The following is a 55,785-nucleotide window of genomic DNA, read 5'->3' as shown; positions in this document are numbered from 1 at the left end:
CTGCGCGCCGAAGACTGCGCAGCGACGGTGGAGGACATTCGCCGCTCCGGCGGGCAGGCGTGGGCGTTCGCGCTCGACATCACCAGCGTGCCGGCATGCGCGGCCCTGGCAGAGCAGGTCGGGCGCGACATCGGCGCACTGGACATCCTCGTCAACAACGCCGGCATCCTGATCCGCGCCGGGATCGACGCGCCCGAAGTGCACGCCAAGCTGCGCCAGGTGTTCGACGTCAACGTCATGGGCGGCTTCAACGTGTTGCACGCGTTCTTGCCAGCCTTGCGCCAGACCCGCGGCAACGTGATCAACATCGCCTCGGGGGCAGCCTTCATTGCACAGGGCGGCTGCATCGGCTATTCCAGCTCCAAGGGCGCGGTGAAGATGTTCACGCAGAGCATGGCCGTGGACCTGGGCGCCGATGGCATCCGGGTCAACGCCATCGCGCCGGGAGTGATCGAGACCGCGATGACCGAGGCCACCCGCGCCGACCCGCGCCGGCTCGAAGGCTTTTTGCGCCGCACGCCCCAGGGCCGCATGGGCCAGCCCGACGAGATTGCCGCACCGGCGGTGTTCCTGGCATCGGCCATGGCCAGCTACATCAACGGCGTGACCCTGCCGGTGGATGGCGGCATGCTGGCCAACTAGAACCAGCAAACGCAAGCCAGCGCCCGTCTGGCCTGCGACCCCAGGCCCTGGCCAGGGCAGTCACCCAACAAAAAGGCCGCGCGGTGCGCGGCCTTTGTCATGGCGGCGGGTCTCAACGGCCCTGGAACACCGGGGGACGCTTCTCGGCAAACGCGCGCATGGCCTCGCGCGAGTCTTCGGTCTGGCCCAGCTCGGCAGTCATGTTCTGCTCGAAGCGGTAGCCGTCGCGCAGCGTCATGTTCTCAATGGTGGCCGCCGAGTTCTTGGCGGTGCGGCTGGCGATCGGGCTCTTGGAGGCAATGCGTGCGGCCATTTCCATCGCTGCCGGCATCAACTCCTCCAGCGGCACACACACTTCCACGATGCCACGGCGGTACAGCTCCGGGCCGCTGATGCGGTCGCCGGTCAGCATCATGCGGCGCGTGAGCGAGTGGCCGCACACGCGCATGGCATGGCGCCCTCCTCCCATCAGGCCCACGTCCACTTCGGGCAGGCCCAGGGAGGCATTTTCAGAGCACAGCAGGATGTCGCAAGAGACGGCAATGCCCAGGCCGGCACCGAGCGCCGCACCGTTGATGGCGGCGATCACGGGCTTCTTGCATTCGATGATCGAATAGCTGAGCTCGCGCGCGCGGCGCGAATGCGCCCAGCGCTCACCGGGCTCGAAGGTCTTGTTGGCGCGGCTCTTGATGTCGGCCCCGGCGCAGAAGATCTTGCCGGCGCCGGTGAGCACGACCACGCGCACGTCGTCGCGGTCGCTCATCTGGTCGAACGCAGCGATCATCTCGTCCATGAGGCCGGCGGACACGGCATTCACGGGGGGCGCGTCCATGGTGATCACGGCCACATGGTTCTCGACGTTGAGCTTCAGGAATTGCATAGGTTCTCCTCGGATGGATGGGTCAGTGAATTTCAGGGATGGATGCCGTACGGCCGGCGGGATTCGCTCAGCCGCAGCGACGCCAGGCCGTCGACGACGATGCACTGGCCGGTGATGCCGTTGTGCGGCGCGGCCAGCATGCTCACCGCGTGCGCGACGGCCTCGCGGTTGCCAGGGGTGTCCTGGCGCTCGTTGCTGAACTCGCTGGCGACCAGGTTGACGCAGAGCCCTTCGGGCTGGAGTTCGAGCGCCATGGAACGGGTCATGGCCACCAGCCCTGCGCTCGCGGCCATCTGGTGCACGCCGCCCCAGGCGCCCTGGTGGCCGCGCGAGCCGACATGCACGATCTGCGCGCCTTTTGCCAGATACGGCAGTGCCGCCTGTGCCACGCGGATCGGAGCCAGCAATTGGGCGTCCAGCGCCGTCTCGAAGGCAGCGTCGTCGATCTCGTCGAACTGCAGGTTCGAGCGCGTTGTCGGTGTCAGCGTCACGAGCGCATCAAGCGTTCCCAGGGCGGCGATGGCGCTTTGCAACGCAGCAGGGTCCTCGCTGGCGATGGCCAGCACCTGGTGGCCATCGTGTTCCAGGCGCGCCTGGATCGCCGGGGCCAGCGGCTCCTGCGTGCCCACGAGCAGCAGCTTGCTGGCGGTGTGTGTAGAGGTGGAAGGTGGCATGGACATGGCATCGGATGAGTGAAGTACCGGGACGGTCACAGCGGAGGCATGCCCACGCTCTTGCCGCCGTCCACGAACAGCACCTGGCCGTTGCACTGCCCCGCCCGGGGCGATGCCAGGAAGGACACGGCGTCGGCAATGGTCTGCGGGCTGGCGGCTGCGCCCGCGGGCTCGCGCTGTTCCAGCGCACGCCGCATCTCGGGCGTGTAGCCTTCCAGCATCCGGGTGTCGACCATGCCCGGCGCCACGGCATTGACGGTGATGCCGCGCCAGCGCAGCTCGATGGCCATGGCACGCACCATGCCCACCACGGCGGCCTTGCTGGCCACGTAGTGCGCAGCCCCTGCCCCACCGAGGTAGCCGCGCGATGCGATCTGCACTACGCGCCCGCCCTCGGGCATGCGGCGCACCGCCTCCTGGGCCACGATGAAGCTGCCCAGCAGGTTCACGCCCATCATGCTGCGAAGCCGATCGGCGTCCAGCTCGCGAAAGGGGATCATGGTCGAGGCAATGCCCGCGTTGTTCACGACCACGTCGATGGCGGGCAGCGTTGCGAACAGCGCACGGACCGCCGCGCGGTCCTGGACATCCAGGGCGGCCCCTTGCACGGCCAGTCCCTGGGCACGCAGACGCTCGGCTTCGGCATGGGCCAGCTCGCCATCCCGGTCGGTGGCGACGACCGAGAGGCCGTCGCGCGCCAGTTGTTCGGCGATGGCCAGCCCAATGCCGCGGGCCGCGCCGGTCACCACCGCACAACGCGCATGGCCGGATGCGGAGTTTTCAGTCGCCATGGTCATTCGAGAACGATGTTGGTTTTCTGCAGCACGTCCGTCCACTTGGTGCGCTCCGCGGCCACGCGCTGCCCGAGCTCCTCCGGCGTGCTGCCGACGGGCACCACGCCCACGGCCGCGATGCGGTCGCGCACGGACGGGGTCGCCAGCGCTTCGTTAATGAGCTTGCTCAGGCGGTCCACGATGGCTTTGGGGGTGCCGCTGCGCATGGCGATGTAGTTGATCGCCGTGACGTCGTAGCCCGGCAGCGTCGCGGCAATCGGAGGAATGTCCGCGGGGATGCCGGGAAGGCGGTTGGCCGCGGACATGCCGATGGCCCGCACCTTGCCCGCCTTGACCTGCGGCATGGCGGCGGCACTGCTCACGAACGTGGCATGCACCTGGCTGCCGATCACGCCCGTGATGGCCGGAGCCTCGCCGGTGAAGGGCACCATGGTCATGTCGGTACCGGCCAGCAGGTTGAAATACGCCCCCATGAGGTGGCCCTGGCCTCCAATCCCCGCAGTGGCGTAGTTGATGCTGCCCGGCTTGGCCTTGGCCGCCGCGACGAGATCGGCCACCGAATGGATGTTCAGCTTCGGGTCGACCACGAGAATGTAGGTGGCGGCCACCGTCTGGCTCACCGGCGCGAAGTCGGCCACCGGGTCGTAGCGCACCGACTTGGGTGCCAGGTACTGCGCAGCGGGCGTGCACCACACGATGGTGTAGCCGTCCGCAGGCTGCTGCAGTGCGTAGGACACACCGACCGTGCCGGCACCGCCGGGTTTGTTGTCGAGCACCACGGGCTGCCCCAGCTTTTCCGAGAGAACGGTCGAGAGGATGCGGGCCACGGCGTCGGAGCCGCCGCCGGGCGGAAACGGCACCACCATGCGCACGGGCCGGTGGGGCCAGTTGGACTCAGGGCCCGAGGCCAGTGCAGTAAAAGGCGTTGCGATGCCGGCCAATGCAGCGGCGAGCGCGTCGCGGCGGCGAAGTCCTTGGCTTGGGGGATGGGTGTGGCTCATGTTGTCTCGTTCTCTTGTTGTGGTCTGTGCATGTCCAGGGGAATGGAGGGCCGGCTACTCCAGCACGATGCCGGCGCGCTTCAGCGTGTCCTGAACCCGCTTGCGCTCGGTGGCGATGCGCTGGCCCAGCACCTGGGGCGTGCTGGCCACGGGCGACACGCCCAGCCCCAGCACCCGCTCCCGCACGGACGGGTTGGACAGCACGGCCTGGACGGCCTGGCTCATGCGGTCGATGATGGGCTGGGGCGTTCCAGTGCGAGCGGCCAGGTAGTTGATCGCCACCAGGTCGAATCCCGGAAGGCTTGCAGCCACCGCGGGAATGTTCGTCGGCATGCCTTCCATGGGCTGCGCTGCAGAGACGCCCAATGCGCGCACACGGCCGGAGCTCACGTGCGGCAATGCACCGGCGCCGCTGATGAAGGCCATCTGCACATCACCGCGCATCAACGCCACCATGGCGGGCCCTTCACCGGTGAAGGGCACCTGCGTCAGCTCGCCGCCGGCGGCCAGGCCGAACGATGCGGCCATGTAGTGGCCGAAAGAGCCGGTTCCCGCCGTGCCGTAGTTCAGCTGGCCCGGCTTGTCGCGCGCGGCATCGACCAGTTCGCGCACGGTTCGCCAGGGTTGCTGGTTGCCCACCACCAGCAGGTAGGAGGCGGACACCAGCAGGCTGACGGGGGCCAGGTCCTTGACCGGGTCGTAGCGGATGCTGCCTGGCGACATGATCTGCGCCGACGGCGTGCACCAGATGAAGGTGTAGCCATCGGCGGGCGCCTGAAGGCCGACGGCGACACCCAGCGTGCCCGCTGCGCCCGCGCGGTTGTCCACCACCACGGGCTGGCCCAGCTTTTCACCCAGGGCCTGCGCCACGATCCGCGCCACCGTGTCCGATCCGCCACCCGGCGCGGCAGGCACGATGAGCCGGATCGGCTTGCCGGGCCAGGCGTCCTCTGCCGCGCGGGCATGCGGCGTGATCAGCAGGCTGGCACCCGCCAGGTGTCCCGCCAAGACTGCAGGCAGGGCTTTGAGGAATGTGCTGCGTCTCATGCGGCCTCCAGTTGCGCCTGCGCAAGCTTGCGCGCGGCGCGGTAGTCGCCCTTGCCGCTGTCGGCGCGGGGCAGTTGCTCCACCACCAGGAAGTGCTTGGGCACCTTGTAGCCTGCGAGGTACGGCGCCAGGCCCGTGCGCAAGGCCTGGGCATTCGCAGGCACGCCGCCGGTATCGAGCAGAGCGACGATGGCATTGCCCCAGCGTTCGTCGGGCACGCCCACCACCAGCACATCCCGCACGCCCGGCAGCCGCTTGAGGGCTTCCTCGACTTCCTCCACATAGATCTTCTCGCCGCCGGAGTTGATGACCAGGCTGCCGCGCCCGAGCAGTTGCATGGAGCCGTCGGGATGGCGACGCACGCGGTCACCCGGCACGGCGTAACGCCGGCCGTCGATGGTGCGGAACACTTCCGCGGTCTTGCGCGGGTCCCCGAAGTAGCCTTCGGGCAATGGTTCACCCCGGGCGAGCCAGCCTTCGCCCTCCTGCCCTGCCGGCACGATGCGCCCGTCGTCGCCCACCATGACGGTATGCGGACCCGGCTCGAACCGGCCCGTGGGCGTGGCCTTGTCCCGCGTGGTGATGGCGTAGCCCAGGCCCGCGGCCTCGGACGCGCCGTAGATGTCGGCCAGCACCACCGAAGGAAGGTGGCGCAGCAAGCCTGCCTTGATTTCCTCGCTCCACATCAGGCCCGCGGAGCTGATGACCTTGAGCGCAGAGAGGTCGTAGCGGCCGGGCTTTTCGTCCAGCGCCGCCAGCATGGGGCGCGCGAACACATCGCCGACGATCAGCACACGGGTCGCGCGACCACGCTCCGCCAGTTGCCACAGCTCGTGCGGATCGAAGCTGCGGTGCGCGAGCAGCAAGGCCGTGCCGCCATTGAGCAGCTCGGCCAGCGTGCTGCTGATGCCTGCGCCGTGCATCAGCGGGCATGCGGGCAGCACACGGCCGGGCGCAGCGTTGGCTTCGACCATGTCCAGGTGCTCGGGCAGGCTGGCAGGGCGCCGCTGCACCAGGGGCGATTCCAGCTGGCATGCCCGGTAGTGGTTGCCCGGCCAGATCACGCCTTTGGGCCGGCCCGTGGTACCGCCGGTGTAAAGCAGCAGCGGGTCCCGCTCGTCCCGCGCGATGTCCAGCGGGCTGGTGTCGCCTTGCGCCGCCCAGGCCTGGAAGCTGGCCGTGGCTTCACGGCCCAGGCTTTCTCCGTCGAGGCAGATGCGTGAGCGCAGTGCCGGCAAGCGCGTGGCCAGCTCAGCCACCAGCGGCGCGAACTCTTGCTGGTAGAGCAAGGCCGTGGCACCCGCGTCTTCCAGAACGCCTGCGACTTCATCCACCGTGTACCGGTAGTTGAGGTTCACATGGATCAGGCGCGACTTGAGGCAGGCCACAAAGCCCTCGATGTAGCCGAGATGGTTCCTCGACAGGAACCCCACCCTTTCGCCAGCGCCATGCCCGGCGGCGAGCAGAGCCCGTGCCACGCGGTTGCTGCGTGCGTCGAGCTCGCCCCAGCTCACCACCTTGTCTCCCTGCACGATGGCAGGTCGGTCTGCGGGAACACGCGCAGCCACACCATCGAAGATGTCGGCCAGGTTCCAGCGGGATGCGGCCGGTTCGCTCATGCCATCTGCTCCTGTTCCACGGTGGAAGCAGCGTCTTGCGATACTGCGGCGGGCACCGCGTCCGACAACGCGATGAAGCGATCGCGCTGGAAGTCGGCGTTGCCGTAGGCGGTGTCGATCATGGCCAGGCGCTTGAGGTAGTGGCTCACGGCCAGTTCGTCGCTGGTTCCCACGCCGCCGTGCAATTGCACCGCCTGGTAGCCCACGTACAGGCCGCACTGGCCGATTCGCGCCTTGGCAGCGGCGATGGACCTCCTGCGCTGGGCAGGCGGGGCGTCCAGGCCGTCCAGCGCCAGTTGCAGCATCGAGCGGGACTCTTCGCAGGCAATGCTCATGTCGACCATGCGGTGCTGCAGCGCCTGGAAGCTGCCGATGGTCGTGCCGAACTGCTTGCGCACCTTGAGGTAGTCGAGCGTCATTTCGCTGACCGCATCCATCGCGCCGCAGGCCTCGGCCAGGCGTGCTGCGATCGCATGGTCCACCGCATATTCCAGCAGCGCCAGGCCTTCATGCAGGGGCCCCAGCAGCGCCGATTCGGGAAGGTCCAGCCCATCCATCTGCAGCTGGCTGATGTGCTGGTGATCGGGACTGCGAAAGTCGGTGCGCCGCAGCCCGGGCGAATCTGCCGGAACCAGGAACAGGGAGATGCTCGACGCATCCCCTTCCGAGCCGCGGGTGCGGGCAGGCACGATGAGCCAGTGCGCCGTGCTGGCATCGGGCACCCAGGACTTCTCGCCGCTCAGCCGAAAGCCCGCCCCCGAGGGCATGGCACGCGTGCGCACGCTGTTCAGGTGAAAGCGCCCAGCGGCTTCGCCCAGTGCGACGGCGATGCGGACGCTGCCATCCGCCATGCCCTCGAACAGCGTGCACTGCTCGGCGGTACCCGCCCTGGCGAGCAGGCGGGCCGCCATCACACTGGTGCTGACGAAAGGCTCGCGCAACAGGCCCCGCCCGATGCCCTCGGCCACGATCATGGTGTCGGCCGCCGAGGCACCGAAGCCCCCGTGCTCTTCCGGGATGGCCAGCGCCAGCCATCCCATGTCCGCCATGCGGCGCCAGTTGTCTTCGTCGTAGGCAGCCCCTGCTGCCGTGAGCTTGCGCCACTGCTCGAAACGCCCGTGCTCACGCACGAAGCGCTCCACGCCGTCCGCCAGCATCTTCTGTTCGGGTGTGTAATGGTTGTGCATGTCTTAAAGGCCGAGTGCACGGCGCGCGATGATGTTGCGCTGGATTTCGTTGGAACCACCATAGATGCTGGTGACGCGGCTGTGGAGGTAGGCCGTCATCGGGCCCGACTGCTCCATGGGAACGGTACCCGGCGCGCCCCCTGCGGACGCAAAGCGCGTGCCGTCGTAGCCCAGGGTCTCCACCCACAGCTCCGTGGCACGCTGCAGCAGCTCCGACCAGCGCAGCTTGAGCATGGAGCCGCGCGGCCCGGTGTCCACACCCGCCACGTTGTCGGCCAGCATGCGCAGGCCCATCTGCTCGATCGCCTGCACCTCGATCTCCAGTTGCGCCAGCTTGGAGCGAAAGCCAGGGTTCAGGTAAAGGCTGGACCCTGCGTCTGGCGTCTTGCGTGCCAGCTCCTTCACCTGTTCGAGCTGCCTTGCCAGCCGCACGCCCAAGGTCGCCGTCAAGGCGCGCTCGCGGTCCAGGAGCACCTTGCCATAGCTCCAGCCGCGGCCTTCCTCGCCCAGCAGCTGGCTGGCCGGCACCCGCACGGCATCCAAAAACACTTCCGTGACGTGGGACTGCTCGTCGAGCGTGTGGAACGGGCGCACGGTGATGCCGGGCGCGTCCATGTCCATCAGCAGCAGCGAGATGCCGTCCTGCTTGCGCGTCTCATCGCTGGTGCGCACCAGGCAGAACATGCGGTTGGCCGCATGGGCATAGCTCGTCCACAGCTTCTGGCCGGTGACCACATAGTGGTCGCCGTCGCGCACGGCGCGGGTGCGCAGGCCGGCCAGGTCGGACCCGGCCTGGGGCTCCGAATAGCCCTGGCACCACCAGTCTTCGCCCGACAGGATGCGAGGCAGGTACCGTGCCTTCTGCTCGGCCGTGCCATAGGTGAAGATGATGGGACCGATGAGCTCCAGGCCCTGGTGGAATTGCGGCGGCGCATCCGCGGCCGCAGTCTCCTGCTCGAAGATGTGGATCTGCACCGGCGACCAGCCGGTACCGCCGTGCTCGCGCGGCCAGGTGGGTGCCCCCCATCCCTGGCGGAACAGGATGTTCTGCCACTGGCGAAAGCCGTCGGGCGTGGCCCGCATGCCGGAGCGCACGCGTTCGCGCAAGGCATCGGGTACGTTCTGCTCGCAAAAGCGCCGCACCTCGTGCCGGAATGCGCGGTCCGCTTCGTTTTGATCAAGTCTCATGAAATTTACCTGCCGCTCGGTAAGTTATGGATTGCAGTTTGGCCCACTGCCCATATGAAAGTTCTCGCCTTCTCGGCAAAATTTACCTGCCGACTGGTTAATAATACTTCGAAATCCTTCAGACCCACAAGGTCTGTGTCTCGTGGATAACCCGATCCAGCCGATGCCCTCAGGCCAATGCGGGTTAATCTCCACGATTTCCCCACCAAGAAAGCACCCGCTATGGCTCCCCGCGCTGGCACGAAAAAAGCCCCCACCGATCCCTCCCTGGCCAGCGGCAACCGCGAAGACCAACTGCTGGACATCGCTCGCCGGCTGTTCGCGCACAGAGGCTTTCACGCCACCTCGCTGCGGGACATTGCCGAAGAGGCCAAGATCACCAAAGCCGCGCTGTACTACCACTTCCCGAACAAGGACGATCTCTATGAGCGGGTGGTGATCCAGTCGCTCGATGCCCTGGTCCAGATGGTCGGCGCCGACGTGGCGCGCGCCAACACCCCGACCGAGCGGGTTCGCGCGTTCATGCGCTCATCGGCGCACTTTCTCGACGAACATCGCGACCATTGGCTGGCCGGCGCCAACGCTTTTCGCGAAGCAGGCCACACCGAGCAGAGGGGCGTGGCGCTGCACTTGAGAGACACCTACGAGAAGCTGCTGCGCCGCTGCGTCCAGGAGGGGATCGATTCGGGCGAATTCCGCGACGCAGATGCCGCCATGACCACCCGTTTTCTGCTGTCCGGGCTGAACTACGTCACGCGCTGGCACTCCCCCAAGGGAAAGCTGAGCGTGAAGGATGTCATGGGCCAGTACGTCGACATGGCCCTGCTGGGCATGACGGTGCGCGAGCCTGCAGCATCCAGCGCCGCTGCGTCGCCCACGGACGCGCCACCACCGGCCGCAAAGACGCCCTCCAGCACCGCGCGCAAGAAGGCAACGCCCCGGGCCTGACGGGGACCTGGGGGCCCTTTTTTTGCCTTGCTGGATTACCGGTCGACAAGTAATTTTTCAGGAGACATGCATGAACCAAAGGCTTGACAACAGGGTGGCACTGGTCACCGGCGGCGCACAGGGCATAGGACGGGCGATCGCCCAGGCCTTCGCCGACCAAGGGGCCATCGTCGGGGTGCTCGACATCCGCGAAGACCTGGCACAAAAGGCTGCCGATGAGATCCGGCAAGGCGGAGGCCGGGCCCAGGGCTTCGGCGGCAATGTCGCATTGCGCGAGACGTTCACGCAGGCCGTGGACGCGCTGGAGACGCAGCATGGCCGGTTCGACATCCTGGTGAACAACGCGATCTGGGTGCGCTACGGCCCGACCCAGGACATCACGCCCGAGATGCTCGATCGCATGACAGCCACCGGCTTTCACTCCATCGTCTGGGGCATCCAGGCGGCAGCACCTGCCATGGGCCGCAGCGGCGGCGGCTCCATCATCAACATCGCCTCGGCCGCGGGCTTTCTGGGCATTCCTGGCGCGCTGGTCTACTGCGGAGTGAAGGCTGCGGCCCTGGGCCTCACGCGCTCCGCAGCCGTCGAGCTGGGCGCCCGCAAGATCCGCGTGAACGCCATCGCACCCGGCACGGTACCCACCGAAGGCGTGCGCATCAACATGGACGAGTCCGTGGCGGCGCGGCGCATCGCGCGCACCCCGCTGGGGCGCCTGGGGCACGTGGACGACATCGCGGCGGCAGCCTGCTTCCTCGCATCGGACGAGAGCAGCTTCATGACCGGGGAATCCATGCTGGTGGACGGGGGAGTCACGCATGCCCTCCTCTGACCACAGCCCGGGCCACAACGCCCCCGCCCCCGCCTCCACCCCCGCCGTTCAGCCCACCGTGGCTGCGCATGCCAGCATCGCCCTGCCCCGGGCCGATTGGCTGGCGCTGCACCACGAAGACGCCATCGAGCCGGACCTGCCCATCGTGGATGCCCACCACCACCTGTGGGTGCTGGCCGGCGCAAGCTATCTGCAGGCCGACATGGGCCAGGACCTTCGCACCGGGCACGACATACGCGCCACCGTGTTCGTGGACTGCCATTCGCACTATCTGGCCGATGGCCCGGAGGCGCTCAGGCCGGTGGGGGAAACCGCGTTCGCAGCCGCACAGGCGCTGGCCTTCGCACAGACGGGATCGCACACGCAGATCTGCGCCGCCATCGTCGGGTGGGCCGACCTGGCGCTGGGTGACGGAATCGAACCCGTGCTGGAGAAGCACATCGAAGCAGGACAGGGGCGCCTCAGGGGCATCCGCGCGCGCCCCACCTGGCACAGCGACCCGGCTGTCCATCCAGCCACGCAGGGCCGCGAGGGCATCCTTCGCGATGACACAGCCCGGCAAGCCACCCGGCGCCTTGGCGCCATGGGCCTGTCGCTCGACCTGTGGGTCTACCACACGCAACTGCCGGACGTGGCCTTCCTCGCCGACCAGTGCCCGGACACGCCCATGGTGCTCAACCACTGCGGAGGGCCCCTGGGCATCGGCCCCTATGCCGGCGAGCGCGCGCAGGTGTTCGACGCATGGCGCGGGCACATCCGCGCACTGGCCCAGCGGCCGAACCTGCGGCTCAAGCTGGGTGGCCTGGCCATGCACCGCATGGGCTTCGGCCTGGACCAGGCCGACCGGCCCGCGCGCTCGGAAGTGATCGCGAACGCCTGGTCTCCGTATTTCGAGGTGTGCATCGAGGCATTCGGCGCAGACCGGTGCATGTTCGAGAGCAACTTTCCGGTCGATAAGGTGGGCTGCAGCTACCCGGTGCTCTGGAACGCGTTCAAGCATGCCACGAAGGCCTGCAGCCCCTCGGAGCGAACGCAGCTTTTCAGCGGCACCGCGGCGCGCACGTACGGCATCGATCTGTCTTTGCAACCTGCGTCCTGAGCCGGTACGGCTGTCGCAATCACGCCAAACATCGTTCAACTAAATTACCTGCCGACCGGTAAGTTACGCTACATTTCGAACCGGCGGTCGGCGTGCCCGTCCGCCGTGCATGACAAACATTGAACGGAGACAACGTGAACAAACTCATCTCATCCACTGCGGTGCTGGCCTTGCTGGGCTCCCCGCTGGCCTACGCGCAATCCTCGGTGACCATCTATGGCGTGCTCGATGCGTCAGTGACCTGGGTGGACAACGGTGCCGGCAGCACCACGCGGCTCGACTCCGGGGCGGGCTGGGCCTCTCGCCTGGGCTTTCGCGGCACGGAAGACCTGGGCGGCGGGCTCAAGGCCAACTTCGTGCTCGAACAGGGTTTTGACGGCAGCACCGGCGTCCTGCAGCAAGGCGGTGCCGCCTTCGGCCGGGCCTCCTGGGTGGGGTTGAGCGGCACCAACTGGGAAGTCCGTGCCGGCAGGCAGCTCTCGCCCGTGGCGCTGTCGCTGCTGGCAGTGGACCCCGGTGTGGGCAACTACTGGGGCAACCTGCAGCAGACGGGCATTGGCAGCCTGCAGAGCCCGGCCTCCGTGGCAGGCGACCCTGGCCACCAATCCACGGCCCGCATCAACAACTCGATCTTCGGATCGTGGAAAGGCGGCCCCGTGACTGCCCGCTTCATGGTGGCCCCGGGCGAGGCGGCCTCCAGCGACGCCGGCAATTTCCACGGAGGAAGCCTGACCTACGCCGACGGCCCCTGGCTCGGTACCGCAGGCTACGCGCGTTTCCGCCAGTATGCGAAGGACATCCCCACGGGAGCCGCCGCGGCCTGGCAGTCCGAGTGGACCGCGGCAGGCTCCTACAACTTCGGACCTGTGCGCCTGGCCACGGGGTACTACACCTTCAACCCTTCCGAGAAGAACAAGGTGCTGGCGGCCACGAGCCTCCTCAAGAGCGAGTCTGCCTGGGTCGGCGCGACCATTCCCCTCACCCAAAGCCAGATCCTCTTGCAAGTCATCAGGAACAAGACCGAAAGAATGCCTGGCATCGCGGATGGGCAAGCCACGATCTATGGCGCGACCTACGAGTACTTCCTGTCCAAGCGCACGGCGCTCTACGTGTCTGGTGGCCTGGTCAAGAACAACAGCACCAGCAACACGGTGCTGGTGGGAAGCACCGTCGCCGTAGCCCCCGCCGCCATGGGCGCCAACGCGAAGGCCCTGTCCTTCGGCGTCCGGCACAGCTTCTGAGGGCACTGGCTCCAAGGCTTGAAGCGCCTCCTGGCGAGAGGAGGCGCTCGTGCCAGAGCACGATGGTGGTCGTGCTCTGGCACATCCATTCCGACCGGCCGGTTCCAGGCCGGGTCACAGCAGCGACAGCATGAAAGGTAGACACGTGAAAATTCTCGTCCCCGTCAAGCGCGTGGTGGACTACAACGTGAAGGTCCGCGTCAAATCGGACAACACGGGTGTGGACATCGCCAACGTGAAGATGAGCATGAACCCCTTTGACGAGATCGCCGTCGAAGAGGCCGTGCGCCTGAAAGAAAAGGGCCTGGTGACCGAAGTCATCGCTGTGTCCTGCGGCGTGGCCCAGTGCCAGGAAACCCTGCGCACCGCCATGGCCATCGGCGCCGACCGCGCCATCCTGGTCGAGACCGATGCCGAGCTGCAGCCCCTGGCCGTGGCCAAGCTGCTCAAGGCCCTGGTCGACAAGGAACAGCCCGGCCTCATCATCCTGGGCAAGCAGGCCATCGACGACGATGCCAACCAGACCGGCCAGATGCTGGCGGCCCTGGCCGACCTGCCGCAAGCCACGTTCGCCAGCAAGGTCGAACTGTCGGCCGACAAGGTCAGCGTGACCCGTGAAGTCGATGGCGGCGCTGAGACGCTGTCGCTGACGCTGCCAGCGGTCATCACCACCGACCTGCGCCTGAACGAGCCCCGCTACGTCACCTTGCCCAACATCATGAAGGCCAAGAAGAAGCAGCTCGATACCGTCAAGCCCGAAGACCTCGGCGTGGACGTGGCGCCGCGCCTGAAGACCCTGAAGGTGACCGAGCCCGCCAAGCGCGGTGCCGGCGTCAAGGTGGCCGATGTGGCCGCTTTGGTCGACAAGCTCAAGAACGAAGCAAAAGTCATCTAAGGAGAACAAGAAATGACCGTACTCGTTATTGCTGAACACGACAACGCGACCATCAAGGGCGCAACCCTCAACACCGTGACCGCCGCTGTGGCGTGTGGCGGCGACGTGCACGTGCTGGTGGCCGGCCACAACGCAGGCGCCGCCGCAGCCGCTGCGGGCCAGATCGCCGGTGTTGCCAAGGTCATCCATGCCGATGCCCCGGGCCTCGAACATGGCCTGGCAGAAAACGTGGCCGCCCAGGTGCTGGCCATTGCGTCGAGCTACAGCCACATCCTGTTCGCGTCCACCGCCAGCGGCAAGAACGTGGCACCCCGCGTGGCCGCCAAACTCGATGTCGCGCAGATCAGCGACATCACCAAGGTGGTCGCCGCCGACACCTTCGAGCGCCCCATCTACGCCGGCAACGCCGTCGCCACGGTGCAAAGCGCCGACAGCGTGAAGGTCATCACCGTGCGCACTACGGGCTTTGACGCTGCGGCTTCCTCCGGTGGCTCCGCCGCGGTGGAAACCGCCGCTGCAACGGCCGACGCCGGCAAGAGCACCTTCCTGGGCAGCGAGATCGCCAAGAACGACCGCCCCGAGCTGACCGCCGCCAAGATCATCGTCTCCGGCGGCCGCGCGCTGGGCAGCAAGGAAAAGTTCGACGAAGTCATCACGCCCCTGGCCGACAAGCTGGGCGCGGCCATCGGCGCATCGCGCGCCGCGGTGGATGCGGGCTACGCACCGAACGACCTGCAGGTGGGCCAGACGGGCAAGATCGTCGCGCCGCAGCTGTATGTGGCCGCCGGCATCTCGGGCGCGATCCAGCACTTGGCCGGCATGAAGGACTCCAAGGTGATCGTCGCGATCAACAAGGACCCGGAAGCGCCGATCTTCAGCGTGGCCGACTACGGCCTGGAGGCTGATCTGTTCACGGCCGTTCCTGAATTGGTCAAGGCGCTCTGAGCACGCCGCTGGCCCGCTAAAAGGCATCGCTTGCGGTTGAATCGCCCCGGCTTATCTAGACACTTTTGAGCCTTTGGGAATGTTGCTGTTCGAACTCTACAGGGGATAGTCCTGACGGCCCTGCCGACAACGCGCTGGCGGGAGTCGGGATTCAGTTCATGAATCCAGGCACGCAGCAAATCGCGGCACGGATAGCCCAACGCCTTGACCGCGGAGGCAATACAGCGCCCGTGCTCGGCGTAGTGCTTGACAGCCTGCTCCTTCTGAATTTGAGAATACTTCGGCTTCGAGCGCACGTAGCCGGACGACAGGTCCAGGCGCCGCTCGTACTCCTCATGCCAGCTCCTCAAAGAGTTCTTCGTCGGATAGCCCAACTGGCGAATAGTCGCCCCGGTGCGCTTGCCCAGCTTGATGTAGAGCGTGACCGCCCGGATGCGGTCTTCGTATGAATACATGAACTATCTCCAGGTAGTCCAAGTTTTCCGCCGCACCCCCGCTGCTGCCCTCTCTGGGAAACTTGTACCAACGCGATCCGCTGCGCCGGTCACGAATGATTGCCGGTTGAAGTCCGCCGGGATCGTCCGCATCACCTTGCGTAGTCCATATCGCCATTGCGAATCGAAGCGCCTCGCCGCGCTGGGCTGCGGTCTTGCTGACGTCAAACGCGCTCCAGTGCGTGCCCGCCTCGATGACTCCGAGCGCTTCAAATGCCTCGTTGTGCTGAAGGTTAAAGGTCGCTTTCTTGTTCATCATTTCTACCTGGTTGTGACGCTTCGCTAGAGATCTAGAGCAAACCGAAAAGAAACTTGGCTCTCTTGGGCATTCGGACAGGATCGGAGTCGATAGCCTAGCGAGTCTCGCAACGCTTATTGCCAAGTAAGGACGGCAACAGAAATTCGGACCGACGATTCGGTCATCGGCCCGATTCATCCGCAGTAGCTAGCCCCGCTTTGCAGTTGCACATGCATCGTGGCAATCGGGTCTTCCGACTCGGAGAATGACGGACGTGAGAACAATTGCAGCGTTGTTTGCCGTTTGATTTGCGATGGCTCGTAGCAACGAATACATTACCGATTCACCGCACAAACGATATAGAAGAATCTGGGAGACTTTTCGGGTGTTTGCATTCACTTCAGAAGACGACACCCTTGCCTTGCCTCTTTCAGGCCGCGATCCGCTAGGCACTCAGGTGATCTGGCAGCGCAGAGCTCGGGACATCGTGCCGGCACTGACCGGCGCCAGCCGCCAGGTCGAGGGATTTCAGATCCTCATCACAGCGCTTGCTTGGTGGCCAACTTTTGCAGTCCAGCACAAGCGGCCGCAAAAGGACCTGCACAACTTCTTCTTGCTGATCGAACAGATATTTGCTCGAGCGTGCAAGATGAATGCCACCGATTGGCGCTTGCCCGGTTCACGCCGCCTGAAGGATGCGCAAGAAAGGGATCTATGGATAGGACTGGACGGTCGACGCGACTTCCTTGTGAACAGTCCTCTGACGAACGGAACCTGGGGTATCTATCGCAACCCCGCCGAAACGGCTGGCCTGGTCGACGCCAGTGGCCGGGTACCAAGCGTCCTGGCCAAGCAGGTACTGTCGAGCACGGAGGTCGTCAGAACCATGTTCGGTCCCATTGCGACATCTTTGGCAGACCCCAAGCAGCGCATCACCGTTGCACAGCGGAGCTCTAAAAAAATCTCGCAGCTTGCTCGGATTGTGGAGCGCCCACCTCAGCGGTCTTACTTCCGGAACAAACTGGTCTGCCCTGCCAACTCTCCGGTGACGACCGCTCTGGCGGAGCTCGCAAGCGAGCAAAACGACGAGACGATCGATAAGCTCCTGGCTCGAGCGCTGCAGAGGCTTCCCCTGTTCGAGCAACCTCTGCAAGACGTGAGCCATTGCGAGCGATACATCACATCCCTCGACCTGGTCTTCGAATGGCTCGGTAGTCATCCAGGATGTACGCTCAAGGAGCTGGCAGAGAAGCTTCCTATGCACTTGACTGCGCTGCGTGGCGCCCAGAGCCGATTCAAAAGCAGCGGCAAATATGAAGGCCTGTCAGCTAATCGGCACAGCGCGCTGGCATCATTTTCATTGGATACGTCGGCATCGCTGATCGAAAACGTGATCGAGCATCACCGACTCATAAGCGCAAGCAGAGGCACCACACCGCTGATCTCCTGGAGCGATACCAGGAAGCTCGAGAGTGTGGTGGCCACCGAGCCCACGGAAGACCAGCAGATCGACGTACGCCACGTTTGGCGCAATTCGTACTACCTCGACTCACTGCGACAGCTTGCGGTGCGTACGGCACGGAGGTTGCCATGACGGTCATACGCGAGCGCCTGACGCAGGTCGCTGAGCGATTCAAGGAAATTGAGGTCGCGCTTTTCAGCACCTTCACCTTCAATGCTGACTTCTTCGAGCAGAACGCCCTTGCAGCGCTATTCAAGTGCCAGCCTGATGACAAGCGCACAGTGCGCGAGGCACGGATCCACAAGGAACTTTCATCGACACGGGTGGCGGTTTTCTACGATGCTTTGCTGCTCACACCCAGCAAGCACCGGTTTCGCTATTCGGCGCTGCCGGTGTATCAAGGACCGAACCGACTGTTCCACCCAAAAAACATCATTCTTATCGGCAAGGATTCCAACGGAGAGCAATGGGTCTACATCGCGGCGATGTCTGCCAATCTCACTCTTTCTGGATGGGGTAAGAATCTAGAAGGATTCGCGGACGCCTGGATTCACGCCAAGTCCGAACAGCCTGCGAAAGAGCTCACCCAGTACCTCGAATGGCTCCAAGCAAACAGGAAAAGGCCTTCGGATGTCCTGAAGGCAGCCCTCGACGCGATGGACGGCCTGAGAGCACAGCGCGCCCTGACCGATCCCGAGGGCGGTCCGCCGCAGGCTAAACAAGACGTTCGAGTGTATTTTTCCCCTTTGCACTCCTCGCTGTGGTCGTTCCTTAAACAGCAGTACGGCAGTCTGACTTCCGTGGTCGCTGGGTCGCCGTACTGGGGGGACTCTTCCCGGGCTGCGACCGAGCTCCGGGACGTCCGGATCGAGCTGATCGCCGCGCGCTGTCCTCCTCACTTCAAGGCAGTCGGCTTAGGGAAGAGTACGGTGGCTCAACTCTATGGCTGCGCCGACCCCGATCCGGCGGTGTGCGCCTGGCAAGGCCAACATGGCCGATTCCACCATCTGAAGTTCTACAAAATTCAAACCACGCGCGGTCAATTCATGGGTTTGGGGTCTTCGAACTTTACCGACCGCGGGCAATTCTGGAGCGAGACACAGGGCAATGTCGAGTCGATGATGTTCGACCAGAGCAATCTTAAGCAACCTGCCACGGTCGACCTCCCAACAGACGGGTTGCCCGAGGAGAGCACATCGGAAGATGCCCCTACCCCGCTTCCTGCGTACGTATCGGTCCAATACGACTGGCACGACGGAACTTTCAGATGGCAGACAGATGGCACTTCGAAGGCGTTTCCGATCACGTTGCGACTTCCGAACGGCGGTGGGCCTTTCACGCTCACTGCCGACGCTTGCTCGGGTAGTCGCAAAGGCGCCCTTGAGGCTCGAACATTCACTTTTACCTTGCAAGAAAGCGAGCCTATCGAGGGCTTGGTAGAAGAAGTGAACGTCCAAGAATCCACGCTCCTCTACGCCAGACCTCTGCCGGTTCGTGACATCCTTCAATCCTGGCAAAACAGGAGCGCTGCCGAACCGCCGCCACCAGATGAAGACGATCCTGGCAGCCAGGTCAACGAGGACGGTGAAGGCGGCGCTGAAGACCCTGTGGACGAACAGCAGGTGATCAAGCCCGAAGACAAGGAATCTGCATTTGACTGGTTTCTTTTCTATCGGGTCGTCCGGGACATGCAAGGACGACTACAAAGAGCTTCAGGCGATTCACGCCAACTCGCCGAACTTGCCGTGACACGATCGGATAGCGTGATCGCGCTGGCCGAGAGCATGGCCGACGAATCGGTCCCATCGGTCAGACAGTGGCTTGTGGTCAAGGAATGCATCGGCCTTCTAAGGCCGTTCTACGACCGTGTCCCGCATCTAAAAAACAAGCTTAAACGCCTGAAACGGCGAGAAGACGAGCTCAAAACACTCGTCGAGCGCGATCTGGCCGCTGAGGCGTCCACACGGACAGCTCGAACGAGGTCACCTGAAATGCTGGCCTGGTACACCCACCAGCTCTCGAAAGCAGGCGCGCAATGAGAAAGTGGTCCACGGAATCGGTCTCGCAACATCTCGATTTCTCCTGCCGCGGTGTGTTTGGACCTCCGAACAAAGCCCTTGTCCAACTTCAACTCGAAGGTGTCAGTCGCATTTGCAACATCCTGCGCCGAAACCAAGGCATCGCCTACCTGGCGGACGAAGTCGGCCTGGGAAAGACGATGCAGGCGCTCGGCGTTATCTCGTGCATTCTTGGCGACCATCCCAATGCGCGCGTGCTGATCATCGCACCTCGCGAAGGTGTTCAGAACGGCTGGGAGAACGAGGCAGAGCGCTTTAACGAATACGTCGCGTCGCAGGCAATACCTGCCGTCTCCCGCTACGACAATCTGCGCTCATGGCTGCGAGAATTTGCGCAAGGGCCGAGCGTCTCGCTGCTGCGGCATCCAAGCTTCAGCCGCCCAGTGTTCAAAGCTGATTTGCCTTGGCAGACGGCGACTGAGGGGCTGGACCTTCCGAACATCAAGTTTCGTGCGGATGTGCCCACGACCGTGGCGACGAGGAGTTGGGATTTCAACGTCGCGTTTGCCAACGATGTGAACAAATGGCTTGCCCGTCAGAATGCACGTTTTGACCTGGTCATCGTTGACGAAGCGCAGTGTTTACGGAACATTGACGGCCAGCAGACCAACACCGTCTTCAAGAAGCTCTTCAAAGGACAGGTCGACCGTTGGCTCTTCTTGAGTGCCACACCGGCTCATTCAGGTGTGGGCAACATCGCGGCGGTCATGAACGAATACCAAGGCGGCGACAAGCCAATCCGCGTAACTGGCAACGCCGAGGAGGATGCCAAGGCATTGCGCAGCGCGGTCAAGCGTTACTTCGTGCGCCGCCCGCGCACGTTCACTGTCGACGATAAGGTAGTACACAAAAGGACGTACCGGGACGACGACGACACAAAGTTCGCATTTCACTGCCAGGGCACCCTCGACACGCTGTCGATCGCTCTGATGCAGAAACACCTGGTTGGCCACCTCAGCGACGGCGACGGGTTCCGGTTTCGCACTGGCTATATCGCATCATTCGAAAGTCTTGAAGATTCGCTCAAGAATCGTGCGGCAACGAAACAGGTGGACGCCGAGGAGAATCCTGAAGCGCAAGTTTCGGAGAAGAGCGACTTCGTTCAGGAGGGGCATACAGGTTCGCACGAGAACCACGCACCAGACGAGGGGTTCGTCTCGAAGGTCAGCCAGGATTTCACCCAACAGTTTGAAATGGGCCTGCCTCACCCGAAGGTGGACGCGGTCGCTGATCATCTGCGCAAGACCGCTTGGGGCGATGGCTCCAGCGCCTATCCAGGAGGCAGTAAGACTGTTGTCTTCTGTCGTCGGCTAAGCAGCATACGCATTCTGCGAGAGCGCCTGATGAAGCAGTACTTGACGGGAATCGAGCAACGCTGCGAAACGACGTGGAATTTCAAGGTTGATTGGGAGGCCGGCTTGCAATCCACGAACGACGAGATCACGCAGCCCATCTCGTCGATCGAAGACCCCCACGACGCCGTACCCGAAGATCTCGACAGCCAAGATGAAAACGACGACCTGAACCGTCTGCGCGTCGCACAGCGTCAAGGTAAATGGTTATACAAATTCCGAAGCTCGTTCAACGATGGTCAGCGCAACGCCCTCTTCTTTGAACTGAATTGGTTTCGATGGCTTTGTTCAATCCAAGGTGTCGATCCCGTGTCAGCTGCGAACGCGATCCCGGACGATCTGTGGCGGGAGTCGGCTGCCGCGGCGACACGTTCGGACAAGAGATATCGTCGCGAGCAATCGCGTTACCTCGCGTGGCACTGCCTGGAGCGCTATCCGCTGGAGATTTTTCATCTCGATCAGACGCAAGCTACAGCGCTGGCTGACGCACTACGTCCCGTTCTGCACAAAGCGGATGTCGATCTATGCGAAGTTGCGGCCCAAGCTTCGTCAGGCCCAGTCAACCGCGATGACGCCCTGCTCCTTTTCGAGTCGATCTGGACTCGGGCAGAGGCAGACCACCTACTCAAGTTGCCCGCTGATGTTGAGCCTTCGAGTGCTGACGCCGTTCATTGGCGCAAGATCGTGGCGACGGTGCTGTCTCAATACATGAAGCTGACAGATGTTCTCGTCGACTTGCGTTGCGCGGAGCAGCGTGGTCACGAGAGCAATACTTCCATGCTTGACGAATTCGTGGCGTGGTTGAAGACAGGAAGCACAGATGCGGCACGCCTGCTGCAGCATTGGAGGGAATGGTGTGAGCACTATCGCCTCATATTCTCTTCGGCGGTAGGCAGCCTTGCACCAAAATCCTCTGTCGCGCTGGCGCGACTCGACAGCTTCACTTTCATGGTCAGTATTGACCCGGTTGTGGCCATCACCGGCGGCACCGGCGGACATAAGCTGGCGATCTGCCAGTTCAATATGCCCGGCATGCCGTACGCGATGTTCGGAACGGACACGATTCGCGAGGGCGTGAACCTGCATCTGTTCTGTGACCGCGTGATGCACTACGGCCTTCCTTGGACCTCAGGAGATCTAGAGCAGCGCATTGGCCGTGTCGATCGTTTTTTTGGGCAAATCGAGCGACGGCTGCTTCGTGAGAAAGCCCAAGCAAAACTAGCAATCGCTTATCCGCACTTGAGCGACACACTAGAAGCGCGCCAGATCGAGAACCTCCGGGAACAAAGAGCAAAAATTGCTGAGGTCTTTGAAGACGATATCACGATGGACCGGAACGCTGGTGGCCAGTTCATAGAGGTCGACGGTGCGGTGAAGCATCACCAGGTTTAAGCAACGCCGATTGCATTTCCGTACTTTTTCCGTACCAGCAAACAAAAAAGCCCACTTGTTAGTGGGCACTTTCGCTGCAAACCCTGGTTAAGCTTGCAATTTTGGTAGGCGCGATTGGACTCGAACCAACGACCCCCACCATGTCAAGGTGGTGCTCTAACCAGCTGAGCTACGCGCCTGTCGTTGTTTAGACCACGATTATAGCCATAAAAAACAGGCGTTTTGAAATGTGCAGCGAAATCATTGCAAGGCTGCTGCCATCACTCATCAACGCCGACGCGCCGAACGCACCCCCGGCACACCCGACACGATGCCCAGCACCTTGTTCAGACGCCCCGAGTCGGCGACCTCGACCGTGAACGTCATCCAGGCCGTGCCTTTGACCGACTGGGTCTGCACGCCGATCACGTTGGTCTTCTCGCGCGCAAAGACTTCCGAGATGTCACGCAGCAGCCCCTGGCGGTCTGCGGCTTCCACGGCCACGTCGACTGGGTAGACGGCAGCCTGGGCGGCGGTTTTGGGCACGCCCCACTCCACCTCGATCACCCGCTCCACGCTGCGCGCCGCCATCTCGCGGAAGTTGCTGCAGTCCGCGCGGTGCACGCTCACGCCGTTTCCGCGGGTGACGAAGCCGCGGATGTCATCCGGCGGCGCGGGCTTGCAGCATTTGGCCAGCTGCGTCATCAATGAATCGATGCCCACCACCAGCACGCCGCCCTTGGGCGCCGATTCGTTGGTGCGGGTCTTCTTGAGCAGCAGGTAGTCGTCGGGCTGCCGCACCGGCTCGGGCGGGCGCAGCACGGTCTCTATGTTGCGCAGCGAAAACTCGTCCTTGCCCACCACTTCGAACAATGCGTCGGCGGACTTGAACCCAAGTTGCGCCGCCAGGTCGTCCAGCCTCATGGCCGTCCTGCCTTCGCGCTGCAGCAGCTTCTCGACCGCTTCCCGGCCGCGGCCGATGGTTTCATGCGTGGCCTGCGCGTTGAACCAGGCGCGCACCTTGGCCTTGGCGCGGTGGCTGGTCAGGTAGCCCAGATCGGCGTTGAGCCAGTCGCGCGACGGGCGGCCTTCCTTGACGGTGGAAATTTCGACCGTCTGCCCGTTTTGCAGCGGGGTGTTGAGTGGCACCATGGCGCCATCCACACGGGCGCCACGGCAGCGATGCCCCACGCTGGTGTGCACGGCATAGGCAAAGTCCACGGGGGTCGCGCCCTGCTGCAACTCGACCACAGCGGCGTCGGGGGTCAGCACGTAAATGCGGTCTTCGAAGAGGCCGCTGTTGGACTCGGTGGTGCCCGACAGGTCCCGCTCCCAGGCCAGCAACTGGCGCAGCACGGCGATCTTGGCGTCGTACTCGCCCGTGGCGGACACGCCCGCATAGCCCTTGCTGCCGGCCTCCTTGTAGGCCCAGTGGGCCGCCACGCCGTGCTCGGCATGGTCGTGCATGGCCTGGGTGCGGATCTGGATTTCGATGGGCTTGCCGTTGTCGTCGCGCACGATGGTGTGCAGCGACTGGTAGCCGTTGGGCTTGGGTTTGGCGATGTAGTCGTCGAACTCCTCGACGATGGGCTTGAATTGCTGGTGCACCCAGCTGAGGGCTGCGTAGCAGTCCTTGACCGTGGGCACGACCACGCGCAGCGCGCGGATGTCCAGCACCTGATCGAAGTTGAGCGACTTGCCGCGCATCTTCTTGACGATGCTGTAGATGTGCTTGGGGCGGCCCTGCACGCTGGCGCTGATGCTGTGCGCGCGCAGGTCGGCCTCGACGCGCGAGCGCAACTGCACCATGTAGACCTCGCGCTCGCCGCGTTTCTCGTCGAGCAGGCGGGCGACTTCCTTGTAGGTGTCCGGCTCCAGAAACCGGAACGACAGGTCTTCCAGCTCCCACTTGATCTGCCAGATACCCAGGCGGTTGGCCAGCGGCGCAAACACCTGCAGCGACTCACGCGCCAGGCTGGGCGGAACGGGCCGCTTGCTGGCGGCATGAAAGCGCAGCGTCTGCAGGCGCGAGGCCAGGCGCAGCATGACCACCCGCAGGTCGCGCGAGAAGGCCAGCAGCATCTTGCGCACGTTCTCGGTCTGCAGCGCCTGGCCATCCACACGGTCCCCGGCGCGGGCCTGCTGCTGCACCCGCATGAGCTTGGTGGTCTCTACCGCCAGCGCGGCGAAGTTCTCGCCAAACGCCTTGGAGATCACGTCGTGCGGCTTGGCCAGGTGAATGCAGGCATGCACCAGATAGCTGGCCGCCTGCATGGCTTCGGAGCCGCCGATGCCTTTGAGGATGGCCGCCACGGCGTCAGCATGGGCCAGCGTGTTTTCCCCCGAATCGAGGGTTTCGCCCGCCATCAACGGCTCGGCAAAGGCCCGTGCGCGCACCAGCGCATTCACCTGCTCCGGCAGCGTGTGCGCCGTGGCCGCGATGAGCTGAGGAACGGCGTCTGGCTGGGGGGATGCGGTCGCAGCAGCGGAAAGGTTGGTTTTCATTCCGCCGTCGCACCTTCTGCTGCCAGCAAGAAACCCGTGACGGCGGCGACCTGGTCAGCCGCCACCAGCGTGGGCGCATGCCCCACGCCTTCGAACTCCACCACATGCGCACGGGGACCGCGCTGCGTCATGGCCTGCGCCGTATCGCGGGACAGCAGATCGGACTGGGCTCCACGCAACAGCAGCGTGCGCGCCGTGATGTGGTCGTACAGGTGCCAGAGCGCCGCTTCGCCCGCAGCCGCCGAGTCTTGCGTCAATGTCTTGAAAGGCACGGCGATCTGGGGGTCGTAATGCAGCGTCACGCCACCGTCCGGCAGGGGACGCACCATCGCCCGCGACAGATCGAGCCACTGGGCCTCGGTGTGCGGCCCGAAGCTCGTGGAGATCGCCCACATCGCCTGGGCCGCCTGCTCCACCGATTCAAAGCGGGCCATCTGCCCCAGGTACTGCCCGATGCGCTGCAGCGCCTGCCACTGAATGACGGGCCCGACATCGTTGAGCACCATGCGGCGCACTGGCACCGGCAAGGGCAGGCCCGGCTGGCCCGCAATGCCCATTCCGATGAGCCCCCCCATGCTGGTGCCCACCCAATCCAGGGTGCTGATGGGTGCCTGCTGGTGCAGTCGCGCCACCAGCGACAGCATGTCGGCCGCGTATTGGGGAATCTGATAGCCCATGGGGTCTGCCAGCCAGTCGCTGCGGCCCCGGCCCACCACGTCGGGGCACACCACGCGCGCATGGCGGGCGAGCTCTGCGGCCAAGGTATCGAAGTCGCGCCCCTGCCGCGAAAGACCATGCACGCAGACGATCACGTGCGGGTGCGCGGGGTCGCCCGTCGCATTCCACTCCCAGTACGCCATGCGATGCTGCTGTGCAGGGGCAGGCGCTGCGCCTGCTGACACCGGTGCGGCCGCAGGGCCGGGGCACAGTACGTAGTTCAGCGTAGGTTCAATCATGGGGGGCGGAATCCGGGAGCAGCGCTTGATAATCAGCTGCGTTGCATCGTAATTCATTCGGGAGAGACTCTCATGCTGAAAGGCAAAACCGCCCTCGTCACCGGCTCCACCAGCGGTATCGGCCTGGGCATCGCCAAGGCCCTGGCCCGCCAGGGCGCCAACATCGTGCTCAACGGTTTCGGCGATGTGGATGGCCCGCGCGCCGAAGTGCTGGCCGACGGCGAATCCGCAGGCATCCAGGTGACCTACCACGGTGCCGACATGAGCCGCGCGGCGGACATCGAAGACATGATGAAGTACAGCGCCTCGCAGTTCGGGCGGGTGGACATCCTGGTCAACAACGCGGGCATTCAGCACGTGGCCAACGTGGAGGATTTCCCCGTGGAGCGCTGGGACGCGGTGATGGCCATCAACCTCTCCAGCGCCTTCCACACCTCGCGCCTGGCGCTGCCCGGCATGAAGAGCGCCAACTGGGGCCGCATCATCAATGTGGCTTCGGTGCACGGCCTGGTGGGTTCGGCACAGAAATCGGCCTACGTGGCCGCCAAGCACGGCATCGTCGGGCTCACCAAGGTCACCGCGCTGGAGAACGCCACGACGGGCGTCACCTGCAACGCCATCTGCCCCGGCTGGGTGCTCACCCCGCTGGTGCAAAAGCAGGTGGACGCCAAGGCGCAGGAGCACGGCCTGTCGAACGAAGACGCCAAGAAGCTGCTGCTGGGCGAAAAAGAGCCCTCGATGCAGTTCACCACGCCCGAGGAGCTGGGCGAACTGGCGGTGTTCTTCTGCTCCCCCGCCGCGAACAACGTACGTGGCGTGGCCTGGAACATGGACGGCGGCTGGGCCGCGCAGTAAACCCGGCAGGCCTGCGGGTCGGGCGCCGTGGCGCCCTCCCGGAAAAAAAGCGCCAGCCAAGATGGCCGGCGCTTTTTCCTTGTTCCATTTGGCTTCACCCCCTCGCGCCTTCAACGCCTGGTGGCGGGCCGTTCCATCAACGCATCTGCACGGAGCCGGACACGTTCACGATGACCTGGGCCTTGCCGGCTTCCACCGGTACCGCGGAATCCGAGAACGAACCCATCTTGGCCTCGGCAGCCATCATGCGGGGGCGAGGACCAGGCATCGACTCGTTGCTGTTGACCGCCACTTCGCGCAGGCTGTAGTTGCTGAAACCAAAGCCCTTGGCCAGTTCTGCCGCACGCGCCTTGAACTGCTCGATGGCTTGCGTCTGGGCCTCGCCCTCGACCTTGGCACGCGCCTCCCGCGACAGGCCGAAGGCCACCTGGCTGATGGACATTGTCTGGATCTTGCCGGCAGTGGTGGTGATGCGCGAGAAGTCACGCCCTTCCAGCACCAGCTCCGCCCGGCCCTGCCAGCCATTGATCTTGCCGTCCTTGCCATAACGCGGGTACAGGCCGAACGGGCCCGTGCGCACATCCAGCTGGCCGGGCTGCGCATTGCGCTTGGCTTCGGTCAGGGCCGTGTCAAGCGCCTGCTTGAGCTGGGTCTGCACGGTGGCTGCGTCGGCTGCCTCCTTGCTGGTGGCGAGGTTGAGCACCAGCAGGTCCTGCTGCACTTCGACCGTGCCTGTGGCCGACAACTGCACCACATTGCGCGGCTCGGGCACGGGCGCAGCGGTTTGAGCAAAAGCGGCACCAGCGCAAGCCAGTAAAGCGCTGGCAGCTATCATTTTGGTAGTTTTTTTCATGGTCTGAATGTCCTTCAAGGCAAAACACAGCCTCCATGCGGGCATGTGCGGGCTTCACCATAACCGCACGGGATGGCAGCACGTTTGAACCACGGCGCACCAGCGTGCGAAGCTGGGCAAAACTTGTTACTGATGGCAACAATCCCACAAAAGAAAGCCCGGTTTATCCGGGCTATTTTTTTGGCCACTGGCAGGGCTTCGCCCTGCACCCAACAGCCTAAGCAATAGCCGCCTCATAGACAAGCCGAGCCTTATACAAACGTCGAGGGTGACCATCCGCGTCCAGCAACGACCGGCGCACGGTAGCCGGACTAACCCCGAGGCGCCGCCCAATCTCTGACTTCGACAATCCAGCACGCGCCATTCCCTGCACTACAGCATGCCTATCGGGCTGCAACAACCTGGGCCGACCAAAACGAACACCAGCGCGCATAGCGGCAACCTGCCCAGCGAAAACCCGCTCTCGAATTAACGAACGCTCAAGCTGAGCAAACGCACCAAGATTGTGAAACAGATACTCACCGACAGGCGTTGACGTATCGATAGGCTCAGACAGTGACCGCAGGCTAACGCCCTTCTCCGAAAGCTCCTCAGCAAATCCCAGCAAATCGCGGAGCGACCTAGCAATACGGTCCATTTTCCAGAACACCAACACATCGCCACGACTAAGCGAATCGAAGCACTGACGCAAGACAGGCCGATGCCCAACAGCGCTAGCCTTCTCCTCGAAAAAACGCTCAACGCCAGCACGGCGCAAAGCATCCAATTGCAGTCTTGTTTCCTGTTCTCTCGTAGACACCCTCGCGTAGCCAACCAACATCGCACCTCCTAAAATTATTGGACCGGGAACGTTTTGACAAAACTTTGCAGCAATACCTAGAGAGCTAATGGCCGAAAAACCGCCCCAAAACGGGCCAATGACTCTCTATCAAATTTGAGGGTAGGCAATGAACGTAGACGCATACATAAGCAATCTCGAAACACTGGCAATCCGCGCAGTGATTTTCGAAATTGCGGTGACGATAAGCATCACCATCATCATGTTTTGGCTGACCTATTTCTGCATACGAGCAGCCGTGAGAGACGGGATAGTGGCAGCGACACCACGCACTAGGTCAACCGGACAAGCATCGCCGCCGGCCGGCTACAAATGGACTCTGGTAAAAGACGAAGCAAACATCGACGACATACGAGCAGACTAAAAATCACTGAGGCACAGCGCTGGAGCGAACCTGAGCATTACGAGCCGCAAGGCCCTGAGACCACTGCGATATAGGCTGGACCTGCTCAGGACGCTCTGCAGGCATCGGCACAGGCACTGTGCGCGGTTGCTGGGCCTGACCAGCGGGAGAGTCTGGCGACACTGGCGCCGATGGCTGAGAAGTCCGGTGAGCGCCAGCAGCTTGCCCCTGCAGGTTCCAGTCAACAAAAAATCCGTGGCGCACTATCTGCCCGCAAGTGGCAGCAGAGACGCGCAAGAGCGTGCCCTGTTGCGTATAGCAGTCGCAACGCCCGCCCATCTGGACACATGCAGCGGGGTAAGGAGCAATCGACGGAGAGGTAACCTGATCGTAGGCAGGCGCTGTATGAGGGAAGTCTGCGATGCGTGGCTTGCGGTGGTCGAGATACTCGCCCACGGTCATAGGCGCTTGCCCCCTTGATGCAGGCCCAGCGGGCGCAGGCGCGCCGATGGAGGGTAGCCCGACGCCCGTCGTAGACGGCGTGGCCGCGGCGGCAGCGTCAGGCGTTTTAGGCTTTGCAGCGCCGAAGAACTGGTAGCCCACGTATGCGACCAACGCACCAGCTACGAGCAGCGCGCCGACGCCTTTCCAGACCTTTGCGGGAATGCCCTTTTTTCGAGTATCCATGCTGGTCGACGTGTACCAGTCATAAACCTCGCGTGGCCACTTGCGGCTAGTCACCTCGCCGTCTTTGCCGGACCCATCCTTTTGCGGCTGATCCTTCACAGCAGACCACTTGAGTTCATTACTCGCATCGCCCATCAACGATGCCTTGAAATGGCGATGCCACGATGGCGCAGCAATGAGGCGGCGCACGAAGCTATCGATGTTCAACGGGTGCTGCGTGATGAAGAAGAAGTCAAAACCACGCTTGCGGTTGTCCTGAGCAAGGGCACCAATCCAGGCGGGCGGCTGACCAGTGGCCCGCGTGGGCATGACCTTTTGGCACTCATCCACGATGCAGATGGATCCATCCGGCAGTTCTTCCCACTTAGCAGGCTCAAAGGGTTGCCAGCCGAAGTCCAACAGAGGCTGCTTTGCTTCAAACCCCCAAAAGAAGACCGGGCGGCCGGTTCGTTCCTGCAAATCGCGGACATCACGGAGGGTGAACAGTGTCTTACCTGCACCGTTACCGCCGGTCGTGAGATACAGATAGCCGAGCTGGCGGCGCAATGATCGAATCATCTGAGCACCCACTTTTTAAGCGATCCATCCGTAAGCCCCTGCAACAGCATGCGGGCCGTGATAGCACTCAGAATGATCGAGAGAAACTCACCGACGCCAAGCATCGACAACATGCCGACGACCTCAGAGGGCATGGAACCGAACGAACTTGCGACGTTGTTCTTCGCCCAGTCAAGAGTGCTCGACAGACCCGTGAACGTAACGACACTCAACCCAAGGGCGATGAGCACGCGGCCGACCAACGTCCCCGCAATGTTGATCAATGCTCCCATGAGCATGGCGACAAATGCTGGCATGACCTACCCCCTAAAAACGATGATGACCCACAGCAGCGCGCCAAAAGCGAGCAGCGCTAAGCGCAGCGTGGCGAGCATGGGGCAGATATTGCTGAGGGGCAGCACGACGTTTTTGCCCATGATGTCCACTGTGAGATCGCTGATGCAGCTACCAGCGCCAAGCATGTTGGAGCTGTCATACCGGCCAGAGCCAAACGAGATGGTTTCGTTGCCGGGAAGGTCACCAGTGCGCTTGCCGGTCTTACTCTTTTCTTGCTGATAGAGCTTGTATTCCTGCGAATCCACATCGTCGAAAAGCTTGCAGGCCCTGCGGTGCTGTTCCTGAGCAATTGCGCACTGAATCGCATCACCTTCACAGGTAAATCCAGCACTGCAAGTGCCACCGAACGACGAGCCTTTTTCATCGCCGTCGCTGCAGAGCTTTGAGCGTGGATTTTCTTGGCAGAAACCTGCCTGCGGCTTAGTAGTGGTGCTGGTACTGGTCGAGCTACTTGATGCGCCAGTGCTGTTATTCGTAATCGTCGTAGTGACTGTCGTGACCGTCGTGCACACCCCGTTTTTGCACGTCGTGTTTTTGTCAGTAGTCACGCGCCGCGTCTCGGTACCGTTGTCTTCTTCGCTCTCTGTTTTATCACCGCCGTCCGCACCACTATCGGGCACCCTGTTCACGCAGGTATCCACGCCGTTGACCATGCCGCTGTATCCGTTAGGGCACTTCTCCCGAGGGGGCGCGGGCTTGGGATTTTGTCCTTCGCCGAGGGTGCAAGACTGGTCAACGACGTTTGAATCAGGAGACATGGATATACGCCCCTCAGTAACCGAGTTGCCACCACCGTAATCGAGGTATGCATCCCGGCTGAAGGTCACGGTACAGCCCTTTCCGGCAGTGGTGCCAGGAGCCTCTATGCAGAACTTAGACCCGTCGGCCACATTGCCCTGGTAGCGGTATTCCTGAGCCAGCACACCCCCCGGCAAGGTGCCGGAGCCTGCGAGGTTGAAACACGCCAGCTTGTCCTGGTTGGCTTGCTCGCAGGTGTTGCCAACCTGCAAATAGCCAGCATTACAGCTACAGCTACCGGCGCCATCCGACGTGCTACCAGCGGGACAACTGTTTGGCAACTTTTGAACCGTGCACTTGCCCGAGTAGGACCCGTTAGCGTAGGTGACGCCGCAATCCTGCACGTTTGGATTACCGGTAGCTTTGCAAGACCACGACGCGCCCGGATAGGGGGTTATGTCGTGCTGCCACAACGAGGCGTTGCACGATGAGGTGTCCCACTGATCCGCCGCAGGAAACGCTGCGTGCGCGAACGACACAGCCACAAGGAGGAGCCAAACGAGCGCTACGCGGAGAACATTAGCCATGCGGCCCCCAGGAATGCAACCATGACAATGAGGCCCATATCGTTCTCCCTTGACGATGCACGCGACATGCGCACATGGGCAAAGGCCCCCAGGTCTGCAGCCCCGGGGCACTGAGCAGTTACGCCCAGTGGTTAGCGCATAGCGCCACGAATCCAGCGGAACACACCAACTGCCACAGCAATCAGCAGGCGGGCATTGCCCAGCAGTGCGACGGTGGCGATAGCGCCGGTCATGTACGCAACTACGTCAGTCACGTCAGGCTGCGCAGGGGCAGCAGCAAAAGCCGGCGTTGCGAACAGGGCAGCAACGAAAACAGCGGTAGCAATGGCACCCTTACGGCGCGAGATGAGGGCGAGAGATGGCATGGTTCACTCCTTTTCAGTGGTTGAGGAAGATCCGTCTACAAAAATGGCCCGATAGAGCTCCCGAAACAGGAGGCCTACGGACCACACCGCGATGACGGCAATCGCGAGTTCGCCGCCCTGCTCCGCCGTGAGGTTGAGCAGTGGCGTAGTTACTTCGACCTGCAGGGTGACGGTGCAGGCCGAGGCGCATTGGATGGTTTGCTCAGGCATGGGAGCGAACGCGTGCGGCTGCCATGCGCTGGCGGCGTGCTGCGTAGGCGTGCAGACGGCAGGCAAGCACATGCAGGGAGCCCACAAGAAGATGCCAGAGGCCTGCGCCTATGAAGCCGCTGCAGATGCCCAGGACAGCGAGCCGCTGGGCTACTTGTGCAAGATCAATTTCGTTCATGTCGTGTCCGGGAACGTTTTGCGATCTATCGCAGTTAAGGGGGTTGCCGCTTGATGTGACTACAGGGCCACAGAGCGGTGCAGTTCGCGAAGGTCCACAACCTGAGCCCGATGGAAGGGCTCTGCGTGGTCTTCGATGAGCTGCGCGACGGTTTCGAGGTCTTCAAGCGCAACGGCTTCGCGCAGCAACATGACCCATTCGGGCTGTCCGTCCTCATACGAGGGGGCGAGGAATGCGCCCGTGGTTGCCGACTGGATCACGTAGCTCATCACACAGCCTTAGCGGGCGCTTTGTCGACCGGACGGATATCGACCAGGACCATCTTTGTGCCGTCCGCTGCAGCAGCCGCCATCTCAAAAGTAGCCAGCGCCTTGATAGGCAGCGATGCGCCGAGGTGGGCCCACTTGTCGAATTCCTTTGCGTCGCCAAGCTTGAAAGGGCGAGTCGCACGACCGATGGAGCGGCCTGCACTGTTTTCTGCAAGGTCTACTTCGCAGTGAAACGTTGTGCTGCTGAATGCGCGGCCTTCGACTACGCCTTCGCTTTCCTTGACGCCGTGAACGATGACTTCGGATTTGAATTGCATGGTGATTTCTCTCTATGGTTTGGGCCTTGGTTTGAGGGCTATGCGGTGACGTGGCCAGCGTCTGCGCCCTTGAAAACTCGCTTGGTTGCGCGTTCGTAGACGCGGGCGATCTCTTCGCGCTTGAAGCGGCGAAGGCGACCGGGGAGGCTTGCGCCTTCGACGATGGAGGCGAACTCTTCGCCGTCCATGAGGGTGAACATGAGGGCCAAGCTGGGGCCTGCGACGTCGCGAACCCAGCGCTTGTTGCGCGTGACTTCGGCTTCGATGGTTTCAGCGGCCAGACGGCCATTGCAAGCAAGGCTTGCGGGCTCGAGCTCGAGCAGTTCATCGGCTTCGCGCAGCAGTGAGGCGTGCCATGTGCTGGCCTCTGCAAAGAAGTCAGCGGGGCGGCGCAGCATGTCGACATCGAGCACGCGGGCTTTGTTGCCAAGGCGCAGCTCTGCGCGCATCCAGCCAGAGGCGTCTTTGTCGCCGAAGAGCTGGTGGCCCTTTTCGTAAACGTTGGTTTGCTTGCCTACCTCTTTCGAGCCCACGTAAAAGCTCCGGGCTTTGCCGTTGGACCAATCGCCGACCATGTTGCATTTGAGGCGTCTGCCGCCCACATCCATGAGCCCGCTTTCATAGTCGGACTTGATGCGCGGCATGCCGCCTGCGATGCCTTCGAAGAAATCGAGAGCGAGGTCGCAGCGTGTGAGGACGCCTTTAACGTCATCGACCAAATCGGCCATGGCGAAGCGCCAGGAGGGCTTTGCAAAGGTGCATGCCGTGCCGTAGAGGTTGACGTGCAGCGTGCGCTTTTGCGCTTGCTGGCGCGGGCTTTCACCGCTTGCACCGAAGCCGATCCAGCCTACTTCTTCGCCGTTGCGCTCGATGCTCCAGCGGCTCTTGTAAAAGTCGTGACCCTTGCGGATTTCCGGCGCAACTGTAAAGCCTTCGCCGAGCGCATTGACGACGCGCATAGCCAGTTCAACAGCTTGCGTGCTGAGCGCAAAGTCGACGTCTGGCACTTCCTGCAGCTTGCGCATGAAGCGGGCAAAGCGCTGAGCCTCATACGTGCCGTGGTCCTCTTCGAAGGGCGACAGAGGACGCTCAAGCGTGCTTTGCACTGGAGGGGGGAACAGAACGTCTGCTACTGGCATTGGAGCGTTTCGCACTTGGCAGGTGAAGCGCAGCCAATCGACGTGTACAGGCACCTTGGTTTCAAGTCGCTCAGCGATCAATCGGACCTTGACCTGATTGCCTTCAAGCACGAGGGCGCACGTTTGGGAATGCTTGTTCAGCTTGGAGTTTGCTGGGCGGGTCATTCGGTGGCCTCTTTTTGGTTATCCCCGTGATTACCATCGGGGATGGTTGGCGCCTGCCCCGCCCCGGCGCCCGCGCCCGCGCTTCGCTTGCGGGCGCGGGCGCACAGGTCGGGGGAGAACGCCGCAGCGCACGATGCGCAGGCAACACAAGCAGGGCGCATCCCTTCGGGACCGGGCTCTATGGCTTCGCCACCAAGCCGCTTCGCGTCTCGGCCCATTCGGGTAACGATCCCTTGCGCGGTGGCGCGGTCGGTAGGGGCGTTTTCACGCGGTACGGGTTGCACGCAGGGCGACATGGGCATGCTGCCCATACCCTGCCCCGCACACCCCTGCGGGGCCGCGCTAATCGCGCTGTGCGGGTCCCCGGCTGTCTCCAAAGAGAGGGCGGCGGCATCCAATGCCCTGAGCACCACCCAGGCCAGGACGACGCAGGCCAGAACGAAACAGTAGACAGCGACGACGCCAGCAACGATCTCGGACGTTGATAACGTCGCCAGGACGTGCCCCGGGGTCATGGCAGCAACCCCTGCATGCCTTCAAGGCGCAGCACGTGCAGGCGGGCGCGGTCAGCTTGGTGACCGGTACGCAGGTATGCGCCGACCACGGCAGCGCAATGCTTGTAGTCAGCAGCCCTTGAGGCACCGCCTTCGAGAACGCTTTTCGGGACCGGGGCCGCAATGGCCCGGCGGCAGCGGTATTGCAGGTCGCGCTTGGTTTCGGGACTCATTGCAGCGCCCCGTTATTGCGGGCGCCGTAGAGGCCGACCTGCTTCCAATTGCGGTTGCACTCAGCGAAGCGCACCATGGACTGCAGCAGCTCGTTGACGCTGCAATCGAGCATGCCCGCCGTCTCGCGCAGCTTGGCAATGATTTCGGGCTTGTCGGTGAAATCGACGCGGGCCTTATCGGCGCGGTAAGCAGCCTTACGTGCGGCTGCATTGGCGTGTGATGGCTTGCGGCCCTTGCGCTTTTCGTTCCCGGTCTGAATGCCACTCTCGCCGCCAACCTGAGCGACCAGGGCCACAGATGCACCTGTGCAGACGGGAGAGTGGCAATCATTGGCCGCGTCAATCGCGGCGAGCTCGGGGAATTGCAGTTGATGGGCTGGCATGGGTCGCTCCATGGGTGTAAAGTTCAGACCGGCTAGTTATTCACCCGAGTGGCGACTTATCTATCCGATATGGCTATATTTTAGCTTTTTCAGACAGTTTTTACACGTGGAGAATTTCTATGAACGCTATGCAATCAATAGTTGGAATCTATAAGGCCAAGTGCGGCATGCGCTTCGACCGGGAGGTGGCAGAGGCGCTGGGAATCAACGAACAGACGTTCAACAAGTACATGAAAGGGCGGAGCAAACTCCCTGACATTGCAATCGCAAAAATTGCTGAAGGCGCACAACTTGACGCCATGCAAGTAATCGCCGCAACCAATCTCACCTGCGAGAAAACGCCAGAGGAAGAACGCCCCTTTTGGCTTGACAAACTGAAGTTAGCGACCGGGCAAATGTTGTAACAGTTGGTCAAACCACCCCCCAAAACCCGAACTTCGGCGTTCCAAGTGGTCAGAATCGGCTCTGTTACAAATTGGACTTGAGATCTACATGGCCACAACAACCAATCGCACCGACAAAGTTCTCGTGGTGGACGACGACGCCCGTATCCGTGATCTGCTGCGCCGCTATCTGACGCAGGAAGGCTTCGAGGTCATGGTCGCTGAAGACGGCAAGGCCCTGAACCGCCTGCTGCTGCGCGAGACGGTGGACATCATCGTGCTCGACCTGATGATGCCGGGCGAAGATGGCTTGTCGATTTGCCGCCGCCTGCGCGCCGCCAATGACCGCACCCCCATCATCATGCTCACCGCCAAGGGCGAGGACGTGGACCGCATCGTCGGCCTGGAAGTGGGCGCCGACGACTACCTGGGCAAGCCCTTCAATCCCCGCGAACTCCTGGCCCGCATCCACGCCGTGCTGCGCCGCCGCCCCGCGCAGGAAGCCCCCGGTGCCCCGTCGGGCGACAACGAGGTCGTCACCTTCGGCCCATTCACCTTCGACCTGGGCACGCGCGCCCTGCAGCGCAATGGTGAAGAACTGCCGCTGACCACCGGCGAATTCGCAATGCTCAAGGCGCTTGTGCGCCACCCGCGCCAGCCGCTGTCCCGCGAAAAGCTGGCCCTGCTGGCACGCGGCCGCGAGTTCGAGCCCTTCGACCGCAGCCTGGACGTGCAGGTCTCGCGCCTGCGCAAGCTGGTCGAGGTCGATGCTGCCGCACCGCGCTACATCCAGACGGTGTGGGGCGTGGGCTACGTGTTCGTGCCGGACGGAACCAGCTGAGCCCCTCTTCATGCGAAAGAATGACGGCAAGCCGAGACCCCCTTTCCGGCAATCCGTGACCGCCCCGCCCGACGCCACCAGCCCCGCGCCTCTCGAAGCCCTGCGCCTTGCGCGGGAGCAGCGCGCGCGCGTGGGGCTCAACCTTTTCTGGCGCACGTTCTTCCTGCTGGCCTTGCTGCTGGTGGGCAGTATCCTGGCCTGGCTGCAGACGCTGCGGGCGCTGGAGTTCGAGCCGCGCACGCTGCACACGGCGCAGCAGATCGCATCGCTGGTCAACCTGAGCCGCGCGGCACTGGTGCACTCGGATGCGATTGCACGCGTCTCGCTCATCAAGACCATGGCGGACCAGGAAGGTGTGCGCATCCTCCCGCGCGAGCCCAAGGACAAGTTCGAGCTGCTCGAAGGCACGGCCCTGGGCAACCGCCTCACCGACGAGCTCACCCAGCGCCTGGGGCCCGACACCATCGTGGCCCAGAACGTGAACGGCGAGACCGGCCTGTGGGTGGGTTTCAACATCAACGGCGACCCCAACTGGCTGCTGATGGACCGCTCGCGGTTCAGCCCGGCTGGCGGCCGCACTTGGCTGATCTGGCTCATCACCGCGGGCGCCCTGTCGCTGGCGGGTGCTGCGGCCATTGCGCGGCTGATCAACCGGCCGCTCAAGCAGCTATCGTACGCTGCCAACCGCGTCAAGGACGGCGACTTCGCAGCCAGCCACCTGGATGAAGAGGTGGTGACCAGCGAGATCCGCGAGGTCAACATCGGCTTCAACCGCATGGCGCAAAAGCTGGCCAAGCTGGAGCAGGACCGCGCGGTGATGCTGGCCGGCATCTCGCACGACCTGCGCACGCCCCTGGCGCGCCTGCGGCTCGAAACCGAGATGAGCGTGAACGACGAGGTCGCCCGCGAGCACATGGTGGCGGACATCGTGCAGCTCGACGCCACCATCGACAAGTTCCTGGACTACGCGCGGCCCGACCACGTCACGCTCACCCCGGTGAACCTGCATGCCGTGGTGTCGTCGTGCGTCTATGCCGTGCAGGACCACCGCGAGCTGCAGATCACGATGTCGGTCCCCGAGGACCTGAACGTGCTGGCCGACGAGGTGGAACTGGCGCGCGTGATCTCCAACCTGCTGGAAAACGCGCGGCGCTACGGCAAGGCGGAGGACACCGGCATCACCAACGTGGACATCGCCGCCAAGGGGCGCGAGAACTGGGTGCTGGTCAAGCTGCGCGACCACGGCCCGGGTGTGCCGCCCGAGCAGTTGTCCAACCTGACCAAGCCCTTCTTCCGCGGCGACTCGGCGCGCACCGCAGCGGCGGGCGCGGGCCTGGGCCTGTCCATCGTGGACAAGACCGTGCAGCGCATGGGCGGCATCTTCGCGCTGGCCAACTCCAGCACGGGCGGCCTGGTGGCGCACCTGCAGCTGCAGCGCGCCACAGGGCTGCCGGATGGCGCCGACCCCAAGCAGCGGCTGCAACGCCCGTCCGTCAAGCGCCAGTTGCCCCGGCGCCGCGCCGAAGACCGGACGGCCTGAGCCGCCCTCTTTCCCCAATGCAAAAAGCCCCGGACTTCGGGGCTTTTTGCTTTGTGCCGTGCCGCACCTGGGCTGAGGTGGCTCTTTACACCTTGCTCAATGCCGCGAGTGCGACACGACGGGGTGACGACGCACCAGCGTCTACCGTTCAACGCACCATGCACGGCGATTTGTTGTTGAACTTCCAGCCCGGAATCAGGTACTGCATGGCGATCGCATCGTCGCGCGCGCCCAGGCCGTGCTCCAGATACAGGCGGTGGGCCCGCTCGACCTCGTCCATGTCCAGCTCCACGCCCAAGCCGGGCTTTTTGGGGAGCTGGATGAAGCCGTCCTTGATCTGGAACGGCTCCTTGGTCAGGCGTTCGCCGTCCTGCCAGATCCAGTGCGTGTCGATGGCCGTCACGCGGCCGGGGGCGGCGGCGCCCACGTGGGTGAACATGGCCAACGAGACATCGAAGTGGTTGTTGGAATGCGAGCCCCAGGTCAGGCCGAAGGCCTGGCACATCTGCGCCACGCGCACCGACCCGGCCATGGTCCAGAAATGCGGGTCAGCCAGGGGGATGTCCACCGACTGCAGGGCCAGGCTGTGGGCCATCTCGCGCCAGTCGGTGGCCACCATGTTGGTGGCGGTGGGCAGGCCCGTGGCGCGGCGAAACTCGGCCATCACCTCGCGGCCCGAGAACACGCCTTCGGCGCCGCAGGGATCCTCGGCATAGGCCATCACGCCGTGCAGGTCGCGCGTGATGCGGATGGCGTCCTTCAGCAGCCAGCCGCCGTTGGGGTCCAGCGTCACACGCGCTTCCGGAAAGCGATCGTGCAGCGCGCGGATGGCCTCGACCTCTTCCTCGCCGCGCAGCACGCCGCCCTTGAGCTTGAAGTCGGCAAAGCCGTAACGCTCGTATGCGGCCTCGGCCAGGCGCACGATGCCGTCGGCGGTCATGGCCTTCTCGTTGCGCAGGCGGAACCAGTCGTTGTCGGCACCGGGCTCGGTGCGGTAGGCCAGGTCGGTCTTTTGGCGGTCCCCCACGTAGAACAGGTAGCCCAGCATCTGCACCGATTCGCGCTGCACGCCATCGCCCAACAGCGCGGCCACGGGCACGTTCAGGTGCTGGCCCAGCAGGTCCAGAAAGGCTGATTCCACGGCGGTGACCGCGTGGATGGTGATGCGAAGATCAAACGTCTGCAACCCGCGCCCGCCTGCATCGCGGCCGGCAAACTGCGCGCGCATGGCGTTGAGCACGGCGTTGTGGTGCCCGATGGGGCGGCCCACGATCAGCGGCCGTGCGTCCTCGATGGTCTGGCGAATCTTCTCGCCGCCGGGCACCTCGCCCACCCCGGTGTTGCCCGCGCTGTCACGCAGGATGAGCAGGTTGCGCGTGAAGAACGGGCCGTGCGCGCCGCTCAGGTTCATGAGCATGCTGTCGTGGCCCGCCACCGGCACCACGCGCAGCTCGGTGACGACGGGGGTGCTGGCGGCAGAAGGGTTGGAAGAGGTGGTCATGGTGTTCTGGAATATGGGGGGAGCGCCCCCCGGGTCTTTCGTGTCAAAGCGGCTCACAAACCTCGGCGAAGCGGTTCTGGCCAGGCGCTGCGTCGCATGCAGTGCGAGGAGCACGACAAGACGGAGCAACAACGCCACAAGAGGTTTTTGAGTCGCTCTCAATCGGCAGTGATCTTGCGGGTCTCGATGACTGTCTTCCATCGCGCGAATTCGCGCGCCTGGTAAGCGGTGAAGGCTTCGGGCGTGCTGGCCACGATCTCCAGGCCCTGGTCGAGCATGCGTTTCTTCACGGTCGGGTCGTTCAGGGCGGCGATGGCTGCGTCCGAGAGCTTCTTCTTGAGCGCGGGCGGCAGACCCTTGGGCGCGGCCATGCCTTGCCACGAGTACACCTCGGCACCGGCCACACCGGCCTCGGCCAGGGTGGGCACGTCGGGCAGCACCGGGCTGCGCTTGTCACCGGTCACAGCGATTGCATGCAGCTTGCCGCCGCGGATGTGCTGCAGCACGGCGTTCACGTTCTGGAACGAGAACTCCACCTGCCCGCCCAGCAGGTCGTTGATGGCCGGAGCGCCGCCCTTGTAGGGGATGTGCAGGCCTTCGGTGCCACTTTGCTGCCAGAACACTTCGGCCGAGAGGTGGTCCGACGAGCCGTTGCCCGAACTCGCGAAGCTCACCTTGCCGGGGTTGGCCTTGAGCTGGGCGATCACTTCCTTCACGGTGCGCGCCTTCTGGCCAGGGGCGGCCACCAGCACGTTGGGCGCCTGCACCGGCACGGTGATGTAGTCGAAATCCTTGAGCGCGTCGTACGGCACGCTCTTGAGCAGGTGCGGCGCCACGACGAAGGCGCCCAGCGAGGACACCAGCAGCGTGTAGCCATCGGCCGGCGCGCGCTTGACCATGCCAGCGCCCAGCGTGCCCGTGGCACCGGGGCGGTTGTCCACCACGAAATTCTGGCCCAGCTTGTCGCCCATGTGCTGCGCCACGGCGCGGGCCACCATGTCGGTGGAGCCGCCGGCCGGGAACGGCACGACGATGGTCACGGGCTTTTCAGGCCAGGCTGCGGGTGTACCGGGCGCGGCCGTCTGGGCCGATGCGGCGAAAGCAAAAGCCAGGCTGCACGCGCTTGCGGTCAGCAGCAGTTTCTTGATGAACATGGTGGATGTCTCCGAAGTTGGATGGTTGACACAGCCCTCTGCGGGGCCTGGGTCGGGTCTTGCGTGGAACGGGATGGGGTCGGGCTGGGCGCGTAGTGCAGTTACTGCGGGCCGAGCTTGTCGATGAGCGCCTTGAGCTCTTCCATCTCGCTGGGCTTCAAGTCCGTCAGCGGCGCGCGCACCGGGCCGCCGTCGTGGCCCACGATCTTGGCGCCCGCCTTGATGATGGAGACGCCATAGCCTTCCACCCGGTTGCGGATGGCCAGGTAGGGCATGAAGAACTCCTTGAGCAGCTTGTGCTGCGTGGCGGTGTCGTCCGCCGCCACGGCCTTGTAGAACTCCATCGCGGTCTTGGGGATGAAGTTGAACACTGCCGACGAATACACCGGCGTGCCCAGCGCCTTGTAGGCAGCCGCATAGACCTCGGCCGTGGGCAGCCCGCCCAGGTAGGAGAAGCGGTCGCCCATCTTCATGAAGATCGAAGACATGGTCTCGATGTTGCCCACGCCGTCCTTGAAGCCGATCAGGTTGGGGCAGCGGTCGGCCAGGATGGCCAGGGAGTTGGCCGTGAGCTTGGTGCGGTCGCGGTTGTAGACGATGACGCCGAACTTCACGCTGTTGCACACCTGGGCCACATGCTCGATCAGGCCTTCCTGGCCGGCTTCGGTCAGGTAGTGGGGCAAGAGCAGGATACCGTGGGCGCCCAGACGCTCGGCTTCCTGGGCATGGGCGATGGCGGTGCGGGTGGGGCCGCCGGCGCCGGCAATGATCGGCACCTTGCCGCGGCAGGTGTCCACCGCGGTCTTGACCACCTGGCCGTACTCGGGGCCCGACAGCGAGAAGTACTCACCCGTGCCGCCGGCGGCAAAGAGAGCGCTGGCGCCATAGGGAGCCAGCCACTCCAGGCGCTCGATGTAGGTCTTGGGGCGGAATTCACCCTGCTCGTCGAAGTCGGTGATGGGGAACGACAGCAGGCCGGAGCCCATGATGGATTTGAGTTCTTGCGGGTTCATGGTCATCCAGTCAGATCGGTGGGTGGGAGATGGCAAAAAACAGGCACCAGCAGCAGCGTCGTCGGCCGCGACAGAAGTCATACAACTGCTTTGACGCGTCCACACGTACCTGGGAGATACGCTGTATTTGCATTTTTCAAGCCAAATGTTAACGTTAACAAAATCATTCGATACTAAGGTTAACCCTTAGTCATGGGATCTCTTTGGTTATGCTGCGAAGCCTCCCAAAAAATGCTTTGCTATATTTTTAATAGCTTAAAACGCTTGACCATCAAGCGGTAGCAGCCATGTTTATTCAAACTCGCAAACATTCAGGCAGCGGAAATCACTCTGGGGGACGCTTCTGGACGCTGACCCTCACAGCGGCAGCTACGCCGGCCAATGCCACACTGAGTCGCGCCAGGCTCACCGCCGACCCCGTCCACGAGGCAATTCCACACTGCTTGTCGATAGACTCCGACCATGCAAGCCCCCTCCACTCCCGCCACAGCATCCCCCGCACCGCGCGACCGCCCTGCGGTCACGCTGCGGGAGGTGGCCGAGCGCGCGGGCGTGTCGATGATCACCGTCTCGCGCGCCATCAACACACCGCACCAGGTGTCGGAGGCGACGCGGGTGCGCGTGCAGGAGGCCGTCTTCAACATGGGCTACGTGCCCAACCTGGTGGCCGGGGGGTTGCGCTCGGCGCGCAGCCATGTGGTCACCGCGCTGGTTCCTACCCTGACCGGTCCGCTGTTTGGCGAGATGGTGCAGTCGCTCACCGATGCGCTGGAACTGCGAGGGTTCCAGGTGATGGTGGGTCAGATCGGCTATGCACACTCGCGTGAGGACGAACTGCTGCGCGCCATCGTCGGCCGGCGCCCCGACGGCATCGTGGTCACGGGCGTCATGCACTCGCCCGAAGGGCGCCGCATGCTGATGGCATCGGGCATCCCCATTGTGGAGACCTGGGACTTCACCGACACCCCCATCGACATGCTGGTGGGCCTGCGGCACGAAGCCCTGGGTGCGGCCGTGTGCGAGCACCTGTTCGCCAAGGGCCGGCGGCGCCTGGCGCTGCTCAGCGGTGGTGACGAACGCGCCGCCCGCCGCGCCCGCGGCTTCCAGGCCGCGGCCCTGCGCCTGGGCCTGCGCGAGCCGGCGGTGCGGCTGGGCAAATCCCCCACCACGCACGCCGACGGCCGTGACGGCCTGGCCGCACTGCTGGCCGATGCGCCGGACATCGACGCGGTGTTCTGCAGCTCCGACATGCTGGCACTGGGCGTGTTGACGGAGGCACGCGTGCGCGGCATTGCCGTGCCCGGGCCGCTGGCGGTGGTGGGGTTTGGCGATATCGACTTCGCGCAGACGGTGAGCCCCAGCCTGACCACCGTGCGCATCGACGGCACGCGCATGGGGCAGATGGCGGCTCAGTGGATCGCCGACCGGGCCGACGGCAAGTCCGTGGCGGAGCCGGTGGTGGACATCGGCTTTTCCATCGTGGAGCGGGAAAGCGCATAGCCGCACCCGCCCAGGCGCCACATGCAATTTGTGGTGTATTGTATTGACATCATGCGCAGCACCGCCAGCTCTCCGCCGGACCTCGACCAGTTCCTCGACCAGTTGGCCCACAAGGCCCAACCCGGCGAGCGCCTTCCCACCATCCGCGAGCTGATGAAGCGCTTTGGCGCATCGCAGATGCTGGTGCAGCGCGCTTTCCAGGGACTCAAGGACCGGGGCCTGATCGACTCGCAGGTAGGGCGTGGCACCTACTTTCGGGGCACCGGCGCACACCGTGCCGCAGCAGCGCCGGCTGACGGCGAGCGCCCCCGGACGCCTGCGGTCGGCACCGCCCTCCCCGCCGTGAAATCGGTGCTGCTGCTGCGCCGCTCCATCAGCATTGCGCGCGGCCGGGTACTGGTGGAAGGGCTGCAGCGCCGCCTGGCGGCCGAAGGACACCGGGTGCTGGAGCTGTCGTACAACGACCCGGACCACGCACTCACCGTGCTCAAGGGCCTGCCGCGCTTCGATGCCTGCGTGGTGCAGTCCACCTTCAAGGCCATTCCCATTGCCCTGCTGGCCGCGCTGCGCGACAAGTGCGAGGTGCTGGCCGTTGACGGCGCAGCCCTGGTGGGTGCCGACGTCGAGGCCGTCGGCACTGAATGGGGCGAACCGCTGGCCGCCGCCATCGAACAGCTGGTGCAGCAAGGGCACCGGCGCATCGCCTATGCCACGACGGCCCACCCCTATCTGGCCACGCAGCTCGGGCGGCGCCGCTTTGCCAGCCTGCAGCACACCCTGCCCGGCGTGGAGCTGATCGAGATCACTCTGGACCAGCTCCCACACGAGGACTACGCCACACGGCTGGTGCAGCAGTTGCAGGCCAGCGCCGGTGGCAGCGTCGCCCTGCCCTTCACCGCGCTGGTGGCCTGGGGCATCGAGGACGGTGCCCTGTTTCAGCGCCTGCTGACCCATTCCGGCATCGCCGTGCCCGCGCAGCTGAGCGTAGTGCTGCTGGGCCGCACCGACCTGGCCAACGAGCATGCCGATTTCTTCGACGTGGTGGGCTGCAGCGTGGCCGATCAGGTGGAGGCCCTGCACGGCGCCATTACCGCGCGCTGGACGGATGCCGACAGGCCCTACGGCATCCACCTCACGCCTGTGGTGCGTCGCGTGGGCACATCGGTGGCGGCTTTAGCCTGACAACCTGTTCACGAGCTGCCTGAGGTCTCTCATCGGCGAACTGGCTCCAAGCAGCCGGGTGCCACACGCGCCACCGTCTGCACCGTGAGCGCCGCCGACTCGCCCACATAGGTCTTTGCATCCAGCGCCCGCAGCAGGTCGGCCGGCAGGGCACCGCCGTCAAACGGTGGCAGCGCACGGATCGCCTCCACGAAGGACACGCCCTCGGACTGCGCGCGCTGCGCTGCCGCGTAGAGCAGGCGGTGCGCTTCATGCCGGCCCATGCGCTGGGTCAGCCGCATCATCACGGCTTCGGATGCGATCAGGCCCTGCGTCAGCCCCAAATTGCGCGCCATCGCCTCTTCGTCCACGACCAGGCCGCGGGCCAGGCGCGCCAGCGTTTCCGTGACCGAGGCGGCGATGATGGCGATCTCGGGCAGCAGGGCATCTGCCACGTTGGTGGCCGATGAATCGCCCTCGTCCATGCGCACCATCGTGTCCTGCGCGGCCTGCACGCGGGTGCGCAGCATGCGTGCCAGGCTCACCAGCAGCAGCGCGGTGGAGGGGTTGCGCTTTTGCGCCATGGTGGAGCTGCCCACCTTGCCCAGGTGGAACGCCTCGGCCACCTCGCCGATCTCGGTGCGCTGCAAAAAGACGACATCCTGCGCGATCTTCTGGGCCGTGCCAGCGAGCAAGCCCAGCGCAGCCAGGTAATCACCTGCCCGGTCGAAGGACGACCGCAGCGGCAGCGGCGCTGCCAGCAGCCCCAGTTGCGCCGCCAGCCGTGCCTGGACCGCCGGCCCCAGCGGCCCGGTGGCGGCAAAGGTGCCGATGGCGCCGCCCATGCTGGCCGGGAAGCATGTGGCCAGCCGCTCGGCCAGGCGCTGGCGGCTGCGGTCGAGCTCGTCCACCCAGCCCGCGAGCTTGAAGCCCAGCGTCATGGGCAGCGCATGCTGGCCATGCGTGCGCCCTGCCATGGGCGTGGCCTGGTGCGCCAGGGCCAGCGTGGCCAGCGCATCGATGGCGCCATCCAGGTGCCCCGCCAGCAGCGCGTGCGTGCGCTGCATCTGCAGCGCGCTGGCGGTGTCGAAGATGTTCTGCGTGGTGGCACCCCAGTGGATGTAGCCGGCTGCCGGCTCGCCGCACAACTGCTCGAAGCGGTGCAGCACCGGGACCAGTGGGTGCTGGGCAAAAGCGATGGCCTCTGCGAGCTGCGGCAGGTCGAACAGCTCGGCACGGGCGTTCGCGGCAATCACGGGCGCCGCCTCGGACGGGATCACGCCCAGCTCGGCCTGCGCACGGGCCAGCGCGGCCTCCACGTCCAGCCAGGCTTGCAGCGTAGCGCCATCGCTCCAAAAGGCCTTGGCCTCGGCACTGAACCAGTGGCCCGTGATGAAGGATTCGAACATTCCGACCGCCATGTGTGCTCCGTTCATACAACCTAGGGTATGTCCCTGGATTGCACTTGTATTGTATTGATTTGATTAGAAAAATCTGAATAGATTCAGCATCGAATAGCACCAGGCACGCCTTCGATTGAGTTGCATTGTATTGCATTACAAAAAATCAATACATACAATTTGACTGTCAGCTACAAACCCCATCCCATCGGAGACAAGTCCATGACAAGGTATTCCCCGGCAGGTGCCCCCGCCTGCTCCACCTCTCTCGCGCTGTTACTGGCCTTCGCCGGCCTTGGTGCCTGCGGTGCAGCGCAGGCGCAGTCCTCGCTCACCATCTACGGGATCGTCGACCAGGGCCTGGCCCGCGCCAACGGCGGCACCACGCCGGGCGCGCTGCTGCCCGGCCGCGGCGTGACGCCCCTGGTGTGGACGCTCAAGGCCGGCAACACCTCGCGCCTGGGCTTTGCGGCGCGCGAGGACCTGGGTGGCGGCCTGTACTCGCGCTTTCAGCTGGAGCACCGCTTTGCCGCCGACACCGGCGCGCCCAGCAACCCCAATGTGTTCTGGCTGGGCCGCTCGGTGGTGGCCGTGGGCAGCAAGGATTGGGGCGAGGTGTATGCGGGCCGCGAATACTCGGCCGCCTACACCGTGGCGCTGAACGCCGACCCCACCTACTGGAGCTATGTGAGCCAGCTCGGCTCCGCCTACACCTATGCCAACTACACGCCGGTGGCCGCCACGGTGGAGGCCTCCAACATCCGTTGGGCCAACACGGTCGGCTACAAGTCGCCCACCATTGCGGGCGTCAGCGCAGAGGTTGCCGCAGCACTGGGAGAGGGCACACGCAGCAACGCCACCTCGGGCAACCTGCAGTACAAGAACGGCCCGGTGTGGCTGGGCGCCGCATTTGACCGGCTCGACGCCAGCACCCACTTGGCACTGGTGGCGGGCGGATACGATTTCGGCGTGGTGCAGGCCAAGGCCAGCGTCAGCCGCGCCAAGGGCGGCCTCAACGGCGATGCCACTGCCTACAGCGTCTCGGCCCTGGTGCCGCTGAGCTTCGGCCGCACCTATGTGATGTACGGGAAGCTCAACCCAGCGACGAACCTCGATTCGCAGATGATCGGCGTGGGCCTGCAGTACGACCTGAGCAAGCGCACTTTGCTCTACACCAACCTGGGTACCGCCCAGCGCGACGGGCTCACACGCACCACGGCGATCGATTTCGGCGTGAAGCACACGTTCTGAACAGGAGGCATGCCATGCAACGCAGAGAACTCCTGAATCAAGCTGCCGCCATCGCGGCAGGCGCACTGGCCCCCAGCCTTGCAGTCCATGCCCAGGGCGACAGCAAACCCATCTCGCTCATCGTGGGTTACTCGGCCGGCGGCAGCGCCGACCTGGTGGCGCGCGTCGTGGGCACAGAGCTGGGCAAACGCCTGTCACGCACCGTCATCGTCGAGAACGCGGCCGGCGCCAGCGGCATGCTGGCCGCTCAACGCGTGCTCAACGGGCCCACCGACGGCAGCCTGCTCTACATGGGCGGCACCGACACGGTCGTGGTGCCCATGGTCAACGCCAAGGTCAAGCTCGACTGGGAGAACGACCTGGTGCCCGTGGGCCGCATGAGCACCGTGCCCATGATCTTCGCCGTGCCCAAGGCGGCCCCTTACGCCAGCCTGGCCGACCTGGTGGCGGCACTGCGCAAAGGCGGCAAGGACAGCATCAACTTCGCCACGCCGGGCATCGGCACCATGCAGCACCTGTACGGCGCGCTCATCAACAAGCAGGCCAAGGTCGCCATGCTGCACGTGCCCTACCGCGGCGGCACGCACATCACCAACGACCTGGTGGGCGGCCAGGTGGACAGCGCCATGCTGGTGCTCTCCACCGCGATGCCATTCCTCAAGGACGGCAAGATCAAGGCCCTGTCGGTCTCCGACACCGTGCGCGTACCCCAGCTTCCCGACGTCAAGCGCATCGGTGAGGAAGACGGCTTCGCCGGTATGGCTTTGCCGCTGTGGCAGGGGTTGTTCCTCAAGGCTGGCACACCCGCCACCACCGTGGCCGCGTACGACAAGGCCCTGAAGGAGACGCTGGCCCAGCCCGAGCTGCGCCAGAAGCTGCTGGACGCAGGCATCACCGTGGCACCCATGGGTGGGTCCGAGTTCAAGGCCTTCATCAAGCCCCAGGCTGCGCTGTACCGCGACATCGTGACCAACTCCAAAATCACGATGGAGTGACGGCAGACAGCAAGGCCGCCGACTGTTTGCGCAAGGCACCGCACCCTCCTGGTGGCGCTGGCGGTGCCTCCTTCGCCATGGCGGGTGGGACGACGGGGCGGACTCAGTTGCGCACCGCGCCCGCCAGTTTTTTCACCACCGGCGCCATAGGCTCTTGTATATCGGTCACTGCGCTTGGCGCAGCCGAATGCGGTGACAAGGCCTGGTGCGTGTCGTCGAAGCGGCACGCTGATGCTGCAGGCACAACGCCCGGTCACATTATCCGTCCAACACCGAGCGGCCGTCGGTTTTGGCGCGCAGCGCCTCAGGCTTTGTAGATCAGCGCCGCGGCCCGCGCTTCCATCGCCAGCCCCTGACCCACGGGCCCCAGGCGTTCGGCGGTCTTGGCTTTCACATTCACCTGGCCCGGCTCGATGGCCAGCGCCTTGGCAATGCATTCGCGCATGCCGGGAATGTGCGCAGCCAGGCGCGGGGCCTGGGCCACCACGGTGCTGTCCACATTGCCGATGGTGTAGCCCGCAGCGCGCACGCGGCGCGCGGCTTCCGCCAGCAGCACGGCAGAGTCTGCCCCGCGGAACTGCGCGTCGGTGTCCGGGAAATGGGTGCCGATGTCACCCAGGCCCGCCGCGCCCAGAATGGCGTCGGTGATCGCATGCAGCAACACGTCGGCATCCGAATGGCCCAGCAGACCCATGGTGTGGGGGATGGTCACCCCGCCGATCACCAGCGCGCGGCCTGGCACCAGCGCATGCACGTCCCAACCTTCTCCAATCCTGAAATTCATGTGTGCCTTTTGTTAGCGACTTACCCAGCTCTTATGGCGTCGTTGCCCCGCCGTGCCGTACGGGTGTATTGCGTGCGGCGAAGCGCCTGGCCAGAACCGTTGGGCTTGGCTGGGTGAGCCGCGCTGTTCCGCTGCGTTGATAAATCCGTGTCTCGCACCAGCGAATTCGCGGGCGATGTGCTTCAAAAAATAGTCTTGCGCCCCGTCTCGGTGGCGCCCTGCCCGCGCTCGCCGCCAAAGCGCGCCAGCGTGGTGCCGTGGCCGCGCTGGGCCAGCACGGCTTCGGCCAGTGCAAAGTCGTCGGGGTAGGTCACCTTGAAGTTCTGCGCGCCGCCAGGCACCAGGCGCGGGTGCAGGCCCATCGCCTCCATTGCGCTGGCTTCGTCGGTCACGTTCGTTCCCACCTTCGCCAGGGCATCCTGCAGCGGGCCGATGCGGAACATCTGTGGCGTCTGCGCCAGCCACTTGTTGCTGCGGTCTACCGTGGAGGACACGCGCACGCCGCCCGGGCCATCGGTCGATGTCTTGAGCGTGTCCGCCAGCTGGTGCGCCAGCAGGCCGCCCACGCTGTCGTGCGCGCACACGTCGATGAGCCGGTCGATCTGCTCGGCGGTGACCAGGCAGCGCGCTGCATCGTGCACCAGCACCCAGTCGTCGCGCTGGGCGCCCCGCGCCTCCAGCGCTGCCAGCCCGCCCTGCACCGTGGCGGCGCGGGTGGGACCGCCGCAGTCGACGACAAAGAACGAGGGATGCGCGTGGGCCTGCAGAAAATGATCCCCAGGCGCCACGGCGACCAAGGTGCCGGCCAGGCGGCCCACACCCGCAAATGCCGCCAGCGTGTGCATGACCATCGGGTAGCCCGCCACCAGGTGGTACTGCTTGGGCAGGGGTGGCGGCGCGGCTGGCTCGCCCGCCGCGGCAGCCAGCGCGCCGAAGGCCGACACGGTGGAGCCCGCCGGCGCGGCAGGCGGTGCTGCCACCGCCCGCGACCCGGTGCCCGCGCAGGGCACCAGCGCCCAGAACCGCCCCGGCGCCACTGGAGGGGCGTGGGACGTGGCGAGCGAGGATTGCAGCAGCGGATCGATGGTCATGAGGGGGCCATTTTAGGAGGGGCGGGATGGTGCACCGTCCACTGCGTCCTGGGCGCTGCCGCAGGCGGCGGCGGGCAAGCGCGTGCGCGGGCCCGGCAGAGTTCATGCGCAGGTCCTAGAATGCTCCGTTGCCCCCGAAACAGCCCGTGCGCTTTCTGCGCCCAACGGGTGCGGCGGGCCCACCGACGACACGTACCGTCCGCATGGAACTGCCCAAACTCTCCCCCGGAAAACGCTTCACCCTGCCCCGCCCCGTGGGCAGCGCCGATTCGCTGCTGCTGGCCCGCCTGGCCGAACGTGACAAGGCCGCCGGCCGCACCACCGCCATCGTCACGGCCGACGCCACCGATGCGCAGCGCCTCATCGAGGAAATGGCGTTCTTCGCGCCCGGGCTGCGCTGCGCGCTGTTCCCGGACTGGGAGACGCTGCCCTACGATACGTTCTCGCCCCACCAGGATCTGATCAGCGAGCGGCTGGCCACCCTGTGGCGCATCAGCCAAAAGGACAAGGACACCGGCGCCGACGTGGTGCTGGTGCCCGCCACTACGGCGCTGTACCGCTTGGCGCCGCCGTCCTTCTTGGCGGGCTACACCTTCCACTTCAAGGTCAAGCAAAAGCTCGACGAGGCCAAGTTCAAGGCCCAGCTCACGCTGGCGGGCTACAGCCACGTGTCGCAGGTGGTCAGCCCCGGCGAATACGCGGTGCGCGGCGGGCTGATCGACCTGTTCCCCATGGGCTCGCTGGTGCCGTACCGGGTGGACCTGTTCGACGACGAAATCGACAGCATCCGCACGTTCGACCCCGACAGCCAGCGCAGCCTGTACCCCGTGCCCGAGGTGCGCCTGCTGCCCGGCCGCGAATTCCCCATGGACGACGAGGCACGCGCCAAGTTCAGGAGCCGCTGGCGCGAGATGCTCGAGGGCGACCCGACCAAGAGCCGCATCTACAAGGACATGGGCGCGGGCGTGGCCACGGCCGGCATCGAGTATTACCTGCCGCTGTTCTTCGATGACACAGCGACGGTGTTCGACTACCTCGGGTCAGAGGCCACCGTCGTGCTGCACGGCGACCTGGAGCCCGCCTTCCAGCGCTTTTGGCAAGACACGAAAGACCGCTTTCGCCTGGTGCAGGGCGACCCCGAGCGTCCGGTGCTGCCGCCCGAGGAGCTGTTCCTCTCGGCCGACCAGTTCTACACGCGCGCCAAGGAGCATGCCCAGCTGTCCATCCGCCCTGGCGTGGAGGACATTGCCGACAACCCGCACTTTCAGAAGCTGGGCGACCTGTCGGTAGTGCGTGGTGCCGAAGACCCGCTATCCCGGCTGCACGCCCACATCCGCAACACGCAGCACCGCGTGCTGCTGCTGGCCGAAAGCGCGGGCCGGCGCGAGAGCCTGCTCGACTTTCTGCGCGCCAGCGGCGTGAACCCGCCGGCCTTCGACTCGCTGGCCGAGTTCCAGGGCACGGCCGACGAAAAGGTGGGCATCGCCACCGCCGGCCTCACGGTGGGCTTCAGCTGGATCGAGGACGGCATCGACTTCGTCACCGAGACCGAGCTGTTTGCCGCCGGCCCCACCACGCGCCGGCGCAAGAAGCAGGAGCAGGTGAGCGACGTCGAGGCCTTGATCAAGGACCTGGCCGAGCTGAACGTCGGCGACCCCGTGGTGCACAGCGCCCACGGCATCGGCCGCTACCGCGGCCTGGTCAACATGGACGTGGGCAACAAGAACCCCGACGGCACGCCCGCCATGCAGGAGTTCCTGCACCTCGAATACGCCGACAAGGCCGTGCTCTATGTGCCCGTGAGCCAGCTGCAGCTGATCAGCCGCTACACCGGCGTGAGCGCCGACGAAGCGCCGCTGCACAAGCTCGGTAGCGGCCAGTGGGAAAAGGCCAAGCGCAAGGCCGCCGAGCAGGTGCGCGACAGCGCGGCCGAGCTGCTCAACATCTATGCCCGCCGCGCGGCGCGCGAGGGCCACGCCTTCCGCTACAGCCCGCAGGACTACGAGACCTTTGCCAACGACTTCGGCTTCGAAGAAACCGCCGACCAGAACGCCGCCATCCACGCGGTGATCCAGGACATGATCAGCCCCCGCCCCATGGACCGCCTGGTCTGCGGCGATGTGGGCTTCGGCAAGACCGAGGTGGCCCTGCGCGCGGCCTTCGTGGCCGTCACCGGCGGCAAGCAAGTGGCTTTTCTTGCGCCCACCACGCTGCTGGCCGAGCAGCACTACCAGACCCTGGTGGACCGCTTCAGCAAGTGGCCGGTGAAGGTGGCCGAGGTGTCGCGCTTTCGTTCGGGCAAGGAGATCACTGCCGCCATCAAGGGCATCGGCGACGGCACGGTGGACATCGTGGTCGGCACGCACAAGCTATTGAGCGAATCCACCAAATTCCACAACCTGGGTCTGCTCATCATCGACGAGGAACACCGTTTCGGCGTGCGCCACAAGGAGCAGATGAAGGCCCTGCGCGCCGAGGTGGACGTGCTGACGCTGACGGCCACGCCCATCCCGCGCACGCTGGGCATGGCGCTCGAAGGCCTGCGCGACCTGTCGGTCATCGCCACCGCGCCGCAGCGGCGCCTGGCGATCAAGACCTTCGTGCGCAACGAGGGCACGGGTGTGATCCGCGAGGCGGTGCTGCGCGAATTGAAGCGGGGCGGGCAGGTGTACTTCCTGCACAACGAGGTGGAGACCATCGAGAACCGCCGCCAGAAGCTCGAAGAGATACTGCCTGAAGCCCGTATCGCCGTGGCCCATGGCCAGATGCCGGAGCGCGAACTGGAGCGCGTGATGCGCGACTTCGTGGCCCAGCGCTACAACATCCTCTTGTGCTCGACCATCATCGAGACCGGCATCGACGTGCCCACGGCCAACACCATCATCATGAGCCGCGCCGACAAGTTCGGCCTGGCGCAGTTGCACCAGCTGCGCGGCCGCGTGGGCCGCAGCCACCACCAAGCGTACGCCTACCTCATGGTGCCCGACACCGAGGGCCTGACCAAGCACGCCGCGCAGCGCCTGGATGCCATCCAGCAGATGGAGGAACTGGGCAGCGGCTTCTACCTGGCCATGCACGACCTGGAGATCCGCGGCGCCGGCGAGGTGCTGGGCGAGAACCAGAGCGGCAACATGCTGGAGGTGGGCTTCCAGCTGTACAACGAGATGCTCAACGAAGCCGTCAAGGCACTCAAGGCCGGCAAGGAGCCGGACCTGCTCAGCCCGCTGAGCGTCACCACCGACATCAACCTGCACGCCCCCGCCCTGCTGCCCGACGACTATTGCGGCGACGTGCACCTGCGCCTGTCGTTCTACAAGAAGCTGGCCACCGCCAAGACGCCCGACCAGATCGACGGCCTGCTCGAAGAGATCGTGGACCGCTTCGGCAAACTGCCGCCGCAGGCCCAGACCCTCATCGACGTGCACCGCCTGCGCGTGCTGAGCCAGCCCTACGGCGTGGTGAAGGTCGATGCCGCCCCGGGCGTGATCAACATCACCTTCAAACCCCAGCCGCCCATCGACCCGATGCGCATCATCGAGCTCATCCAGAAGAACAAGCACATCAAGCTGGCGGGCAACGAGAAGCTGCGCATCGAGCGTGAGTTGAAGGACCCGAAGGACCGCGCGCAGATGGTGCGGGATATCTTGCGCTCGCTGGGGCAGCCGGTGGCGGTGCCGGCTTGACGGGTTGCAGACTCTCCTCGCGCTGCGGGCAGTGGTGAATCCATGTTGACCGACACCGCGCGCAGGGCGTGGTCCGCCGCGTGGGCGCTGCTGCTGGTGCTGTGGGTGGTTGCAGCCTGGAGCGCGCAAAGCGGGTTCTCGTCCAGCGGCCCGATGAACATTCATTGGTCGCCCGGGTTTTTGGTGGTCATCAGCATCCCGGTCAGCGTGCTGGCCCCCTGGGCTGCCCTCAAGCTCGGAGCCCGGTTGCATCGAGCGGCCGCATCTATGGTGGTGGCGCTCACGTGCTGGTGGCAGTTCTGGCTACCCGCCACGATGAGGGACATCGGCTATTCAGTCCGCTATGACATCCCCGACCCGTACATCTGGCCAGGCACGCCAGGCTCCGCCGCGCTGGCTCTGAGCGTGGCACTGTGGCTTTTCGCTCCGCTGGCTCAATGGACCGGGCGGCGGTGTTTGGTGAGCGGGGCGGTGGGTGCGGCGTGCACCGCTGCGGCAGTGCTGGCACTGGACGGGGCGGATTGGTCGTATGTCCCGTGGCCGGCAGCTCTGGGTGGCTTCGCGGGGATCATCGTGCTGGTGGCGGCACGGCACCGCGTGTGGCCTGCATACCCGATGCTGCGGTGGCTGAGCCTGTGGTGTACCGGAATGCTGGGGCTGATCGTGTTCTGGTTTGTCACCGAGGCTGTGGCTGGGTGGGTCCCGCATTCAGTGAATGGGTGGTTTACAAGATGGCTGTACTCCTGAGACAAGGCCCGGTCTCTGCAGCAGTGTTTCGGTCAACCACGCCCGGTGGGTACCGTTGGGCAGATAGACCCAAAAAGGCCGCTACCGCTGACCGTCCCGGGCCGAGTTGCTCAAACCTTCTTCCAGATGCCACTGCATGAAAAAGGTCAGGGCCAGGCCCAGAACGATGCCCGAGCCCCCCATCACCGCCGAAAAACGCGCCCGAACACTTCGAAACGGCGAAACCCGGTTCAAAAACCTGTTGATCATGGCGCCCCTCCAGGAGAACCATTGTGAGTCGCGATCGCCAAATCGCTAAGCGTTTTGTTACACGCGCGACGTGCGCCCGAAAGACTTGACGCAAGTCAAGGAAAAATCCCGCCACCGTCCGCACACTCGCCGCCTGGCACGACCAGGCCGCGATGCGCGGAGTTCCACGTCAGGACGACGTCAGAGGCTGGCCGTAGGATGCGCGCTTTTTGGAGCCTGGATGGCGCCGCGCACAGCGCCGCAGCAGGCAGTACGCAGATTGCACTTGCCGGTGCCTACAACGAAACCCAGAATGGGCAGTGCATGAACACGAGCATCCTCATCGTTGATGACAATTCCGCCATGATCCAGGTAATGGCGGGCATGCTCAAAGGGGTTGCCCAACTGCGGTTTGCCACGCGTGGCCGCGACGCGATGGAACAGATGGCACGCAGCATTCCCGACCTGGTGCTGCTGGACGCCGAGATGCCCGGCATGAGCGGCTATGAGGTCTGCGCGGCCATGAAGGGGGATGCCCGGCTGGCGAATGTGCCCGTGATTTTCGTGACCGGCCACGGTGAGACGGAGTCCGAGGTCCGGGGCCTGGAGGCCGGTGCCGTCGACTTCATTACCAAGCCCGTGAACGCGGCCTTGCTGCTGGCGCGCGTACGCACGCAGTTGCGCATCAAGAGCCTGACCGACGAACTGCGCAACCTGGCCACGACCGACGGGTTGACCGGCGTGAGCAACCGCCGCCATTTCGATGAACTGCTGCTGCGGGAATGGCAGCGGTGCGCGCGCAGTGCCGCGTCCCTGTCGCTCCTGATGGTGGACGTGGACCACTTCAAGCGCTTTAACGACCACTATGGACACCCTGCGGGTGACAGTTGCTTGAAGGCCCTTGTGAAAGTCCTGCTGTCCGCGGGCCAGCGACCCGGGGATCTGGTCGGCCGCCTGGGCGGTGAAGAGTTCGCCATCATGCTGCCCGAAACGGATGCGGCGGGTGCGCAGGAGGTGGCAGAGCGCACCGTACAGGCGGTGCGCATGCTGGCACTGCCGCACGCAGCATCCCTTCATGCAGACCATGTGACGGTGAGCGTGGGCGTGGCGACACGCTCGGCGCACGCACAGTCCCAGGCCGAGCCCGTGGATGACGAAGACCTGAGGGGGCTGGTGGGCCGCGCCGACAAAGCGCTCTACGCCGCCAAGAACGACGGGAGAGACTGCTGGCGCGCGTGGCGCCCAGGGTACTGAACCGATGGCTGCCGACCCGCGCCAGTCCAGCCAGAATGCCACCAACGTGGCGAGGATGTCGATCCTCGTGGCGTTGGTGGTGATGTGCATCACCCTGGTTGCAGCCGTGGTGGCCTACGACCAGCAGGTGCAGCAAAACCGGGAGGCCCTGGACAAGCGCTTCGACGGGCTCAAAGGCCGGGTCATGGAAGAGATCGCCGTGCGCATGCGGCAGTATGAGTACGGCCTGCGCGGCACCCGGGGGGCCGTGGCGGCGGCGGGCGACG

General features: G+C 64.5%; 53 protein-coding genes, 1 tRNA gene and 1 pseudogene (2 of these 55 cut by a window edge). 23 read left to right on the top strand and 32 right to left on the bottom strand.

All coding sequences use genetic code 11. The features are described from left to right. A protein-coding gene (locus ACIGHN_RS11680) for an SDR family NAD(P)-dependent oxidoreductase (RefSeq protein ID WP_056413813.1) crosses the window boundary here: on the top strand, positions 1-642 show its 3' portion. 132 nt of this gene lie to the left of the window's left edge; only the last 642 of its 774 coding nucleotides appear in the window; its start codon lies beyond the left edge, outside the window; the stop codon is at positions 640-642. A gap of 112 nt (positions 643-754) precedes the next feature. Here ACIGHN_RS11680 and ACIGHN_RS11675 read toward each other — a convergent pair whose 3' ends face one another. From ACIGHN_RS11675 to ACIGHN_RS11640, 8 genes are read right to left on the bottom strand one after another with little or no spacing between them, the layout of a single operon-like run. Continuing rightward, complete coding sequence (locus ACIGHN_RS11675; protein WP_056413818.1) at positions 755-1,522, bottom strand: enoyl-CoA hydratase/isomerase family protein; 768 nt, start codon at positions 1,520-1,522, stop codon at positions 755-757. A 32-nt stretch (positions 1,523-1,554) separates the two neighbouring features. Then, complete coding sequence (locus ACIGHN_RS11670; protein ID WP_396504490.1) at positions 1,555-2,202, bottom strand: SDR family NAD(P)-dependent oxidoreductase; 648 nt, start codon at positions 2,200-2,202, stop codon at positions 1,555-1,557. Positions 2,203-2,231: 29 nt separating this feature from the next. Then, complete coding sequence (locus tag ACIGHN_RS11665) at positions 2,232-2,987, bottom strand: SDR family NAD(P)-dependent oxidoreductase (protein ID WP_056413881.1); 756 nt, start codon at positions 2,985-2,987, stop codon at positions 2,232-2,234. A 2-nt stretch (positions 2,988-2,989) separates the two neighbouring features. Further along, a complete protein-coding gene (locus tag ACIGHN_RS11660; protein WP_396504489.1) occupies positions 2,990-3,991 on the bottom strand; it encodes a Bug family tripartite tricarboxylate transporter substrate binding protein in 1,002 nt (333 codons plus the stop codon). Positions 3,992-4,045: 54 nt separating this feature from the next. Further along, on the bottom strand, positions 4,046-5,038 hold the full coding sequence (locus ACIGHN_RS11655; RefSeq protein WP_396504488.1) for a Bug family tripartite tricarboxylate transporter substrate binding protein: 993 nt from the start codon (positions 5,036-5,038) through the stop codon (positions 4,046-4,048). Beyond that, complete coding sequence (locus ACIGHN_RS11650) at positions 5,035-6,657, bottom strand: AMP-binding protein (protein WP_396504487.1); 1,623 nt, start codon at positions 6,655-6,657, stop codon at positions 5,035-5,037. Before ACIGHN_RS11650 ends, ACIGHN_RS11655 begins: the two co-directional genes overlap by 4 nt. After that, positions 6,654-7,844: an acyl-CoA dehydrogenase family protein gene (locus ACIGHN_RS11645; RefSeq protein WP_396504486.1), complete on the bottom strand. Its 1,191-nt coding sequence runs from the start codon at positions 7,842-7,844 to the stop codon at positions 6,654-6,656. Before ACIGHN_RS11645 ends, ACIGHN_RS11650 begins: the two co-directional genes overlap by 4 nt. Positions 7,845-7,847: 3 nt before the next feature. Then, positions 7,848-9,032, bottom strand: coding sequence for an acyl-CoA dehydrogenase family protein (locus ACIGHN_RS11640; protein WP_396504485.1), 1,185 nt, complete (start codon positions 9,030-9,032; stop codon positions 7,848-7,850). Between the two features lie 222 nt (positions 9,033-9,254). Between ACIGHN_RS11640 and ACIGHN_RS11635 the strand changes: the two genes are divergently transcribed. The 6 genes from ACIGHN_RS11635 (at position 9,255) to ACIGHN_RS11610 (ending at position 14,989) form a co-directional block, all read left to right on the top strand. Continuing rightward, positions 9,255-9,980, top strand: a complete 726-nt coding sequence (locus tag ACIGHN_RS11635) for a TetR/AcrR family transcriptional regulator (RefSeq protein ID WP_396504484.1) — start codon at positions 9,255-9,257, stop codon at positions 9,978-9,980. 70 nt (positions 9,981-10,050) lie between these two features. Continuing rightward, positions 10,051-10,809: an SDR family NAD(P)-dependent oxidoreductase gene (locus tag ACIGHN_RS11630; RefSeq protein ID WP_396504483.1), complete on the top strand. Its 759-nt coding sequence runs from the start codon at positions 10,051-10,053 to the stop codon at positions 10,807-10,809. After that, positions 10,796-11,908, top strand: coding sequence for an amidohydrolase family protein (locus ACIGHN_RS11625; protein WP_396504482.1), 1,113 nt, complete (start codon positions 10,796-10,798; stop codon positions 11,906-11,908). Before ACIGHN_RS11630 ends, ACIGHN_RS11625 begins: the two co-directional genes overlap by 14 nt. A 134-nt stretch (positions 11,909-12,042) precedes the next feature. Continuing rightward, positions 12,043-13,149 (top strand): porin, encoded by a 1,107-nt coding sequence (locus ACIGHN_RS11620; protein WP_396504481.1) that lies wholly within the window; start codon positions 12,043-12,045, stop codon positions 13,147-13,149. A gap of 145 nt (positions 13,150-13,294) precedes the next feature. Next, a complete protein-coding gene (locus ACIGHN_RS11615) occupies positions 13,295-14,044 on the top strand; it encodes an electron transfer flavoprotein subunit beta/FixA family protein (protein ID WP_396504480.1) in 750 nt (249 codons plus the stop codon). A gap of 12 nt (positions 14,045-14,056) precedes the next feature. Then, positions 14,057-14,989: an electron transfer flavoprotein subunit alpha/FixB family protein gene (locus ACIGHN_RS11610; RefSeq protein ID WP_396504479.1), complete on the top strand. Its 933-nt coding sequence runs from the start codon at positions 14,057-14,059 to the stop codon at positions 14,987-14,989. Positions 14,990-15,099: 110 nt separating this feature from the next. On the opposite strand, the pseudogene ACIGHN_RS11605 reads toward ACIGHN_RS11610, so the two are convergent. Together ACIGHN_RS11605 and ACIGHN_RS11600 are read right to left on the bottom strand one after the other, a co-directional pair. After that, positions 15,100-15,396 (bottom strand): annotated as a pseudogene (locus ACIGHN_RS11605) (IS3 family transposase); the annotation flags it as partial. Next, the gene (locus ACIGHN_RS11600; protein WP_396504590.1) at positions 15,323-15,739 is read right to left on the bottom strand and encodes a hypothetical protein; all 417 of its coding nucleotides are present in this window, start codon (positions 15,737-15,739) and stop codon (positions 15,323-15,325) included. The gene ACIGHN_RS11600 and the pseudogene ACIGHN_RS11605, both read right to left, overlap by 74 nt. Before the next feature lie 367 nt (positions 15,740-16,106). On the opposite strand from ACIGHN_RS11600, the gene ACIGHN_RS11595 reads away from it, so the two are divergent. From ACIGHN_RS11595 to ACIGHN_RS11585, 3 genes are read left to right on the top strand one after another with little or no spacing between them, the layout of a single operon-like run. Then, entirely contained in the window at positions 16,107-17,315 is a 1,209-nt protein-coding gene (locus ACIGHN_RS11595) for a hypothetical protein (RefSeq protein ID WP_396504478.1), read from the top strand. Continuing rightward, positions 17,312-19,222, top strand: coding sequence for a hypothetical protein (locus ACIGHN_RS11590; RefSeq protein WP_396504477.1), 1,911 nt, complete (start codon positions 17,312-17,314; stop codon positions 19,220-19,222). The genes ACIGHN_RS11595 and ACIGHN_RS11590 overlap by 4 nt, the downstream gene beginning before the upstream one ends. Beyond that, a complete protein-coding gene (locus tag ACIGHN_RS11585; protein WP_396504476.1) occupies positions 19,219-22,005 on the top strand; it encodes an SNF2-related protein in 2,787 nt (928 codons plus the stop codon). Before ACIGHN_RS11590 ends, ACIGHN_RS11585 begins: the two co-directional genes overlap by 4 nt. Before the next feature lie 102 nt (positions 22,006-22,107). On the opposite strand, the gene ACIGHN_RS11580 is transcribed toward ACIGHN_RS11585, so the two are convergent. The 3 genes from ACIGHN_RS11580 to ACIGHN_RS11570 all read right to left on the bottom strand — a co-directional run bounded on the left by ACIGHN_RS11580 (position 22,108) and on the right by ACIGHN_RS11570 (position 25,445). Next, positions 22,108-22,184: transfer RNA gene (locus ACIGHN_RS11580), tRNA-Val, on the bottom strand. Between the two features lie 88 nt (positions 22,185-22,272). After that, positions 22,273-24,489, bottom strand: a complete 2,217-nt coding sequence (locus ACIGHN_RS11575) for a RelA/SpoT family protein (protein WP_396504475.1) — start codon at positions 24,487-24,489, stop codon at positions 22,273-22,275. Further along, positions 24,486-25,445, bottom strand: a complete 960-nt coding sequence (locus tag ACIGHN_RS11570) for an alpha/beta fold hydrolase (RefSeq protein WP_396504474.1) — start codon at positions 25,443-25,445, stop codon at positions 24,486-24,488. Before ACIGHN_RS11570 ends, ACIGHN_RS11575 begins: the two co-directional genes overlap by 4 nt. 72 nt (positions 25,446-25,517) lie before the next feature. Between ACIGHN_RS11570 and ACIGHN_RS11565 the strand changes: the two genes are divergently transcribed. Beyond that, complete coding sequence (locus ACIGHN_RS11565) at positions 25,518-26,300, top strand: 3-hydroxybutyrate dehydrogenase (protein WP_396504473.1); 783 nt, start codon at positions 25,518-25,520, stop codon at positions 26,298-26,300. A 136-nt stretch (positions 26,301-26,436) separates the two neighbouring features. On the opposite strand, the gene ACIGHN_RS11560 is transcribed toward ACIGHN_RS11565, so the two are convergent. Together ACIGHN_RS11560 and ACIGHN_RS11555 are read right to left on the bottom strand one after the other, a co-directional pair. After that, positions 26,437-27,153: an SIMPL domain-containing protein gene (locus ACIGHN_RS11560; RefSeq protein ID WP_396504472.1), complete on the bottom strand. Its 717-nt coding sequence runs from the start codon at positions 27,151-27,153 to the stop codon at positions 26,437-26,439. Between the two features lie 217 nt (positions 27,154-27,370). Then, on the bottom strand, positions 27,371-27,973 hold the full coding sequence (locus ACIGHN_RS11555) for a recombinase family protein (RefSeq protein WP_396504471.1): 603 nt from the start codon (positions 27,971-27,973) through the stop codon (positions 27,371-27,373). Between the two features lie 127 nt (positions 27,974-28,100). On the opposite strand from ACIGHN_RS11555, the gene ACIGHN_RS11550 reads away from it, so the two are divergent. Next, positions 28,101-28,355: a hypothetical protein gene (locus ACIGHN_RS11550; protein WP_396504470.1), complete on the top strand. Its 255-nt coding sequence runs from the start codon at positions 28,101-28,103 to the stop codon at positions 28,353-28,355. A gap of 3 nt (positions 28,356-28,358) precedes the next feature. Here the strand turns inward: ACIGHN_RS11550 and ACIGHN_RS11545 are convergent, their stop codons facing one another. From ACIGHN_RS11545 to ACIGHN_RS11500, 10 genes are all read right to left on the bottom strand, one after another. Beyond that, positions 28,359-29,567 (bottom strand): zonular occludens toxin domain-containing protein, encoded by a 1,209-nt coding sequence (locus tag ACIGHN_RS11545; RefSeq protein ID WP_396504469.1) that lies wholly within the window; start codon positions 29,565-29,567, stop codon positions 28,359-28,361. 8 nt (positions 29,568-29,575) lie between these two features. Beyond that, on the bottom strand, positions 29,576-29,875 hold the full coding sequence (locus ACIGHN_RS11540) for a DUF2523 domain-containing protein (RefSeq protein WP_396504468.1): 300 nt from the start codon (positions 29,873-29,875) through the stop codon (positions 29,576-29,578). A gap of 3 nt (positions 29,876-29,878) precedes the next feature. Then, on the bottom strand, positions 29,879-30,925 hold the full coding sequence (locus ACIGHN_RS11535) for a hypothetical protein (protein ID WP_396504467.1): 1,047 nt from the start codon (positions 30,923-30,925) through the stop codon (positions 29,879-29,881). Positions 30,926-31,371: 446 nt separating this feature from the next. Continuing rightward, positions 31,372-31,605, bottom strand: coding sequence for a major capsid protein (locus ACIGHN_RS11530; protein WP_396504466.1), 234 nt, complete (start codon positions 31,603-31,605; stop codon positions 31,372-31,374). A 3-nt stretch (positions 31,606-31,608) separates the two neighbouring features. Then, entirely contained in the window at positions 31,609-31,815 is a 207-nt protein-coding gene (locus ACIGHN_RS11525) for a hypothetical protein (protein WP_396504465.1), read from the bottom strand. 237 nt (positions 31,816-32,052) lie between these two features. Then, positions 32,053-32,262, bottom strand: coding sequence for a hypothetical protein (locus tag ACIGHN_RS11520; protein ID WP_396504464.1), 210 nt, complete (start codon positions 32,260-32,262; stop codon positions 32,053-32,055). Further along, entirely contained in the window at positions 32,262-32,579 is a 318-nt protein-coding gene (locus ACIGHN_RS11515) for a hypothetical protein (RefSeq protein ID WP_396504463.1), read from the bottom strand. The genes ACIGHN_RS11520 and ACIGHN_RS11515 overlap by 1 nt, the downstream gene beginning before the upstream one ends. Before the next feature lie 38 nt (positions 32,580-32,617). Then, entirely contained in the window at positions 32,618-33,883 is a 1,266-nt protein-coding gene (locus tag ACIGHN_RS11510) for a replication initiation factor domain-containing protein (RefSeq protein WP_396504462.1), read from the bottom strand. 511 nt (positions 33,884-34,394) lie between these two features. Continuing rightward, on the bottom strand, positions 34,395-34,610 hold the full coding sequence (locus tag ACIGHN_RS11505) for a hypothetical protein (RefSeq protein WP_396504461.1): 216 nt from the start codon (positions 34,608-34,610) through the stop codon (positions 34,395-34,397). Next, a complete protein-coding gene (locus ACIGHN_RS11500) occupies positions 34,607-34,993 on the bottom strand; it encodes a hypothetical protein (RefSeq protein ID WP_396504460.1) in 387 nt (128 codons plus the stop codon). Before ACIGHN_RS11500 ends, ACIGHN_RS11505 begins: the two co-directional genes overlap by 4 nt. A 119-nt stretch (positions 34,994-35,112) precedes the next feature. Here ACIGHN_RS11500 and ACIGHN_RS11495 point away from each other — a divergent pair, with 119 nt between their 5' ends. The 3 genes from ACIGHN_RS11495 to ACIGHN_RS11485 all read left to right on the top strand — a co-directional run bounded on the left by ACIGHN_RS11495 (position 35,113) and on the right by ACIGHN_RS11485 (position 37,757). After that, on the top strand, positions 35,113-35,397 hold the full coding sequence (locus ACIGHN_RS11495; protein ID WP_396504459.1) for a helix-turn-helix domain-containing protein: 285 nt from the start codon (positions 35,113-35,115) through the stop codon (positions 35,395-35,397). A gap of 88 nt (positions 35,398-35,485) precedes the next feature. Then, the gene (ompR, locus tag ACIGHN_RS11490; RefSeq protein WP_010460834.1) at positions 35,486-36,217 is read left to right on the top strand and encodes a two-component system response regulator OmpR; all 732 of its coding nucleotides are present in this window, start codon (positions 35,486-35,488) and stop codon (positions 36,215-36,217) included. Between the two features lie 10 nt (positions 36,218-36,227). Beyond that, positions 36,228-37,757, top strand: a complete 1,530-nt coding sequence (locus ACIGHN_RS11485) for an ATP-binding protein (RefSeq protein ID WP_056421127.1) — start codon at positions 36,228-36,230, stop codon at positions 37,755-37,757. Positions 37,758-37,905: 148 nt separating this feature from the next. On the opposite strand, the gene gudD is transcribed toward ACIGHN_RS11485, so the two are convergent. The 3 genes from gudD to kdgD all read right to left on the bottom strand — a co-directional run bounded on the left by gudD (position 37,906) and on the right by kdgD (position 41,425). Continuing rightward, positions 37,906-39,258, bottom strand: a complete 1,353-nt coding sequence (gene gudD / locus ACIGHN_RS11480) for a glucarate dehydratase (protein ID WP_396504458.1) — start codon at positions 39,256-39,258, stop codon at positions 37,906-37,908. A gap of 158 nt (positions 39,259-39,416) precedes the next feature. Further along, the gene (locus tag ACIGHN_RS11475; RefSeq protein WP_396504585.1) at positions 39,417-40,406 is read right to left on the bottom strand and encodes a Bug family tripartite tricarboxylate transporter substrate binding protein; all 990 of its coding nucleotides are present in this window, start codon (positions 40,404-40,406) and stop codon (positions 39,417-39,419) included. A gap of 107 nt (positions 40,407-40,513) precedes the next feature. Then, a complete protein-coding gene (gene kdgD, locus ACIGHN_RS11470; RefSeq protein WP_396504457.1) occupies positions 40,514-41,425 on the bottom strand; it encodes a 5-dehydro-4-deoxyglucarate dehydratase in 912 nt (303 codons plus the stop codon). A 462-nt stretch (positions 41,426-41,887) separates the two neighbouring features. Here kdgD and ACIGHN_RS11465 point away from each other — a divergent pair, with 462 nt between their 5' ends. Together ACIGHN_RS11465 and ACIGHN_RS11460 are read left to right on the top strand one after the other, a co-directional pair. Next, entirely contained in the window at positions 41,888-42,925 is a 1,038-nt protein-coding gene (locus ACIGHN_RS11465; protein ID WP_396504456.1) for a LacI family DNA-binding transcriptional regulator, read from the top strand. A 51-nt stretch (positions 42,926-42,976) separates the two neighbouring features. Then, positions 42,977-44,107, top strand: coding sequence for a GntR family transcriptional regulator (locus tag ACIGHN_RS11460; protein ID WP_396504455.1), 1,131 nt, complete (start codon positions 42,977-42,979; stop codon positions 44,105-44,107). A gap of 29 nt (positions 44,108-44,136) precedes the next feature. On the opposite strand, the gene ACIGHN_RS11455 is transcribed toward ACIGHN_RS11460, so the two are convergent. Next, positions 44,137-45,507, bottom strand: a complete 1,371-nt coding sequence (locus ACIGHN_RS11455) for an adenylosuccinate lyase family protein (RefSeq protein ID WP_396504454.1) — start codon at positions 45,505-45,507, stop codon at positions 44,137-44,139. A 201-nt stretch (positions 45,508-45,708) separates the two neighbouring features. On the opposite strand from ACIGHN_RS11455, the gene ACIGHN_RS11450 reads away from it, so the two are divergent. Both ACIGHN_RS11450 and ACIGHN_RS11445 read left to right on the top strand, forming a co-directional pair. Next, positions 45,709-46,737 (top strand): porin, encoded by a 1,029-nt coding sequence (locus tag ACIGHN_RS11450; protein WP_396504453.1) that lies wholly within the window; start codon positions 45,709-45,711, stop codon positions 46,735-46,737. A gap of 14 nt (positions 46,738-46,751) precedes the next feature. Next, positions 46,752-47,732, top strand: coding sequence for a Bug family tripartite tricarboxylate transporter substrate binding protein (locus tag ACIGHN_RS11445; RefSeq protein WP_396504452.1), 981 nt, complete (start codon positions 46,752-46,754; stop codon positions 47,730-47,732). 304 nt (positions 47,733-48,036) lie between these two features. On the opposite strand, the gene ispF is transcribed toward ACIGHN_RS11445, so the two are convergent. Both ispF and ACIGHN_RS11435 read right to left on the bottom strand, forming a co-directional pair. Further along, positions 48,037-48,516: a 2-C-methyl-D-erythritol 2,4-cyclodiphosphate synthase gene (gene ispF, locus ACIGHN_RS11440; RefSeq protein WP_056418421.1), complete on the bottom strand. Its 480-nt coding sequence runs from the start codon at positions 48,514-48,516 to the stop codon at positions 48,037-48,039. Between the two features lie 182 nt (positions 48,517-48,698). Next, positions 48,699-49,607, bottom strand: coding sequence for a 2-C-methyl-D-erythritol 4-phosphate cytidylyltransferase (locus ACIGHN_RS11435; protein WP_396504451.1), 909 nt, complete (start codon positions 49,605-49,607; stop codon positions 48,699-48,701). Between the two features lie 203 nt (positions 49,608-49,810). On the opposite strand from ACIGHN_RS11435, the gene mfd reads away from it, so the two are divergent. Both mfd and ACIGHN_RS11425 read left to right on the top strand, forming a co-directional pair. Then, positions 49,811-53,290, top strand: coding sequence for a transcription-repair coupling factor (gene mfd / locus ACIGHN_RS11430; RefSeq protein WP_396504450.1), 3,480 nt, complete (start codon positions 49,811-49,813; stop codon positions 53,288-53,290). A gap of 42 nt (positions 53,291-53,332) precedes the next feature. Beyond that, positions 53,333-54,037, top strand: a complete 705-nt coding sequence (locus ACIGHN_RS11425; RefSeq protein WP_396504449.1) for a hypothetical protein — start codon at positions 53,333-53,335, stop codon at positions 54,035-54,037. Positions 54,038-54,118: 81 nt separating this feature from the next. On the opposite strand, the gene ACIGHN_RS11420 is transcribed toward ACIGHN_RS11425, so the two are convergent. Beyond that, positions 54,119-54,286: a hypothetical protein gene (locus ACIGHN_RS11420; protein ID WP_396504448.1), complete on the bottom strand. Its 168-nt coding sequence runs from the start codon at positions 54,284-54,286 to the stop codon at positions 54,119-54,121. A 303-nt stretch (positions 54,287-54,589) separates the two neighbouring features. Here ACIGHN_RS11420 and ACIGHN_RS11415 point away from each other — a divergent pair, with 303 nt between their 5' ends. Next, the gene (locus tag ACIGHN_RS11415; RefSeq protein ID WP_396504447.1) at positions 54,590-55,519 is read left to right on the top strand and encodes a diguanylate cyclase domain-containing protein; all 930 of its coding nucleotides are present in this window, start codon (positions 54,590-54,592) and stop codon (positions 55,517-55,519) included. 4 nt (positions 55,520-55,523) lie between these two features. After that, on the top strand, positions 55,524-55,785 hold the beginning of the coding sequence (locus ACIGHN_RS11410; RefSeq protein ID WP_396504446.1) for a PAS domain S-box protein. 4,262 nt of this gene lie beyond the right edge of the window; only the first 262 of its 4,524 coding nucleotides appear in the window; it begins with the start codon at positions 55,524-55,526; its stop codon lies beyond the right edge, outside the window.

The organism is Acidovorax sp. NPDC077693, assembly GCF_044542805.1.
Lineage (GTDB): Bacteria > Pseudomonadota > Gammaproteobacteria > Burkholderiales > Burkholderiaceae_C > Acidovorax.
The sequence above is the reverse complement of the archived record's forward strand: the minus strand, read 5'-3'. Positions and strand labels throughout refer to the sequence as shown.

Excerpts from the sequence above, each read along its gene's own strand:
- ACIGHN_RS11660 (WP_396504489.1), bottom strand. The coding sequence starts at position 3,991 with ATGAGCCACACCCATCCCCCAAGCCAAGGACTTCGCCGCCGCGACGCG.
- ACIGHN_RS11530 (WP_396504466.1), bottom strand. The coding sequence starts at position 31,605 with ATGCCATCTCTCGCCCTCATCTCGCGCCGTAAGGGTGCCATTGCTACC.
- ACIGHN_RS11420 (WP_396504448.1), bottom strand. The coding sequence starts at position 54,286 with ATGATCAACAGGTTTTTGAACCGGGTTTCGCCGTTTCGAAGTGTTCGG.
- ACIGHN_RS11610 (WP_396504479.1), top strand. The coding sequence starts at position 14,057 with ATGACCGTACTCGTTATTGCTGAACACGACAACGCGACCATCAAGGGC.
- ACIGHN_RS11570 (WP_396504474.1), bottom strand. The coding sequence starts at position 25,445 with ATGATTGAACCTACGCTGAACTACGTACTGTGCCCCGGCCCTGCGGCC.
- ACIGHN_RS11520 (WP_396504464.1), bottom strand. The coding sequence starts at position 32,262 with ATGAGCTACGTGATCCAGTCGGCAACCACGGGCGCATTCCTCGCCCCC.
- ACIGHN_RS11645 (WP_396504486.1), bottom strand. The coding sequence starts at position 7,844 with ATGCACAACCATTACACACCCGAACAGAAGATGCTGGCGGACGGCGTG.
- ACIGHN_RS11435 (WP_396504451.1), bottom strand. The coding sequence starts at position 49,607 with ATGACCATCGATCCGCTGCTGCAATCCTCGCTCGCCACGTCCCACGCC.
- mfd (WP_396504450.1), top strand. The coding sequence starts at position 49,811 with ATGGAACTGCCCAAACTCTCCCCCGGAAAACGCTTCACCCTGCCCCGC.
- ACIGHN_RS11640 (WP_396504485.1), bottom strand. The coding sequence starts at position 9,032 with ATGAGACTTGATCAAAACGAAGCGGACCGCGCATTCCGGCACGAGGTG.
- ACIGHN_RS11675 (WP_056413818.1), bottom strand. The coding sequence starts at position 1,522 with ATGCAATTCCTGAAGCTCAACGTCGAGAACCATGTGGCCGTGATCACC.
- ACIGHN_RS11600 (WP_396504590.1), bottom strand. The coding sequence starts at position 15,739 with ATGAACAAGAAAGCGACCTTTAACCTTCAGCACAACGAGGCATTTGAA.
- ACIGHN_RS11550 (WP_396504470.1), top strand. The coding sequence starts at position 28,101 with ATGAACGTAGACGCATACATAAGCAATCTCGAAACACTGGCAATCCGC.
- ACIGHN_RS11415 (WP_396504447.1), top strand. The coding sequence starts at position 54,590 with ATGAACACGAGCATCCTCATCGTTGATGACAATTCCGCCATGATCCAG.
- ACIGHN_RS11525 (WP_396504465.1), bottom strand. The coding sequence starts at position 31,815 with ATGCCTGAGCAAACCATCCAATGCGCCTCGGCCTGCACCGTCACCCTG.
- ACIGHN_RS11485 (WP_056421127.1), top strand. The coding sequence starts at position 36,228 with ATGCGAAAGAATGACGGCAAGCCGAGACCCCCTTTCCGGCAATCCGTG.
- ACIGHN_RS11445 (WP_396504452.1), top strand. The coding sequence starts at position 46,752 with ATGCAACGCAGAGAACTCCTGAATCAAGCTGCCGCCATCGCGGCAGGC.
- ACIGHN_RS11505 (WP_396504461.1), bottom strand. The coding sequence starts at position 34,610 with ATGAGTCCCGAAACCAAGCGCGACCTGCAATACCGCTGCCGCCGGGCC.
- ACIGHN_RS11630 (WP_396504483.1), top strand. The coding sequence starts at position 10,051 with ATGAACCAAAGGCTTGACAACAGGGTGGCACTGGTCACCGGCGGCGCA.
- ACIGHN_RS11625 (WP_396504482.1), top strand. The coding sequence starts at position 10,796 with ATGCCCTCCTCTGACCACAGCCCGGGCCACAACGCCCCCGCCCCCGCC.
- ACIGHN_RS11670 (WP_396504490.1), bottom strand. The coding sequence starts at position 2,202 with ATGTCCATGCCACCTTCCACCTCTACACACACCGCCAGCAAGCTGCTG.
- ACIGHN_RS11455 (WP_396504454.1), bottom strand. The coding sequence starts at position 45,507 with ATGGCGGTCGGAATGTTCGAATCCTTCATCACGGGCCACTGGTTCAGT.
- ACIGHN_RS11575 (WP_396504475.1), bottom strand. The coding sequence starts at position 24,489 with ATGAAAACCAACCTTTCCGCTGCTGCGACCGCATCCCCCCAGCCAGAC.
- ACIGHN_RS11655 (WP_396504488.1), bottom strand. The coding sequence starts at position 5,038 with ATGAGACGCAGCACATTCCTCAAAGCCCTGCCTGCAGTCTTGGCGGGA.
- ompR (WP_010460834.1), top strand. The coding sequence starts at position 35,486 with ATGGCCACAACAACCAATCGCACCGACAAAGTTCTCGTGGTGGACGAC.
- ACIGHN_RS11650 (WP_396504487.1), bottom strand. The coding sequence starts at position 6,657 with ATGAGCGAACCGGCCGCATCCCGCTGGAACCTGGCCGACATCTTCGAT.
- ACIGHN_RS11665 (WP_056413881.1), bottom strand. The coding sequence starts at position 2,987 with ATGGCGACTGAAAACTCCGCATCCGGCCATGCGCGTTGTGCGGTGGTG.
- ACIGHN_RS11500 (WP_396504460.1), bottom strand. The coding sequence starts at position 34,993 with ATGCCAGCCCATCAACTGCAATTCCCCGAGCTCGCCGCGATTGACGCG.
- ACIGHN_RS11425 (WP_396504449.1), top strand. The coding sequence starts at position 53,333 with ATGTTGACCGACACCGCGCGCAGGGCGTGGTCCGCCGCGTGGGCGCTG.
- ACIGHN_RS11510 (WP_396504462.1), bottom strand. The coding sequence starts at position 33,883 with ATGACCCGCCCAGCAAACTCCAAGCTGAACAAGCATTCCCAAACGTGC.
- ACIGHN_RS11460 (WP_396504455.1), top strand. The coding sequence starts at position 42,977 with ATGCGCAGCACCGCCAGCTCTCCGCCGGACCTCGACCAGTTCCTCGAC.
- ACIGHN_RS11495 (WP_396504459.1), top strand. The coding sequence starts at position 35,113 with ATGAACGCTATGCAATCAATAGTTGGAATCTATAAGGCCAAGTGCGGC.
- ACIGHN_RS11555 (WP_396504471.1), bottom strand. The coding sequence starts at position 27,973 with ATGTTGGTTGGCTACGCGAGGGTGTCTACGAGAGAACAGGAAACAAGA.
- ACIGHN_RS11450 (WP_396504453.1), top strand. The coding sequence starts at position 45,709 with ATGACAAGGTATTCCCCGGCAGGTGCCCCCGCCTGCTCCACCTCTCTC.
- gudD (WP_396504458.1), bottom strand. The coding sequence starts at position 39,258 with ATGACCACCTCTTCCAACCCTTCTGCCGCCAGCACCCCCGTCGTCACC.
- ACIGHN_RS11515 (WP_396504463.1), bottom strand. The coding sequence starts at position 32,579 with ATGCAATTCAAATCCGAAGTCATCGTTCACGGCGTCAAGGAAAGCGAA.
- ACIGHN_RS11590 (WP_396504477.1), top strand. The coding sequence starts at position 17,312 with ATGACGGTCATACGCGAGCGCCTGACGCAGGTCGCTGAGCGATTCAAG.
- kdgD (WP_396504457.1), bottom strand. The coding sequence starts at position 41,425 with ATGAACCCGCAAGAACTCAAATCCATCATGGGCTCCGGCCTGCTGTCG.
- ACIGHN_RS11635 (WP_396504484.1), top strand. The coding sequence starts at position 9,255 with ATGGCTCCCCGCGCTGGCACGAAAAAAGCCCCCACCGATCCCTCCCTG.
- ACIGHN_RS11560 (WP_396504472.1), bottom strand. The coding sequence starts at position 27,153 with ATGAAAAAAACTACCAAAATGATAGCTGCCAGCGCTTTACTGGCTTGC.
- ACIGHN_RS11540 (WP_396504468.1), bottom strand. The coding sequence starts at position 29,875 with ATGCCAGCATTTGTCGCCATGCTCATGGGAGCATTGATCAACATTGCG.
- ACIGHN_RS11585 (WP_396504476.1), top strand. The coding sequence starts at position 19,219 with ATGAGAAAGTGGTCCACGGAATCGGTCTCGCAACATCTCGATTTCTCC.
- ACIGHN_RS11465 (WP_396504456.1), top strand. The coding sequence starts at position 41,888 with ATGCAAGCCCCCTCCACTCCCGCCACAGCATCCCCCGCACCGCGCGAC.
- ACIGHN_RS11565 (WP_396504473.1), top strand. The coding sequence starts at position 25,518 with ATGCTGAAAGGCAAAACCGCCCTCGTCACCGGCTCCACCAGCGGTATC.
- ispF (WP_056418421.1), bottom strand. The coding sequence starts at position 48,516 with ATGAATTTCAGGATTGGAGAAGGTTGGGACGTGCATGCGCTGGTGCCA.